General features: G+C 68.3%; 44 protein-coding genes (1 of these 44 only partly in view). 26 read left to right on the top strand and 18 right to left on the bottom strand.

All coding sequences use genetic code 11. The features are described from left to right. A partial coding sequence (locus tag EV292_RS19655; protein WP_347812608.1) for an FCD domain-containing protein occupies nucleotides 1–222 on the top strand: 222 nt, incomplete at its 5' end. Nucleotides 223–271: 49 nt separating this feature from the next. Here the strand turns inward: EV292_RS19655 and EV292_RS19650 are convergent. Beyond that, nucleotides 272–2,638, bottom strand: a complete 2,367-nt coding sequence (locus EV292_RS19650) for a membrane-bound PQQ-dependent dehydrogenase, glucose/quinate/shikimate family (protein ID WP_132910961.1) — start codon at nucleotides 2,636–2,638, stop codon at nucleotides 272–274. A 268-nt stretch (nucleotides 2,639–2,906) separates the two neighbouring features. Between EV292_RS19650 and EV292_RS19645 the strand changes: the two genes are divergently transcribed. From EV292_RS19645 to EV292_RS19635, 3 genes are read left to right on the top strand one after another with little or no spacing between them, the layout of a single operon-like run. Beyond that, nucleotides 2,907–3,263 carry a YbjQ family protein gene (locus tag EV292_RS19645; RefSeq protein WP_243693875.1) on the top strand — a complete coding sequence of 119 codons (357 nt, stop codon included), beginning with the start codon at nucleotides 2,907–2,909 and terminating at the stop codon, nucleotides 3,261–3,263. Between the two features lie 14 nt (nucleotides 3,264–3,277). Further along, nucleotides 3,278–3,823, top strand: a complete 546-nt coding sequence (locus tag EV292_RS19640; RefSeq protein WP_132910959.1) for a hypothetical protein — start codon at nucleotides 3,278–3,280, stop codon at nucleotides 3,821–3,823. Nucleotides 3,824–3,827: 4 nt separating this feature from the next. Next, on the top strand, nucleotides 3,828–4,277 hold the full coding sequence (locus tag EV292_RS19635) for an SRPBCC domain-containing protein (RefSeq protein WP_132910958.1): 450 nt from the start codon (nucleotides 3,828–3,830) through the stop codon (nucleotides 4,275–4,277). A gap of 85 nt (nucleotides 4,278–4,362) precedes the next feature. On the opposite strand, the gene EV292_RS19630 is transcribed toward EV292_RS19635, so the two are convergent. Both EV292_RS19630 and EV292_RS19625 read right to left on the bottom strand, forming a co-directional pair. Next, nucleotides 4,363–5,175 carry an APH(3')-I family aminoglycoside O-phosphotransferase gene (locus EV292_RS19630; RefSeq protein ID WP_132910957.1) on the bottom strand — a complete coding sequence of 271 codons (813 nt, stop codon included), beginning with the start codon at nucleotides 5,173–5,175 and terminating at the stop codon, nucleotides 4,363–4,365. Nucleotides 5,176–5,272: 97 nt separating this feature from the next. After that, nucleotides 5,273–6,163 carry a TonB-dependent receptor gene (locus EV292_RS19625; RefSeq protein ID WP_279432444.1) on the bottom strand — a complete coding sequence of 297 codons (891 nt, stop codon included), beginning with the start codon at nucleotides 6,161–6,163 and terminating at the stop codon, nucleotides 5,273–5,275. On the opposite strand from EV292_RS19625, the gene EV292_RS23400 reads away from it, so the two are divergent. Next, nucleotides 6,105–6,239, top strand: a complete 135-nt coding sequence (locus EV292_RS23400) for a hypothetical protein (RefSeq protein ID WP_279432445.1) — start codon at nucleotides 6,105–6,107, stop codon at nucleotides 6,237–6,239. The genes EV292_RS19625 and EV292_RS23400 overlap by 59 nt on opposite strands. A 375-nt stretch (nucleotides 6,240–6,614) precedes the next feature. On the opposite strand, the gene EV292_RS19620 is transcribed toward EV292_RS23400, so the two are convergent. After that, nucleotides 6,615–7,157 (bottom strand): TetR/AcrR family transcriptional regulator, encoded by a 543-nt coding sequence (locus EV292_RS19620; RefSeq protein ID WP_207913490.1) that lies wholly within the window; start codon nucleotides 7,155–7,157, stop codon nucleotides 6,615–6,617. 180 nt (nucleotides 7,158–7,337) lie between these two features. On the opposite strand from EV292_RS19620, the gene EV292_RS19615 reads away from it, so the two are divergent. Then, nucleotides 7,338–8,078, top strand: coding sequence for an SDR family oxidoreductase (locus EV292_RS19615; protein WP_132910955.1), 741 nt, complete (start codon nucleotides 7,338–7,340; stop codon nucleotides 8,076–8,078). Nucleotides 8,079–8,297: 219 nt separating this feature from the next. Here EV292_RS19615 and EV292_RS19610 read toward each other — a convergent pair whose 3' ends face one another. Further along, a complete protein-coding gene (locus EV292_RS19610) occupies nucleotides 8,298–8,768 on the bottom strand; it encodes an Rrf2 family transcriptional regulator (protein WP_279432443.1) in 471 nt (156 codons plus the stop codon). Nucleotides 8,769–8,870: 102 nt separating this feature from the next. Here EV292_RS19610 and EV292_RS19605 point away from each other — a divergent pair, with 102 nt between their 5' ends. The 8 genes from EV292_RS19605 to EV292_RS19570 all read left to right on the top strand — a co-directional run bounded on the left by EV292_RS19605 (nucleotide 8,871) and on the right by EV292_RS19570 (nucleotide 18,096). Then, the gene (locus EV292_RS19605) at nucleotides 8,871–9,773 is read left to right on the top strand and encodes an NAD(P)/FAD-dependent oxidoreductase (RefSeq protein WP_132910954.1); all 903 of its coding nucleotides are present in this window, start codon (nucleotides 8,871–8,873) and stop codon (nucleotides 9,771–9,773) included. Between the two features lie 195 nt (nucleotides 9,774–9,968). Then, nucleotides 9,969–10,607, top strand: a complete 639-nt coding sequence (gene alkB, locus EV292_RS19600; protein WP_132910953.1) for a DNA oxidative demethylase AlkB — start codon at nucleotides 9,969–9,971, stop codon at nucleotides 10,605–10,607. 324 nt (nucleotides 10,608–10,931) lie between these two features. Beyond that, nucleotides 10,932–13,172 (top strand): TonB-dependent siderophore receptor, encoded by a 2,241-nt coding sequence (locus EV292_RS19595; protein ID WP_132910952.1) that lies wholly within the window; start codon nucleotides 10,932–10,934, stop codon nucleotides 13,170–13,172. Between the two features lie 15 nt (nucleotides 13,173–13,187). After that, complete coding sequence (locus EV292_RS19590) at nucleotides 13,188–13,484, top strand: hypothetical protein (protein ID WP_132910951.1); 297 nt, start codon at nucleotides 13,188–13,190, stop codon at nucleotides 13,482–13,484. Further along, nucleotides 13,481–13,825 carry a DUF3325 domain-containing protein gene (locus EV292_RS19585; protein WP_132910950.1) on the top strand — a complete coding sequence of 115 codons (345 nt, stop codon included), beginning with the start codon at nucleotides 13,481–13,483 and terminating at the stop codon, nucleotides 13,823–13,825. The genes EV292_RS19590 and EV292_RS19585 overlap by 4 nt, the downstream gene beginning before the upstream one ends. Before the next feature lie 52 nt (nucleotides 13,826–13,877). After that, on the top strand, nucleotides 13,878–16,154 hold the full coding sequence (locus EV292_RS19580; RefSeq protein ID WP_132910949.1) for a TonB-dependent receptor: 2,277 nt from the start codon (nucleotides 13,878–13,880) through the stop codon (nucleotides 16,152–16,154). After that, nucleotides 16,154–16,711 carry a hypothetical protein gene (locus EV292_RS19575; protein ID WP_132910948.1) on the top strand — a complete coding sequence of 186 codons (558 nt, stop codon included), beginning with the start codon at nucleotides 16,154–16,156 and terminating at the stop codon, nucleotides 16,709–16,711. Before EV292_RS19580 ends, EV292_RS19575 begins: the two co-directional genes overlap by 1 nt. Further along, a complete protein-coding gene (locus EV292_RS19570; protein ID WP_132910947.1) occupies nucleotides 16,708–18,096 on the top strand; it encodes a PepSY-associated TM helix domain-containing protein in 1,389 nt (462 codons plus the stop codon). Before EV292_RS19575 ends, EV292_RS19570 begins: the two co-directional genes overlap by 4 nt. A gap of 16 nt (nucleotides 18,097–18,112) precedes the next feature. On the opposite strand, the gene EV292_RS19565 is transcribed toward EV292_RS19570, so the two are convergent. From EV292_RS19565 to EV292_RS19555, 3 genes are read right to left on the bottom strand one after another with little or no spacing between them, the layout of a single operon-like run. Beyond that, nucleotides 18,113–19,375 carry a cation:dicarboxylase symporter family transporter gene (locus EV292_RS19565; RefSeq protein WP_132910946.1) on the bottom strand — a complete coding sequence of 421 codons (1,263 nt, stop codon included), beginning with the start codon at nucleotides 19,373–19,375 and terminating at the stop codon, nucleotides 18,113–18,115. A 36-nt stretch (nucleotides 19,376–19,411) separates the two neighbouring features. Beyond that, the gene (locus EV292_RS19560; protein WP_165927197.1) at nucleotides 19,412–19,996 is read right to left on the bottom strand and encodes an FMN-binding negative transcriptional regulator; all 585 of its coding nucleotides are present in this window, start codon (nucleotides 19,994–19,996) and stop codon (nucleotides 19,412–19,414) included. Beyond that, nucleotides 19,993–20,964 carry an alpha/beta hydrolase gene (locus EV292_RS19555; RefSeq protein ID WP_132910944.1) on the bottom strand — a complete coding sequence of 324 codons (972 nt, stop codon included), beginning with the start codon at nucleotides 20,962–20,964 and terminating at the stop codon, nucleotides 19,993–19,995. Before EV292_RS19555 ends, EV292_RS19560 begins: the two co-directional genes overlap by 4 nt. A 5-nt stretch (nucleotides 20,965–20,969) precedes the next feature. Here EV292_RS19555 and EV292_RS19550 point away from each other — a divergent pair, with 5 nt between their 5' ends. Next, complete coding sequence (locus EV292_RS19550) at nucleotides 20,970–21,962, top strand: histone deacetylase family protein (protein WP_132910943.1); 993 nt, start codon at nucleotides 20,970–20,972, stop codon at nucleotides 21,960–21,962. Nucleotides 21,963–22,411: 449 nt separating this feature from the next. Here the strand turns inward: EV292_RS19550 and EV292_RS19545 are convergent, their stop codons facing one another. After that, the gene (locus EV292_RS19545) at nucleotides 22,412–23,317 is read right to left on the bottom strand and encodes an AraC family transcriptional regulator (protein ID WP_165927196.1); all 906 of its coding nucleotides are present in this window, start codon (nucleotides 23,315–23,317) and stop codon (nucleotides 22,412–22,414) included. Between the two features lie 53 nt (nucleotides 23,318–23,370). Here EV292_RS19545 and EV292_RS19540 point away from each other — a divergent pair, with 53 nt between their 5' ends. Next, the gene (locus EV292_RS19540; protein WP_132910941.1) at nucleotides 23,371–25,560 is read left to right on the top strand and encodes a TonB-dependent receptor; all 2,190 of its coding nucleotides are present in this window, start codon (nucleotides 23,371–23,373) and stop codon (nucleotides 25,558–25,560) included. A gap of 264 nt (nucleotides 25,561–25,824) precedes the next feature. Here the strand turns inward: EV292_RS19540 and EV292_RS19535 are convergent, their stop codons facing one another. The 3 genes from EV292_RS19535 to EV292_RS19525 all read right to left on the bottom strand — a co-directional run bounded on the left by EV292_RS19535 (nucleotide 25,825) and on the right by EV292_RS19525 (nucleotide 27,565). Beyond that, entirely contained in the window at nucleotides 25,825–26,319 is a 495-nt protein-coding gene (locus tag EV292_RS19535; RefSeq protein WP_132910940.1) for a DUF417 family protein, read from the bottom strand. 68 nt (nucleotides 26,320–26,387) lie between these two features. Then, nucleotides 26,388–27,029, bottom strand: coding sequence for a DUF1109 domain-containing protein (locus EV292_RS19530; RefSeq protein ID WP_132910939.1), 642 nt, complete (start codon nucleotides 27,027–27,029; stop codon nucleotides 26,388–26,390). Then, nucleotides 27,026–27,565 (bottom strand): sigma-70 family RNA polymerase sigma factor, encoded by a 540-nt coding sequence (locus EV292_RS19525; protein ID WP_243693873.1) that lies wholly within the window; start codon nucleotides 27,563–27,565, stop codon nucleotides 27,026–27,028. Before EV292_RS19525 ends, EV292_RS19530 begins: the two co-directional genes overlap by 4 nt. 303 nt (nucleotides 27,566–27,868) lie before the next feature. Here EV292_RS19525 and EV292_RS19520 point away from each other — a divergent pair, with 303 nt between their 5' ends. Then, nucleotides 27,869–28,429, top strand: a complete 561-nt coding sequence (locus EV292_RS19520; RefSeq protein WP_132910938.1) for a cytochrome b/b6 domain-containing protein — start codon at nucleotides 27,869–27,871, stop codon at nucleotides 28,427–28,429. 93 nt (nucleotides 28,430–28,522) lie between these two features. Here the strand turns inward: EV292_RS19520 and EV292_RS19515 are convergent, their stop codons facing one another. The 5 genes from EV292_RS19515 to EV292_RS19495 all read right to left on the bottom strand — a co-directional run bounded on the left by EV292_RS19515 (nucleotide 28,523) and on the right by EV292_RS19495 (nucleotide 31,878). Further along, on the bottom strand, nucleotides 28,523–29,068 hold the full coding sequence (locus EV292_RS19515; protein ID WP_243693872.1) for a sigma-70 family RNA polymerase sigma factor: 546 nt from the start codon (nucleotides 29,066–29,068) through the stop codon (nucleotides 28,523–28,525). 9 nt (nucleotides 29,069–29,077) lie between these two features. Next, nucleotides 29,078–29,827, bottom strand: coding sequence for a DUF1223 domain-containing protein (locus EV292_RS19510; protein WP_132910937.1), 750 nt, complete (start codon nucleotides 29,825–29,827; stop codon nucleotides 29,078–29,080). A gap of 64 nt (nucleotides 29,828–29,891) precedes the next feature. Further along, on the bottom strand, nucleotides 29,892–30,620 hold the full coding sequence (locus EV292_RS19505) for a cytochrome c biogenesis CcdA family protein (RefSeq protein WP_132910936.1): 729 nt from the start codon (nucleotides 30,618–30,620) through the stop codon (nucleotides 29,892–29,894). A gap of 5 nt (nucleotides 30,621–30,625) precedes the next feature. After that, on the bottom strand, nucleotides 30,626–30,994 hold the full coding sequence (locus EV292_RS19500; protein WP_132910935.1) for a thioredoxin family protein: 369 nt from the start codon (nucleotides 30,992–30,994) through the stop codon (nucleotides 30,626–30,628). Nucleotides 30,995–31,341: 347 nt separating this feature from the next. Then, nucleotides 31,342–31,878 (bottom strand): nuclear transport factor 2 family protein, encoded by a 537-nt coding sequence (locus tag EV292_RS19495; RefSeq protein ID WP_132910934.1) that lies wholly within the window; start codon nucleotides 31,876–31,878, stop codon nucleotides 31,342–31,344. Nucleotides 31,879–32,563: 685 nt separating this feature from the next. Between EV292_RS19495 and EV292_RS19490 the strand changes: the two genes are divergently transcribed. The 9 genes from EV292_RS19490 (at nucleotide 32,564) to EV292_RS19445 (ending at nucleotide 44,532) form a co-directional block, all read left to right on the top strand. Then, nucleotides 32,564–34,789 (top strand): xanthine dehydrogenase family protein molybdopterin-binding subunit, encoded by a 2,226-nt coding sequence (locus tag EV292_RS19490; RefSeq protein WP_165927195.1) that lies wholly within the window; start codon nucleotides 32,564–32,566, stop codon nucleotides 34,787–34,789. Beyond that, nucleotides 34,786–35,091 (top strand): YciI-like protein, encoded by a 306-nt coding sequence (locus tag EV292_RS19485; RefSeq protein ID WP_132910932.1) that lies wholly within the window; start codon nucleotides 34,786–34,788, stop codon nucleotides 35,089–35,091. Before EV292_RS19490 ends, EV292_RS19485 begins: the two co-directional genes overlap by 4 nt. Then, nucleotides 35,088–35,639, top strand: a complete 552-nt coding sequence (locus tag EV292_RS19480; protein WP_132910931.1) for a 2Fe-2S iron-sulfur cluster-binding protein — start codon at nucleotides 35,088–35,090, stop codon at nucleotides 35,637–35,639. The genes EV292_RS19485 and EV292_RS19480 overlap by 4 nt, the downstream gene beginning before the upstream one ends. Further along, nucleotides 35,636–36,619, top strand: a complete 984-nt coding sequence (locus EV292_RS19475) for a xanthine dehydrogenase family protein subunit M (protein ID WP_132910930.1) — start codon at nucleotides 35,636–35,638, stop codon at nucleotides 36,617–36,619. Before EV292_RS19480 ends, EV292_RS19475 begins: the two co-directional genes overlap by 4 nt. A gap of 411 nt (nucleotides 36,620–37,030) precedes the next feature. Next, a complete protein-coding gene (locus EV292_RS19465) occupies nucleotides 37,031–38,176 on the top strand; it encodes an epoxide hydrolase family protein (RefSeq protein WP_132910928.1) in 1,146 nt (381 codons plus the stop codon). 305 nt (nucleotides 38,177–38,481) lie between these two features. Continuing rightward, nucleotides 38,482–40,395, top strand: a complete 1,914-nt coding sequence (locus EV292_RS19460) for an energy transducer TonB (protein ID WP_132910927.1) — start codon at nucleotides 38,482–38,484, stop codon at nucleotides 40,393–40,395. A 263-nt stretch (nucleotides 40,396–40,658) separates the two neighbouring features. Next, complete coding sequence (locus tag EV292_RS19455; protein ID WP_132910926.1) at nucleotides 40,659–41,396, top strand: hypothetical protein; 738 nt, start codon at nucleotides 40,659–40,661, stop codon at nucleotides 41,394–41,396. 155 nt (nucleotides 41,397–41,551) lie between these two features. Beyond that, nucleotides 41,552–43,384, top strand: coding sequence for a glycoside hydrolase family 9 protein (locus EV292_RS19450; protein WP_132910925.1), 1,833 nt, complete (start codon nucleotides 41,552–41,554; stop codon nucleotides 43,382–43,384). Between the two features lie 14 nt (nucleotides 43,385–43,398). Continuing rightward, nucleotides 43,399–44,532 carry an endo-1,4-beta-xylanase gene (locus EV292_RS19445; RefSeq protein ID WP_132910924.1) on the top strand — a complete coding sequence of 378 codons (1,134 nt, stop codon included), beginning with the start codon at nucleotides 43,399–43,401 and terminating at the stop codon, nucleotides 44,530–44,532. A 45-nt stretch (nucleotides 44,533–44,577) separates the two neighbouring features. On the opposite strand, the gene EV292_RS19440 is transcribed toward EV292_RS19445, so the two are convergent. Beyond that, on the bottom strand, nucleotides 44,578–46,187 hold the 3' end of the coding sequence (locus EV292_RS19440; RefSeq protein WP_243693871.1) for a TonB-dependent receptor. 1,927 nt of this gene lie beyond the right edge of the window; only the last 1,610 of its 3,537 coding nucleotides appear in the window; its start codon lies off the right edge, out of view; the stop codon is at nucleotides 44,578–44,580.

The following is a 46,187-nucleotide window of genomic DNA, read 5'->3' as shown; positions in this document are numbered from 1 at the left end:
CTGTCGGCCGGGATCACCGCGGCGGTGGCCTGGACCACCCAGCTCAAACAGCGCGAGCGCGCGCTGCCGCGCGACCCCATCCCCGAACATGCCGCGGTGTATGAGGCGATCGCCAGCGGCGATACCAAGGCAGCGGAAGTCGCCATGCGTCAGCTGGTCGACCTGGCGCTCGACGACACCCGCGCCGCCCTGAGCCTCACGCCCAATCTCCTCTCGCGATAGGTCGCGCGCGTCCCGGCCGCGGCGAGGAGCCGGTCGGGCGGCGCGACCCTCACGTCTTCGGCAGCGCGAAGGCCAGCGTGTAATCGCCGTAGCGCGTGCCGAGCGCGCCATGCCCTCCCGCCGTGATGACGACATATTGTCGCCCGTCGCGCCCGCGATAGGTCATCGGCGTCGCCTGCGCGCCCGCCGGCAGGCGGGCTTTCCACACGACCTCGCCGGTGGTGAGGTCGAAGGCGCGCAGATACTGGTCGGTGGTGGCGCCGATGAAGGCCAGCCCACCCGCGGTGATGATCGACCCGCCCAGGTTGGGCACGCCGGTCTTGATCGGCACCCCCAGATGGGAGCCGAACAGACCGGTATCCCGCGCCGTGCCGAGCACCTTCTTCCACAGCACGCGCCGGGTGCCGAGATCCACCGCGGTCAGATGTCCCCATGGCGGCGCCACGCAGGGCGCGCCGAAGATGCCGACCCACGCCTTGACCACCGCGACATAGGGCGTGTTGTACTGCGTCTGGAGCTGCGCCTGCATGGCGTTCTCCCCGCCCTGCTTCTGCTTCATGAGCGCCGCGGCCCGCGGGTCGTCGCGGCGCATCAGCCACAGTTTGAAGGGCATCTCCATCGTGTTGACGGTCATGACCCCGCGCACCGGATCGACCGCCGCGCCGCCCCAGTCGGTGACGCCGTCGAACGCGGGATGGCCGATGATCGGTTTCAGTCCCATCGGCTGGTAGATGCCGGTCCCCTGCGCGCGGCGGATGTCGATGCGGCAGAACAGCTGGTCGATCGGCGTCGCGCCCCAGGTGGCGACCTCGCTCGGCGCGGGCGGGGTGAAGCTCGGCATCCCGGTCGAGAAGGGCTGCGTCGGCGCGACGCGCACGCCGGGCGTGGCGCCGTCGGTCCGCACCGGCCGCTCGGTGATCGCCGCGAGCGGGGCACCGGTCAGGCGGTTCAGGAAGAACACCTGCCCCATCTTCGTCGTCTGGATCAGCGCGGGGATGATCCGGCCGTCCGGCGCGCGATAGTCGAACAGCGACGGACCGATCGGCAGGTCCATGTCCCACATGTCGCGGTGGACGAGCTGCCGCGTCCAGCGCAGCTTCCCCGACGCGACGTCGAGCGCGACGATCGACGAACCGAAGCGGTCGTCGAACGGCCGGCGATACTCGATCCAATAATCGGGCGAGGCATTGCCGGTGCCGAGATAGACCAGCCCGTTGGCCGCATCGGCGGTGATCGCGCCCCAGACGTTCGGCGTGCCGCGCGTGTAGGTCTGCCCGGCCGGCAACGGGGCGATCGCGTCGGGCGAGCGCCCGACGTCCCACGCCCAGAGCGGCGCGCCCGACACGGGATCATAGGCCCGCACGACGCCGGAAGGGATGTCGCGGTTGACGTTGTCGATGATCCGCTCGCCGATGATGAGGCGATCGTTGACCACCACCGGCGGGGTCGTGCCGATCTGGTCGGAGGGTCTGGACGTGCCCATGTTCGCGCGCAGGTCGATCGCGCCATCGGTGGCGAAGCTCCGGCACGGCTGCCCGGTGTCGGCATCGAGCGCGACCAGCCGCGCGTCGAAGGTCGGCGCGAAGATCCGGCGCGGGCATGGCGTCCCCGCCGGCGCCTCGAAATAGGTGACACCGCGGCAGACGAGATAATTGTTGCCCGCGATCCTGGCGTCCTCGTGCCAGCTCCATTTCGTCCGTCCGGTGGTGGCATCCATGGCCTGGACGAACGAGTGCGGCGTGCACGTATACAGCGTGTCGCCGATGTGGATCGGTGTCGCTTCCGAATGATACTCGCGCTTGTGCTCCTTCGACTCGGCCGGCATCGGCAGATCGCCCGTGCGCTGCGTCCAGGCGAGCTCGAGCCGGGAGACATTCTGGGGCGTGATGTCGGCCAGAGCGGAATAGCGACGGCCCGACAGCGTGCCGCCGTAATCGCGCCAGTCTCCGTCCGCCTCGCCGGTCGGCGCGGGCGGGATCGCCGCCGCGCGCGCGGCTTGCTGCGCCTCGACCCCCTCGCCGCGCAGCGCGATGCCGCCGACGCCGAGCGCGAGCAGGACCGCCACCGCGGCCGGCACGATCCGCGCGGGCGAGCGCCACGCCCGCGCCGAGGCTCCGCTCAGCAGCACCAGCACCAGCAGGACGGTGGGCGCGACGAGGCGCGGGACGAGCTGCAAGCCGTCGAACCCGACTTCCCAGATCGCCCAGATCAGCGTGCCGATCCAGATGGCGGCGAAAAACCGGCGCCCCCACCGCGGGCGACGCCCCAGCAGCGCGCCACTCGCCACCATCGCGATCCCCGCGACCAGATAATAAGGCGATCCCCCCAGTGACGCGAGAACGGCCCCGGCTGTCGCGAAGAAGCCGCCGAGGATGGCCACGCACCACGCGATCACCAGCCGATAGAGCCACGCCATTGCCGTTCCCTTTCGAACTGTTGCTCGCTCAACGCTCGGGAGGAACGAAGTTTCAGGCCCCCCGCCGGGGCGCGGCGTCGCGAGGAGCGCGCAGGTGCGCCGCAGACGACGCGACGCGGGTGGTCGCAGACCGCTGTTGCCGCGCTCCCGCATGCGCGACATAGTCGCGTCGGCGTGACGGCCGCGGGGGCTTTCGTCACGTGGGGGGAAAGCGATGAAGACCTTCTCGACTGCCGTTCTCGGCGGACTGTTCCTGGCGTCCGGTGCCATGGCGCAGCAGGCCACGACCGCCACGGCGCCGGCGGCAAGCGCGCCTTTCGTCAACCCGGATGTCGGCGTGCCGGTGTTCCCCTACGATCTCACCGACAAGCCCTATCGCGTGCTCGGCGAGGTGAAGGCCGGGGTCAGAAAGGCAACCGTGTTCAGCAAGTCGCCGTCGCAGGAGAAGATCTACAAGGAGCTGTGGGAGCGCGGCCGCAAGCTCGGCGCCGACGCGGTGATCAACGCCAAATACGGCGATGCACACGTGACGGCCTTCAGTTGGGGCAAGGCGAACGCCACGGGCACCGCGGTCAAGTTCCTCGCCCCCGGCGAAGCGTCGCCGGCGGCTCCCGCCGCCAAGTGAGCGCAGCCACCGTCGTGCGCCTCGCGCGCGCAGCGCTGACGCTGGCGGCGGCAGTGTCCCTGTGCGCCGGCGCGCGCGCGCAGGAGGCGATGATAACGGGCGTCCCTCCCGGCACCCCGGTCACGCTCATGGTCACCAAGGAGGTCAGCAGCCGCACGGCGCGGCTGGGCGACCGCTTTCGGCTGAGGGTCAACCAGGCCGTTCTCGTCGGGGGCGTCGTGGCGGTGCCGGTGGGCGCCACGGCCTGGGGCGAGATCGTGTCCGCCGCGGGAACCGGGGTGGCGGGCAACCGCGGTCGATTGACCGCCAGGCTGTCTCACGTGGAGCTGCCCGGCGGATCGCTTCGGCTGACGGGAGCGCAGGCGGTCGAGGGGAAAGCGAATACGGCTGGACTCGTGATCGGGGTCGTCACCTTCGGGATCGGTGGTCTGCTGATGAAGGGCGGCAACGCGCTCCTGAAGGCGGGCGATATCCTCACCGGCATCGTCGCCGACCCGGACCCGCGCGCGCCGCTGTGCGACACCGCGAGCGCGACGTCACCCTGCCCTGCGAAGGAGTGAGAGCATGAACCGCGAACTGAGCGTCCACCGCCATATCGAGGCGCCCGTCACGCATGTGTGGGAGACGATGATGGACCGCTTCGAGGAGTGGTTCTGTCCTCGCCCCTGGCGCGCCGAGGCGCGTCAGATCGAATGGCGCCCCGGCGGCCGCAGCCTGGTGGTGATGCATGGCCCCGACGGCGAGGAGATGCTCAACGAGGGCGTGATCCTGGACGTCGCGCCCGGCCGTCGCTTCGTCTTCTCCGACGCCTTCACCGGCGACTGGCAGCCGAGCGGACCGTTCATGGTCGGGCTGTTCGAGATCGCGTCGGACGGTGCCGGCACGCGCTTCACCGCCACCGCGCGGCACTGGACCGACGAGGCCGCCGAACAGCATCGCATCATGGGTTTCGACGCGGGCTGGGGCGCGATGGCCGATCAGCTCAAGACCCTCGCCGAGGGTGGGACGCTGTGAGGGGGCCTGCCGCACTCCGCGCGGCTCAGGGGGAGCCCGGCGGCACCTGTTTCCTGCCAGGCTGACCGATCGAACCCGCTCCTGGTCAGAACATCTCGTCGAGTAGCAGGTGGAACTGGAGCTTGCGCTCGTCGGGATGGTCGATGCCGTACCGCTCAAGGAAGCGGCGCGACAGACAGGGGTCGAACTCCCTGAGATTGCTCCAAACGATCGCGAGATCCTGGTAACGGTCGGCGATGCCGGTCCTGCCGACGTCGATGCAGCCGACCACCTCGCCATCGCGCAGCAGGATGTTGTCGAGCGAGAGATCGCCGTGGGTAACGACGAGGTCCGGCGAGATCGGCAGCAGGCGCTGCATCGCTTCCCACACCTGTTCCGACGTCCAGCCTTCGCGCTCGTCGTCGAAATCATCCTCCTCGACCCATCCCGCGTCGATGCGGGCGCGCGCCTGCGTGAGGCGATGGGCGTGATCGCTGGTGAAGGGACAGGCGCCGAGTGGGATCGCATGGAAGCGCCGTGCGAGGCTCGCCAGCGCATCGACGACCGCGCTGTGGTGATGCGAACCCGCCTCCAGCAGCTGGTAGGCGGTCTGTCCGGGCAGTGCGGTCATCAACAACCAGGCCTCGTCCGGGTCCAGCACGAAACGCTGCACGGCCGGCACGGGGATATGCCGCGCCAACCAGCGCAACCTGACCATCTCGTCGGCGACATCGCCGGCCACCGGGCCTCGGCCATGCTTGAGGAAGAGGTCAGGCGCGCCGGCTCTGCCATGCAGCCGATACACCGCCCCGCCTGATTCGCCGATCCGATCGCGCGCCCATGCGTACCCGCGAAGGAGCGAGGACATGGCCGGTGGCACCGGAATGGCGGCGCATGCCTCTTCCCGATACGTACCCATCAGGCCCATACCTCCGCGCGCCCCGATGACGGCCGTACACCGTTGCCGCTGGGTCGGCCAGCCGGCGGCGCCGACTGGCAGCCTGGATCGCGGGGCGTCAGAAGGCGTGTCGCATGCCCAGGACCAGGTTGCGCCCGCGTAGCGGTGTCTGATCCCTGACGAACGAGGTGTGGACGAACGCCAATTGATCAAGCAGGTTGTTGCCGCGAACATAGAGCTCGACCGTTCTCCTCGGCGCCAGATCGAACCTGTAACTCAGCGTCGCGTTCAGCATGTCATAGCCCGGTGTCGCGGTCTCGTAGGACGCGACCTTGTCCTGCTTGAAGGTGTGATAATATTCGAGGTCACCGGAGAAGGCGTCGACGATGTGTTCATATCGACCACCTAAGCGACCGGGCGAGATACGCGGCAGATTGTCGCTGTTTCGCTCGATCTCGGTGTCGACATAGTCGCCGAACACGGTCAGCCGCGACGCCCGGTTGAGCTGAAGGCTCGCCTGTCCGTCGATCCCCCTGAATTCGACGTCAGCCGCCGTATAGGCCAACATGTTGGCACGAACACCCGTCTCCGTGTTGCTCTGGATAAGACGCGCGTAGATGTAATCGCTGATCTTCTGGTAGAACAATCCGATCTCCATCTCCAGCGGACCTCTTGAGCGTCGCAGCGTCAGGTTGACGGAATTGGTCCTTTCCATCAGGTCCGGCGCGCTCGGCGCGAATGGGACCGGGAAGTCATCCCAGAGAAAGTCGGCGGGCGATTGCGTCAGGCCCAGCTCATAGCTGTTGGTCGCCAGGTTCATCCCGTTGGCGAAAAGCTCCCGTACGCTGGGGCCACGCTCCGTATGGGCGATCGCCAATGCCACGGCATAACCCGCCTGACGATTCCACGTTGCCCCCAGCGACGCCGAGAACGGACGATGCTTCAGGTTCGTGTGGGTCGTCGAGGGCCGGCTGCGGCACCGCGAGCATATCGTGAAGGATCTGCGCAACGCGCCCGCCGCGCTCATCGCGCAGCTGAAAGGGAAGAGTTTCGGCAAGATGCTGGTTCAGGTCGCACAACCCTGATCCAAGAACTGGTGCGGAAATCGTGGAGATGATCGAGATGCCGCCCCGGATCGACGCGAGCGCGCCGGTGATGTCCCGGCGCCGCTCGCTGATCGCCGCCCCGCTCGCGGCGGTGTGGCAGGCGCCTATCGACGTGGCGCGCTGGCCGGAATGGCAGCTCGCTCGATGCCTGGCTCGACCATCGGAGCAACCATGTCCAGGATCGCTGCCGATAACGGCCAGGCTGACATGCTGGCCGAGCGTCCTGCGGCGGTATCGTCCGAGCGGATACTGGCGGCTTCTTGCCGGTCATTCTCGCGCGCCCTCTGGTGCGCGCCGCCGCTCTGTTGAACGGTAAGTCGTCCACCTGCTCCGGTCTGCCGTCGGGCAACCGCTTCAGTCAGGCGCAACCCGCTCGTCCCAGCCCAGCAGCGCGGTCTCGGCAACATCGTTGAGTTCGGCCCGCGTGGCGCCATCGCGAGCCAGGATCGACATGCCGTTCTGAACACATTGGACGAAGCGGGCCAAAGCATGACCGTCGACGGACGCGGGGATCTCGCCTTCGCCCTGCCCGCGAACGATGCGCGCCTTGATCTTCTCGAACCCGTGCGCGCGGGCCGCACGGACACGCGCACCGAGTTCATCATGCCCCTCCCCGCCGACGGCAGACAAGGTGACCATGCAGCCGTTCGTCGTCGCGCTCAGCCCGGCCGCCGAGTCGAAGAGGAAGCGCTCGACGGCGCCGCGCGCGGTCGCGGCGGACGTGAAGCCGCCCCAGGCGATCGCCTCATGCTCGGTCACGTAGAAGTCGAGCGCTTCGGCATAGAGCGCCTCCTTCGATCCGAAGGCCGCGTAGAGGCTGGGTGAGCCGATCCCCATCGCCGCGGTGAGGTCGGCGATCGAGGTCGCCGAATACCCCTTGCGCCAGAAAAGCTGCATCGCGGCAGCAAGCGCCGCATCCCGATCGAACGCCCGCGGCCGACCGCGCGCAGGCGCACTCGCCGTACAGCTCCGCTCCTGATCCGTCCTATTCTGCATCGATCGACATATAATTCGTTTGACAGCCGAACTCAACGCGCCCACCTATTCTGTGTTGATCGATACAGAAAGGTTCGGACAGTGACCGAGTTGGTTGGGAAGTTCGCGCTGGTCACGGGAGCCTCGCGCGGCATCGGGGCAGCGATCGCGATCGCGCTCGCGGACAAGGGCGCAGACGTCGCCATCACCTATGAGAAGTCGGCGGAGCGCGCCGAGGCGGTCGTCGATGCCATCCGGCAGAAGGGGCGGAACGCGGTCGCGATCCAGGCCGACAGTGCCGATCCGGCCGCCATAGAGCGTTCGGTCGGCGAAGCGGCCGAGGCGCTGGGCGGCCTCGACATCCTCGTCAACAATGCCGCGATCGCACGCTATGCCAACCTCGCCGAGATCAGCGCGGAGGACATCGATGCATTGTTCGCGGTGAACGTACGCGGGCCGATGCTGGCGACCAAGGCGGCGATCCCGCATTTCCACGCCGGGTCGCGCGTCATCAACATCGGTTCGGCCGGCGCTGAGCGGATCGTCGGGGCACCGGGTACCGCCTATTTCATGACCAAGGCCGCGCTGCAGTCCTATACTCAAGGCCTGGCCCAGGAGCTGGGGCCGCGGGACATCACCGTGAACACAGTGCAGCCGGGGTCGACGGCGACCGACATGAACCCCGAGGACGGCGACTATGCCGATTTTCAGCGCAGTCTTATCCCGTTGGGCCGCTATGGTCAGCCGGAGGACGTGGCGGCGGCCGTCGCCTTCCTCGCCACGCCCGCCGCGCGGCAGATCACCGGCACCACGCTGACGGTGGATGGCGGCGCATTGACCTGAAGCTCCGCCGGAGTGGCACGCTGGGCGCGAGCGACCGGCTGTCGAGATATCAGGTGCCGCGCGCTACCCGAAGCGGCGCCGGGCGGGTCACCGGACCACCCGGCGCCGCGACCGATGAGGCATTCGGCTCTTATGGGGGCGGCGCTCGAGGCTGACGATCAGATCCGTCGCGGTCGGCCGCCAGGCAATCTCCAGTGAGGCCTGTCGGCGATCCGCCGTTTAGTCATGCGGCGCCCGAGCGTGGCTATGTCTCATGAGGTCATCATCCGACAAACCGGCGACGCGCCGATCGAAATCGGACGCGATGCTCGCGAGAGAGACATCCCCCAGGCGCCGCAGGAGAAGCGCTTCTGCTTCACGCAGCGCACCTTCCAGCGATGCGTTGACAGCTTGCTCGACCAAGCAGGTCGCCATCGGGTCGGCGGGTCCGAGCGCGAAGATACGATTCTCTCCCAATGCTCGGTGGACGTCGAGCATGGTGAGGTCCTCCAGATCCCGGGTCAGCGACCATCCGCCCCCGTGCCCTTTGACCGACTGGACGTAGCCCGCGTCGCGAAGACCCGCCATCGTTCGGCGGACAACCACGGGATTCGTCTGCAACATCGTGGCCGCGGCGTGCGACGTGAGCGGCCCAGCCATTCGCCCCATGTGGATCAGCAGGTGCAGCATTCTCGACAGCCGGGCGTCCACAGCGACGATCCTCCTGAGACGCCCCCTATCATGTGACTTTCATTGTTGCAAAAGCGGATCCGACAGGTCATGTAACATCCATGGTGTCCTGAAAGGGTCGGAATGTACGACGTGATCGTGGTCGGCGGCAGCTTCGCGGGCCTGTCCGCTGCCTTGCACCTTGCCCGGGCGAGGCGGAAGGTCCTGTTGCTCGATGCCGGGCTGCCGCGAAACCGGTTTGCCGACGAAGCCCATGGCTTGCTGGGGCACGATGGCCGGCCTCCGACCGCGATCCTGCGCGATGCTCGGTCCCAGCTTCTACGCTATCCCACGGTGGAGATCCGGACAGGTGAGGCCAGCGTGGTCGAGCGGATCGACGACGGCTTCGCTGTCGGCCTCTCGTCTGGTGCCGAAGCGCGCGCCCGTCGTCTCGTGCTGGCCACGGGGGTGACGGACACGCTGCCGCCGATCCCGGGCCTGCGGGAGCGCTGGGGCGAGAGCGTGCTGCATTGCCCCTACTGCCACGGCTACGAAGTGCGCGACCTGCCGCTCGCCGTGTTGGCCGCGCACCCCATGTCGCCGCACCAGGCATTGCTCATTCCGGACTGGGGACCGACCACCTACTTCACGCAGGGGGAGTTCGAACCCGAGCCGGCCGAGCTCCAGGCGTTCGCCGCGCGGGGCGTGGCGATCGAGCGCACGCCCATCGTCGCGCTGCTCGGCGAAGCACCCGGACTCGATGGTGTTCGCCTGGCAGACGGGCGCGAACTGAACGTCGCGGCGATCTTCACGGCGCCCCGGACGGCACCGACGACTCCGCTCGCCGCCATGCTCGGGTGCGAGCATGAGGATGGACCGACCGGCCCCTTCATCAAGATCGATCAGTGGGGAGCCACTTCCGTGGACGGCGTATGGGCGGCCGGAGACGCCGCCACACCGATGCATAATGCCACGCTGGCGGCGGCGGCGGGGGTCCTGGCCGGCATCGGCGCGCATCAAGCCGGAGTGCGCGCTGCGCCGAGGTGATGGTCGGCTCGCGGCGTCGTAGACCCTTCCCGCTCACGTCGAGGATCGAGAACCAGACATTCACGCCCGCTTTCCCAACCCGAGCCTCTGCCACATGTGGACTCCGGCGTCGTGGCCAGTCCCGGTGCATGATCGTGCGCACCGGCGAGCGCCACATGCCCGGGATCATCTTCCACGAGGCAGCGTAGAGCAAGCATGCCTGACCTGTTCCCCGACGACCGTGCGCGCTTGCCGCTCGATCCCGGTGCCGTGCTGCTCGGCGGTTTCGCGCTGCCGGTCGATCGCGTCCTTCTCCAGCTGATCACCCATACCGCCGAGGCCGCGCCTTTTCGCCATCTCGAGACCCCGGGTGGCCGGCGGATGTCGGTGGCGATGACCAACGTCGGACAGTTGGGCTGGGTCTCGGATCGGCGAGGCTATCGCTACAGCCCCGTCGACCCGCTCACCGGACGACCATGGCCGGCGATGCCTCCCGCCTTCACCACGCTCGCCACCGAGGCTGCCGCCGCGGCCGGCTTCGCCAACTTCGCGCCGGAAGCGTGCCTCATCAATCGCTACGCGAGCGGCGCGAAGCTGTCGCTTCACCAGGACCGCGATGAGCGCAATCTCGACCAGCCGATCGTGTCCGTCTCGCTCGGCGTCGATGCACGTTTCCTCTGGGGCGGGCAGTCTCGCACCGACCGTCCCCGCCGCATCGCCTTGCACCATGGCGACGTCGTGGTCTGGGGCGGGCCTGCGCGGCTGACCTTCCACGGCGTCGACACATTGGGGGAGAGCTCGCATCCGCTGACGGGCTCGCTGCGCTACAATCTCACGTTCCGGATCGCGACCTGAGCAACCGTCACGTTCGCAAGCCCCAACTTCGCCGCGCATGCGTATTGTAGCGACCTGCCGCTTCCGGTGACCTTTCGGGGGACGGGGGGCGAACCCTGCCGCCAGACAACGCCACCCTTCGGATCGGCAGCCGCACCGCCCGAGCCCGCCGCTCATTTCGGCAAGCTGGACATCGGAGGCGAGCAGCGGATCGCGGCTCGCGATCGCACTCGCTCGATCCCGACGATGTTACATTTTGTGCAAGTGCTAGTGACTCGCAACAGCGCCACCTCTAAGGCTGGCGCGGTTTCGGGGGACTAAGACGTGAGAATCTGGCAATTTCTTATGGCAGCGGGCGCATGGTCCGTCGTCGCAGCCACCGCGCAGGCGGCGGAGCACACCGACGACGGCGCGCCGGCACCCGAGGCGCAACGCCCCGACGAGGTGCTGGTCGTCGGCAAGAGCTATGGCCGCGAGGTCGGCAAGACCGTCACCCCGCTCAAGGACACGCCGAACACGGTCAGCGTGATCGAGCGCGACCAGATCGAAGCGCAGAACCTGTTCACGCTCGAGGATGCGCTCACCGCGACCAACGGCATCACCGTGACCGGCATCGGCAGCGAGGATCCGGCGTTCAACTCGCGCGGCTTCGCGATCAACAACTATCTGATCGACGGGGTGCCGACGCAGTCGTTCGGCTTCCCCGGCGTGGTCCCCGACCTCTTCTTCTACGATCGCCTCGAAGTGCTGCGCGGTCCCGCCGGGCTGTTCACCGGCGCGGGCAATCCCGCCGGCAGCATCAACCTGATCCGCAAGCGCCCGCTCGAGACGACGCGGCTGCAGGCGTCCGCGGGGTACGGACGCTACGACAATCTGCGCCTCGAGGTGGACGCCTCGACCCGCGTCGGAACGGCGGTCGGGGTGCGCGTGGGCGCGATGGCACAGGATCAGGACCAGTTCTTCGATACCGCGCACCGCAGCCGCTGGGGCGCCTTCGCGGTCGGCGACCTCGCCGTCGGCGAACGCACCACCCTGACCGGCGGCGTCTATTATGATCGCTTCAAGCCCGCCATCCAGTCGGGCCTGCCCGGCTATGCGGGCGGTGCCGACGGCAGCGAGGGGCGCCTGCTCGACGTGCGCCGCTCCACCTATCTCGGCGCCGACTGGAACCGCTTCGACTCCGAGACCTGGACCGGCTTCGTCGAGCTCGCGCACCGGATCAGCGACCGCTGGACGCTGCGCGCGACCGGGCTGGTGGCCAACGTCGACCGTGTCGACAAGTATAGCTATGTCGGCAATGCCGCCGTCACGCCCGCCAACGCCGGCCTGACGAACCATATCGCCTTCCTTGGCGACAATCGCCAGCGCACGCGCTCGTTCGACCTCAACGGCGTCGGCACCTTCCCGGCGTTCGGCCGCGAGCAGACGCTGATCCTGGGCGCCGACTATCAGGCGCAGGATTACACCTCCTATTTCGCGCGCATCTCCAATTATGCGCAGATCAACGTGTTCGATCCGGTCTACCCCGCCGAGCCGCCGCTCGACCCGCGCGCTGACCTGCCGCCCTATCCGATCCAGGGCACACTCGGCCGGTGTGTCGAGGTGCCGCGCGAGTGCGTCGCCCAGTCGCCCGGAGCCACGCGCACCTACGTCGAACAATATGGCCTCTATGGTCAGCTGCGCCTGTCACCGATCGAGCGCGTGACGCTGGTCGGTGGCGGTCGCGCGACCTGGTGGTCGAGCGACGTCGATACGCTCGACCGCTTCACCGGCGCGCCGACCGCACGATCGCAATATGGCTACGAGGGCCGGCTCACGCCCTATGCCGCGGTGCTGTTCGACGCCACGTCGAACCTGAACCTCTACGCCAGCTACGCGGACAGCTTCACGCCGCAACCACCGCCCGCCAATCGCGCCCGCCCTGACGGCCGCCCGGTCGAGCCGTTGATCGGCGACCAATATGAGGTGGGCAGCAAGCTGTCGCTGATGAACGATCGGCTGCTGCTCTCCGTCGCGGGTTATCAGATCCGGCAGACGAACCGGCTGGTCAACCCGCCCGAGCTGCCCGACATCGTCCTGCAGGCCGGCCGGGTCCGCGCCCGCGGGATCGAGGCCGAAGCCACCGGCGAGATCCTGCCTGGCTGGCGGATCAACGGGGGCTACAGCTACACCGACACCGAATATCTGGAGGATAACGAACCGCAGTTCGAGGGCATCGCGCTGCTGCCAATCATCCCCAAGCATATGATCAAGGCGTTCACGAACTATGCGCCCGAGAGTGGCCCGCTCGCCGGTGCCAGCATCGGCGGATCGGTCACGTGGTTCTCCTCCACCTACGGCGGCAATCCTGCGCTCTACGACGCGAACGGCTCCCTACGGAGCGTGTCGACGATCGTTCGGCAGGATGCCTATGCCGTGGTCGACCTGCGCGCCGGCTACAAGCTCAGCGAGCAGCTCTCGCTCTCGGTCAACGCGAGCAATCTGCTCGACAAGACCTATTATGCGCGCATCTCCACCACCGGTCGGGGCAACTTCTACGGCACGCCCCGTACCGTGTTCGGCACCCTCCGGTACACCTTCGAGTGACCGCGGGCGACGCACATGCGCGCGCGCTGGACGCGCCGCGGCGACCTGACGCTGCGCGTCATCGCCGCGGTCCCGCTCGGCTACGGTGTCGCCAGCCTGTGGGCCATGGCGCTGGCGCGGCTGCTGCCGGGCGTGCGAAGCGGCGACCAGATGCTCGCCGGCATCGATGCGACCCTGCTTGCCTTCGGGCTCGGCTATCTGGCGCTCGCCTGCCGAGTGGCCCAGGCGCCATCGCGGGACCGTCCCCCCCGACGTGACCGGCGACCGTCGACGATCGTCCAGCGCGCCCAACCACAGGAGGTCGTCGCGTGAGCGTCGTCGTCGTCCTGCTGACCGCTGCCGCCTTTCTCCTCCTCGGACTGGCGACGCACGAAGACCATCAGCGCCACCTGAACCGCCCGCTGACGCCAGCGTCGCGGAGACGTGCTCGCGTCATCGGCTGGCTGCTGCTGGGCGCCACTTTCCCACTGAGCGTGCTCGATCAGGGACTGATTGACGGGCCGGTGTGCTGGGTCGCGGCGTGCATGTCAGGAGCCGGCCTGGCGTTCCTCCTTCTCAACGTCTCACCGACGCGTCGCGCGCCGGCCAGCAGTCCGGTGAGGGGGCCGACGTCTCGGCCACGAAAAGACGCTACCGGCGCAAGATGCGATTGACTCGCGATAGCTGGTTGCTCATGGGCGCGCGGTGGGGGGGGGGGGGGTAACAATGCGCGCACGTCATATCTCGATCATGGCACTCGCGATCGCCTGGGCCGGTACGGCTTCAGCGCAGCAGGCGCCTGACGAGCCGCAGGGCGACGAGATCATCGTCACCGGCGAGAAGGCCAACCGAACGCTGCAGGAGACGCCGACGAGCGTGGCCGTGACCACGCCCGAGCGCATCCGGCAGGAAAACATCCTGACGATCCAGGACATCTACAACCGCACCGCCAATGTCGCGGAGACCTATGGCGCCGCCGGATTCACGATCCGCGGCATCAACAACCAGGGGGTCGGCGCGGGTGGCAACGCCGATACCGCGACGGTCTACGTCGATGGCGCGCCGATACCACGGGAGGCATTGTTCGGCGGCCCGACCGATCTCTGGGACATTCGGCAGGTGGAGATCCTGCGCGGCCCGCAGTCGACGATCCAGGGTCTCAACGCGCTCGCCGGTGCGATCGTGCTGACCACGCGCGATGCCGCGACCAGCGACTATAGCGGCGACGCACGGGTGCTGTGGAGCGAGTATGACGATCGCACCTTCTCCGCCGCCGTGGGTGGGCCGTTGGTGACGGGCGAGCTGGGCTTCCGCCTGTCCGCCGAACACCGCAACGATCGCGGACTGATCCGCAACGTCACCCGTGGCGGCTACGATGACGCACTCGAATCGCTGAACCTGCGCGGCAAGCTGAAGTGGACGCCGAGCGCCCTGCCCGGGCTGGAGGTGCAGGGCAGCTACAATCGTGTGCGCCGCGACGGTGGCTACCTCTACGAATACGCCCGCACCGACGCGCCATCCTTCTACCGGAACCGGACCTCCACCGGCGACGCGCCGAGCCGCGGACATATCAAGACCGACATCGCCGTGCTCAACGCCGGCTACGACATTGCTCCCGGGCTGCGTCTCACCAGCATCACCTCCTACAACAAGACGAACACGCGGGCGCTGATCGATACCGACGGCACGGCGGCGGACCTGCAGGTGGTCGACAACACCAACGACTTCCGCACCTGGACGCAGGAGATGCGCCTGAACTACGTCGGCGATCGGCTGAGCGGAGTGGTCGGCGCCTGGGCGTACCGTCGCTCGGGCGGGCTCGTCGCCGCCAATCGGCTCAACATCACGACGCCGACCGGCACGATCGCCGCGCTGCTCCAGGGCGGCGGCTTCCCGGCCGCGGCGGCGACGCAGATCGCCGACCTCTATACCAGATCCTTGCCGGTGATCCCTGTCGCCTATGCGGCGGACTCCCCGCAATCGGTGCGGACCGCCGCCCTGTTCGCCGACGCGCGCTACAGGCTCACCGATCAGCTCTCGCTGATCGGCGGCTTCCGCTACGATCACGAAGCGAACCGCTATACGGCTGAGACGGTCGCGACCTTCACGGGCACCCTGCCGAGTCCAGCCGCCTTCGGCGCCCCCGGCACGCCCTTGTTCCTCGCGATCTCGGCGGTGAACCGGGGCGTGCTCGGGCTGGTGCAGGGAGCCAATTCAGCCAGAGCGAGCAACGCCCGCAGCTTCGATGCCTTCCTGCCCAAGGCAGGGATCAGCATGGACTGGACGCCCGACCTCGGCACCACCTTCACCGTGCAGCGCGCGTACCGCTCGGGTGGGTCGAGCCAGAACCCGGCGCGCGCGCTGCTCGTCGCCTATGACCCCGAATATAGCTGGAATTACGTGGGATCGCTGCGCTCGCGTTGGTGGGACGGCAAGCTCACGCTCAATGCGAATGTCTTCTACATCGACTGGAAGGATCAGCAGACCAATGCCTTCTTCGGTCTCAACGAGTTCGACTACAATACCGTCAACGCCGGCACGTCGCACCTGTACGGCTTCGAGATCGAGTCGCAGGCTCGGATAAGCCGGGCGGTCGACGCTTATGCCTCGGTCGGCCATGTCCGTACGAAGTTCGACGACTTCTCCTTGCCCGGCGGCGCGACCAGCGCGATCGATCTCTCGGGGTCAGAGTTTCCCTATGCCGCACGCTGGACGATCGCAGGCGGTCTGAACACGCGCGTCGGTCCGATCGTCGGCAATCTCAACGCCAATTACCGCGGACCGGTTTACACCGACGTCGGCGTGACGCAGTCGCAGGGCCGCCTGCCGGGTCGCACCGTCGTCAACGCGCGAATCGGTTGGGAGGTGAAGCAGTTCACGCTCTTCGCCTTCGCGCGCAACCTGTTGAACGAAGAGTATCAGCAGTACGATTTCGCGAGCAGCGGCCGCGCGATCCTGGGCGATCCACAGACGTTCGGTGGTGGCGTGGAGGCGCATTTCTGATGCTGGCCCTGACCCTGGCCGGGACGGCAGGCGGTGCCTTCGCGGCTGCGCTGCTTCGCCGTGCCTGGGCCGATCGTTCGCGTGAGCACCGCGCACTGATCGCGGCAGGCTGGGCCATGCTGTTCGCCACATCGCTGTTCGGCGCATGGTGGGCGGGCGCGGTGAAGGGCATGGCGATCGCGCTCGTCGCCGTCAGTGCGGGCGCGCTTGGCGTGGTCGCACGGGGGCGCGTCCGTCGCGCCGCGCGACCATCGCGCGACAGTCTCGCGCCCGAGCCGCTGGAGGGTCCGTCACGGGCGTGGCGTGGCGTGCTCAAGTTTCTGCTCGCCGGGCCACTCGGCATGACCGCCGCGATGGGCCTCGCCTTCTGCTACGCCACCTGGGCGCCGGGCGACCCGCGCACGCGTATCATCCTGGGCGGGCTGCTCGTGCCCCTGGGCTGGGCCGTGGCGATGACCTGGACGCTCGCCGACCAGCGCCTGTTGCGCTCCTTGGCCGTGCTCGTCGGGACGACGGTCGCCGGCTTCGCGCTGGCGGCGATGCGGGGGCTGACATGAGCGGACCCACGTCGACGCGGAGCCAGTGGCCCCTGCCACCCTCCACGGTCCGCGCGGTGCTGAGCGGCCATGGTATTCTCGGCCTCGCGTTCGCGGCCGTGATCTATCTCGTCTGTCTGACCGGCACGCTGGCCGTCTTCGTTCACGATCTCGAGCGATGGGAGCAGCCGGAGCAGCCGAACATCACCGCGATCGCGCCGACCATGCTCGACCGCGCGCTGGCGGCGGCGCGCACCGACGCGCCTCCCGACGCGGTCTTCTACATCAGCCTTCCCTCGACCACGGCACCCGGTGCCGGGATCGTCGCCTACAAGCCCGACGTCGAGCGGGAATGGCAAGTGACCGCGAACGGTGCTCTCGTTGCCAAGGAAACGCCATTCTCGGATTTCCTGCTGAATTTGCATATCGCGCTGCATCTACCGCGCACATGGGGCGAGTTCATCGTCGGGCTCGCGGGCGTGGCGCTGCTCTCCTCCCTGTTGTCCGGCATCCTGGCGCACCCGCGGATACTCAAGGATGCCTTCCACCTGCGGCTCGGCGGCTCCCGGCGTCTGCAGGAAGCAGACCTGCACAACCGTCTCGGCATCTGGGCGCTTCCGTTCCACGTCACGATCGCGCTGACCGGTGCGCTGCTGGGGCTGAGCACGCTGATCGTCGGCGTGCTCGCCCTGCTGCTGTACCGGGGCGACACCGCCCAGGTGTACGGCCTGTTCGTCGACCCGCCGCCCGCGGCCGACGCCGCCGCGGCGCCCTTGCCGTCGCTCGGGGTGTTGCTGGTCGAGGCGCACCGCCGCGCACCGCGGGCCGAGCCGCACCAGATCATCGTGGAACGAGCGGGGCGCGCTGACGCGCGTGTGACGATCGCGTCCGAGCGCGAGCGACTGCTCGTGCCGCAGGATACGACGGTCTTCGACGCGCGCGGCGCGGTCGTGAAGGACCAGCATCCGCGCGATCTCGTGGCCGGCACGCGCATCCTCGGTGGCATCGGTCAGCTGCACTTCGGCTGGTACGGCGGCCTGCCCGTGCGGCTGCTGTACGGCGTGCTCGGCCTCGCCTTGTGCGTCGTCACGTCGAGCGGCGTGACGATCTGGTTGGCGCGGCGGCGCGACAAGGGACGCCCGGTGCCGCTCTGGGAGAGGCTCTGGTCGGCTGTGGCCTGGGGACAGCCGCTGGCGCTGATCATCGCGGCGCTGTGTACATTGGCGGCCGGGGAAAAAGCGGCGGCTTGGACATGGCTTGCGGCAACGATCGTGTTGCTGGTCGCGGCGGGTGCGGCGCGATGGCCCGCGACCAGCCTGTCGCGTCGCCTGCGAATCGTCGATGCGCTGCTTCTGGGAGTCGGTGTCTGGTTGCTAAGAAGGCAGCACCAGGGAAGCATCGGATAAACCGAAGCCAGCGATGCTAATGATCCCCGAAGCGAGGCGGTGGTCTCGCGGATAGCGATCCTGCGTCTGGGCCGCGCCCGCCGACGATGCGCAGCACCGCCAGATCGGCGGTGACGTTCCCGAGCGTGCGGAAGATGTCGGGCACCGTCTCGATCGCCAGCAGCAGCGGCAGCAGCGTCACCGGCACGCCCATGGCGAGGCAGACCGGCGCGATCACCGCGAAGAACGACACCTGCGCCGGCAGCCCGACCGCGGCCACGCTCACCGTCGCCGCGACCACCGCGCCCAGCCCCAGCGTCGCCGGACCGAGCGCGACGCCGTGCGCCGTGGCGAGATAGGTCGCCACCGCGACATTGGCCGCCGCGGTAGTGGCGCGGAACAGCGACACCGCGAGCGGCAGCACCACGCCCGCGGCCTCGTCGCGCACCCGCAGCGCGGGCGCCGCCGCCACCATCGCGGGCAGCGAGGCGAGCGAGGATTGCGTGCTCACCGCGATCACCTGCGCCGGCAGCGCGGCGCGCGCGAAGGCGAGCGGGCTGATGCGGCCGAGCAGCGCCGCCGCGGCATAAGCGAGCGCGGTCGAGGAGAGCGCGGCGCCGACGATCACCGCGACATAATGCGCCAGCACGCCCGCCGCGCCCCCGCCGAGCACCAGTCCGACCCCGATCGCGAGCGCGAAAACGCCGAGCGGCGCCACCCACAGCACCCAGCCGACGATCCGCAGCATCGTCTGCGCCACGCCGGTGAACACCTGCGCGAGCGCGGCGCGCGGGCCGGGCTCGATCCCGTTGGCGGCGAGGCCGAACAGCAGCGCGAAGACGACGAGCGGCACCATCGCGCTCTCGGCCGCGGCGCGCACCGGGTTCGTCGGCACGATGCTGCCGAGCCAGTCGGACGCGGCGGGTACCGCCGGGCCGGGGCCGCTCACGGCAGCAGGCAGCGCCGCCGCGGCCGCGGGCAGCGGCGCGAGCTGGAGCAGCAGCGCGGTGGCCGCGGCGCCGACCAGCGCGGCGGCGAGCAGCAGCAGCGCGAACCAGCCGAGCGCGCGCGCGGCGAGCCGCCCGCCCGCGGCCTGCTCGGCGGCGCGCATCACCCCGGTGACGAGCAGCGAGAAGACCAGCGGCACCACCGTCATCGTCAGCGAGTCGAGCCACAACCGGCCGACCGGCTTGGCCACGCCGGCGACCGCGGGCGCCGCCGCGCTGCCCGCCAGCAGCGCACCCGCGACCAGCCCCAGCACCAGCCCGGCGAGGATTCGCGCCGAGGGGCCGCTCAGCACGCCGGCGCGATCGCGTTCGACGAGGCAGCGGTGCGGTCAGCTCGCATCGTCGGGGCGGTTCCTCCGCATCGCCGCGACCAGCGCCGCGTCGCTGTGCCCGGCGACAATCTCGGCGAAGGTCGCCGCGCGCTCGTCCTGGCCCAGCTTGAACTGCGGCTCGCACGAGACGATCCGCGCGCGGAAGGCGACGACGTGGCGCGCGAGCTCGTCGAAGCGCGCGCCCATCTGCTCGGGTCGCCACCCTCCGGCGGGCTCGAGCTGCGCGGCGAGGCGGCGCAGCGCGTCCTCGGTCTCCTCCGGCACGAAGGCGAGCGTGGCGACGATCCGCAGTGCGGCATAGTTCCAGGTCGCACCCCAGGTCGGATTCGACACCAGCCGCGGCGAGACATAGCCCTCCGGCCCGCGGAACAGGATGAGCGCCTGCGGGTCGCGCTCGAACGCGTCGACCTGCGGGTTGCGACGGGGATAATGGCCGACCAGCGCCACCGGCGTGCCGTCCGCGCCGCCCTCGGCGATGAGCGGGAGCAGCGTGGCGTCGCGATCGCCCGACACCACCCAGGCGAGCGGGTGGTCGCGGATCAGCGCGCCAATCTCTGCCGGCGAGAGCGGGACGAAGCTCACGCCGGCGCGTGTCGCAGCACCGCCGCGAGCCAGCGCGCGGCGTCCTCGAACGCGGAGTCGGCCAGCGGCGAGACCGACACTGCCTCGAGGAAGCTGTGCGTCGCGCCGGGGTAGACGCAGGCCTCGACCGCGACCCCGGCGGCATGGAGCCGCTCCGCCATCGCGCGGTTGGCGTCGGCGAGGATGTCGCACTCGGGGATCGTCACGAAGGCGGGCGGCAGGCCGGTGAGGTCGGCGCGCGCGGGGACGACCAGCGGGTCGTCGAGCGTCGCGGGCTCGCCGGCATAGTCGCGCCAGAACTGGTCCATTTCCGCGATCGTCAGCATATAGGCGGGACCGTCGTAGCGCGCGTAGCTCGGCGTCGGTGCCGGATCGAAGGCGCCATAGTTGAGCAGCAGCGCGGCGGGCAGCGGCTCGCCCAGCGCGCGCAGCCGCAGGCTCATCGCCACCGCGAGATTGGCGCCGGCGGAGTCGCCGCCCACCGCGATCCGCTCCGCGGCGATGCCGTGCGCGGCCGCCTCGCCGCGCAGCTGGCGATAGGCCGCGACCACCTCGTCGAGCGCGACCGGGAAGCGCGCCTCGGGCGACAGGCTATAGTCGATCCCGACCACCACCACGTCGGCGCGCGCGGCATATTCACGCATCAGCCGGTCGTGCGTGTCGATGCTGAACATCGTCCAGCCGCCGCCGTGGACGTACAGCAGCGCCGGGCGCGGCCCTTGGCGCGTGCTCGGGTAATGGAAGCGCGCGCGGCAGCCGGCGAGCGTGCCGTCGCGCGTCTCCGCCATCACCGGCCCGCCGGCGCGCCACGGCGCGCGCACCACCTCGGCCGCGGCGCGGCGTTCGGGCAGCGGCAGCGCGGCGAAGTCGGAGAACTGGCCGTAGCCGTGGTTGAGCGCGGCGACGAAGCGGCGGATGTCGGGGTCGACATCGTCGTGCGCGGCGAGCGCCTCGGTGGTGAGAGTCATGCGTCCTGCTCCTCGCGCGAGCGCGCGAGCTGCACAACGGCGACTGGATCGCCTATAACGAATGCCCCGCGCGCGCGCAGTCGATCGTCGCGGCGCTCGGTACCACGACGCCGCCGCGCGACTTCGGCATGGCGCCGCTCGCGGCGGTGCACGACCCCGATTATCTCGCCTTCCTCCGCGTCGCGCACGACGACTGGGTCGCGGCCGGGCGGCAGGGCGACGCGATCGGCTACACCTGGCCGGTGGTCGGGCGGCGCGCGCTCGACCTGTCGCGGATCGACGCGCGGCTCGGGCGCTACAGCTACGACGCGGGCACGCCGATCGCGGCGGGCACGTGGGAGGCGGCCTATTGGTCGGCGCAGACCGCGCTGACCGCGCTCGACGAGGTCGCCGCGGGAGCGACGCGGCGGGCCTTCGCGCTCTGCCGCCCGCCCGGCCACCATGCCGGGCGCGACTATCTCGGCGGCTATTGCTACCTCAACAACGCCGCGATCGTGGCGGCCGAGGCGCGGCGCCGCGGGCTCGGCCCGGTCGCGATCCTCGACGTCGACTATCACCATGGCAACGGCACGCAGGACATCTTCTACGCCGACGGCGAGATGCTGTTCGTCTCGATCCACGCCGATCCGGCGACCGACTATCCCTTCTACTGGGGCCATGCCGACGAGACCGGCACGGGCGCGGGCCGCGGCGCGACGCTCAACCTGCCGCTGCCGCGCGGCACCGGCTGGGCGAGCTATGAACCCGCGCTGGATCGCGCGCACGACGCGATCGCGCGCTACGGCGCGCGGTTGCTGGTGCTGTCGCTGGGCGCGGATCTCTACGCGGGCGACCCGATCTCGCACTTCACCTTCGCGCGCGACGATTTCGCCGCGCTCGCCGCCCGGCTCTCGGCGAGCGGGCTGGCGATCGTGACGGTAATGGAAGGCGGCTATGCCACCGCCGCGCTGGGGGACAATGTCGCGGCGTTCGTCGGCGGGCTGCACGGCGGAGAGTGAACGGCATCCGTCCACGTCGTCGTCCTTCGCGAGCCAGCGCAGGATGTCGCGCCCGGTCACCGCCATCCGGCTGCGCTGGGACATGGCCGTATGAGACCTGCTTGAGGTTGGCGCGCAGACCGAGCCCGGACCGCCGCACCACCGCCATGATCTCGCGGTTGATCTTGTCGTCGTAGCTGGGCGCCAGCGAGGACATGCGGTGAGCGTTCGCCAATCCTCGCGTTGACGAGCTTCTGGGCCGACCTGCCGTGACGAGAGACAGCCTGCACCGGCCATACCGCTATGGCATGAACGGACCGCCCGCAGATAGCTGGCGGGTCATGATCCAAGCACGGAGCCGACCGCCTCTCGCGCATCCAGCGCGGCGATGTCATCGTCGTCGCCCCAGTAGCTTAGACCGTGCCGAGCCTTCCGCTCAGCGCCACGCCCTCACGTCGAACGCTCACTGTTCAAGATAGTCGCCGTCTTTGCCATTCGGAGGGGCTTCTTCCGATGGTGCGACGGAAGGCGGCAGCGAACTTGCCGCTGTTGGCATATCCCGAGGCCGTCGCGACCTGTGTGACCGTCCAGCCCTCGGCCAGGAGGTCACTGGCGCGCTCCATGCGTAGGCGGGTGAGCCAGGCGTAGGGTGGCAATCCGGTTCGCGCGCGAAGAGCGCGCGTGAACCCGCTCGGATCCATGCCGGCGACGGCGGCCATCTCCGTCACCGATATGTCATCTCCCAGCCGGCTTGCGACATGGCAGGACACCCGCTCCAGCTTCCCCGCGGAAAGCGGGGGATGCCCGGTCGAACGAGCGGGAAGTGACCCAAGCTCGGCGAACCGCGCCAGCAAGAGCGCGACACCATGCTCGAAAAAGGCGGTGGACGCGCCGTGCACCTCTGCCTCGCCGTGCAGCGCCGTCGTGACCGCGGCGAGCAAGGCATCGTCGTGAAATCGGCCGGCCAGACCCGCCATCCCGTCGAGATCGAGCCCGTGGTCGCCGCCCAGCAGCGCGGGTGCAATGGCGAGACCGATCATGTCGACGGGGGAGCAGCGCGAGGTGCCAGCACCGCCAGGGGGCGTGACCACTATCGAGCCGCTCCGCCAGTGACCTTCCAATCGGGTGCCGTCCACCTGCTGCGCCAGCTTCGCCCGGCCGCCGACGCACAAGCCGATCCGCAGATGCGGGCCGTTGGCGACGGCGCCGTCAAAAGCGGGGTAGCGACCGCGGACCACCGTCGCCGCGCCGCCCGGCGCGGAGACGATCGATCCGTGAGTGGTCACCTGATGCGCGATGTCCCTGCGGTCACGCTCGATCGGACAATCATTTCCTCGATCGGAGCGATCGAACCCGGATCGGAGCAGCGGCCTCATGATGATATGTTGTACCATGAGAGGCAGTCGCAACAAGCGTTCATCAGGGGATCATGCGCTTCATCCAACTTACCGCCGCCTCGGCGGTCGCCGTCACCTGCGCGTCCGTGCAACCCCTGTCGGCGCAGGAAGCTGCGTTGCGGCCAACCGTGGAACAGTCGGGCGACATCGTCGTCACCGGCACACGGCGCGACACGACGCTTCTGGACACGCCTGCATCGGTCACCGTACTTGATCGCGAAACGCTCAACGAAGCGCGCATCCGCGACGTTCGGCAGCTCGACGCGATCGTGCCCAACGTCCAGTTCAACGAGAGCGGCCAGCTCGGCAGCACCTTCATCTCCATCCGAGGGATCGAGTCCAATCCCTTCATCGTCAACCGCGCGGCGGTCTACATCGACGGCATTCCGTTCCGCGAACTGTCGAACGCGGTGCTGAACCAGGTGGAGTCGATCGAGGTGCTGCGGGGCCCACAAGCGACGCTTTACGGGGCGAACAGCGAGTCCGGCCTGATCGTCATCAACACGCGCGCGCCGACCGATCGTCCCGCGCTTGACCTGCGCGCGACCGGCTTCCGCTTCGGCAATGGATGGAACGGCGTAGCCGACGGCTTCGTCGGGGGCCCGGTGGCGGGGGACACTCTGGCCGGATCGATCGCCTTCAAGGTACAGCGGGGAGACAGCTTCCTGCGCAACCTCCAGCCAGGTCAGCCGAACGGGAGCATCGACGAGAATTTCGTGCAGGGGCGGCTGCGTTGGCGTCCCGTCGATCGCCTGACGGTCAACGTTACCGGTTACGTCCTCGACACGCGCGCACCGGGCGTGTTCGATCAGGAATATCTGCCACGGGACGTGGACCTCTACAATCGCAGCTACGCCGCCATGTTCAACGGCGGCAGCAAGGTTGGACGGTATAGCTACATCAACGATGCACCGAAGCGCACCGACAAGCGCGAGCGCGTCGTGGGAGCCAGCGCCACTTACCGGCTCGGCTACGGCACGATCGACGCTGCGCTGTCGTACCGACGCTTCAAGAGCGATACGAAGGGCTTGGATTTCGATTTCACCGCGCTGCCGACGGCCGCGGGACAGGACTTCAAGGATCGCAACTTCGTCAACGCGGAGCTGCGCTTCGCCTCGCCTGCCGACAAGCCGTTCAACTACATTGTCGGCATCACCCACTATCGTCAGAACGATACGCGTTTCCAGACGACGTTCGCGGGGCCGGGCACGCTCGATTCCTATGAACCGGCGCCGCGCCAATACGCACAGGCGCGGGACTGGGGCGTATTCGGATCAGCGGAATGGTCGCCTCTGTTCGCACCCAAGCTGACGCTGGGGGCCGGGCTCCGCTACGACCACGCCCGCCGCACGGCGCAGCAGAACGCCGGGCAGATCGATCTCGGGGGCGGCAATCTCTTCATCCTGCGCGACGCCGCGCTGGCAGGCAGTTTCGACGCGGTGCTGCCGCGCTTCACCGCCCGCTACACGGCATCGTCGCAGCTCACCGCTTATGCCAGTTCTGCCAAGGGCTACATCCCCGGGGGATACAATCTCACGGCCGCACAGGCGAGCCTTCCCGACGACGTGCTGCGCTTCCAATCCGAGATGATGTGGAGCCACGAGGCCGGTGTCAAATGGCGCTCGGAGGACGGGCGCATCCGCCTCGGGGCGGCAGGCTTCTACATCTGCTCCAACAATTGGCAGGAGATACAGGTCGCCACCGACGCGTCCGGTCGCATCCTGTCGGCCGACTTTATCGGCTCGGACGCATCGATCGACAGCAAGGGCTTCGAGATTGAAGCGTCGGCGCAGCCAGCCCGCGGGCTCACGCTGATCGCCAACCTCGGCTATGCCGACGCGCGATACCGCGACCTTCAGCTCGATGCGACCACCAACGTCGGGGGCCGACGCGTGAAGCTGGTGCCGGCCTATGACGGCTACCTTGCTGCCCGTTACCAGACGCCCGGCGGATTGTTCGCGCGCGCCGAGCTCGGCCTCGCCGGCAAGCAATCGCGCGAGAGCAGGGGCGAGGCGGTACAATCCGCTACGCAGACGATCGGGCTGCAAGCCGGATATGAAGGTCCGCGCTGGTCGCTGCGGGCGTTCGTTGAGAACCTGACCGACGTGCGCCGCGCGACCGGGCTGGCGTTCCGCAATCTGGCGTTCGGGAACGACGGCAACTGGTACGCTCCGGTCGGCCGCGGCCGCCAGGGCGGCATCGAGCTTCAATGGACATTCTGAGCATCGGCCAGCGGCGCGATCGATCCTCGCTGCCGATCCCCTCCACCGCCCTGATCGGCAGAGCCACCAATAGCATCATCATGCCGGACCGGTGTCGAAGCCGAACGGTTGCAACACCTGCTGCACCGCCTCGCGCTGCTGCGCTGACCCAATTGCGGCCATGTAGCGTCAGCTTTCTACGCTCTGGAAGCGAGCGCTCGTTCATCTCGGCGACATCGAACCGGACAAAGATGGTGGAGCTAAACTGCACGGCACGGTGACTCGTCACACCGACCATCCACGAGCCGTTCCTTGAGTTTCTTCGCTCCTCTGCAACCGTCGCAGCCCACTCACCGCGATCGCGAAGCACGCTGCCAGCAGCACCGCGTCCTTGACGAGAAACTGCCCGGTCGAGCCGAGGAACGGCGGTCCATACCCCTTCTGCCAGAACTCCGCGGCGCCGAACGAGAAGCTCAGCGTCGTCAGGAAGGTGAAGACGCCCATCGCACCGCCGACGAGGCTCGCTCGTGCCGACCAGGCGCCCAAGGCGATGACGGCGCCGGTGACCAATTCGATCGCCCCGATCACCCCACTCACGCCGCGCTCGCCCAGCAGCGGGTACATCCAGCCGAACAGGGGATGCTGGCCGGCGATCATGGCCACGCCGGCGGCCTCGTAGGCGGCGAACTTCGCGGTCCCGAAGATCGCGAAGATGGAAACGATCGTCCATCGTAATCCGGCGTCGACGATGGAGTCGCCGGACAAGTCGCGCAGGTTCATATCGTGTCCCTTTCGCCTGCCATTTCGCGGTAGCGTGGCGAAAGGTTACACGGCCGGCAGCGGGCCGCTCACCAGCGCAGCAATCGCGGGCCCAGCATGGCCCCCGCGAAGGTCGCCAGCAGGATACCCAGCGAGTACCAGGTCAGGACGAAGAGCGCCGACACCTCCGGGCAGTGGAGGCAATAGACGCTGGCGGCGAACGCCCCCGCGGTGAGGCCGGCGGCCGCGCCGGCCGCGCGCAACTGCGTGGGCGCGAGCTGGCGGAACGACCAGAGCAAACCGCCGAAGATCGGGACGGCGAGGATCAGCACCAGCAGGGGGCACACCGTCCAGCTCTGGCCGAGCCACAGCGATAGCCAATCGGAGCGCGGCGCGCGCAGTAGCTCCACGACGCCGACGCTCGCCAACAGCAACACCGGGATGGCGATCAGCCATAGACCGCGCACCCGGCCGGTGTCGGGGCGGGCGAGCTGGGTCGTCATCGCCAGCGCCGCGGCGGCGAGCGACAAGGTGTACGCCCACTTGATCCAATAGGAGGCGCCCTGCATCGCCGCACCCACGTCGTCGCGCGGGCCCAGCCACAGGACGACCAGCACGGCCGAGATGAACGCACCGATCCCGATGCCGAGAACCAGGCGGCGAACAACCGCGTCGGGCCGGACGGGGCGGCTGTCCTGCGCCAGTTGCGCGATCAGATCCTCGGTCCTCATCGACGCCCCCCCTGCACGCGCGCCATCAGCGCCTTGAGGCCGCGATGCACCGAAACCTTGACGTCGGACTCGCCGATGCCATCGGCCTGCGCCGTCTCGGCGACGCTGTATCCAAGTATCCGCGTGGCGCGGATCACGCGCGACTGCTTGGCGGAAAGCGTCGCCAGCAGATCCTCCACGTCGATGCGCGCTGCCACGCTGTCCTCGAAGCCGTCGGTCGCGATCTCGTCCTCGCCGCCGTCCAGCGACTGCAGGCGAGCGCCGCGACGCAGGCGGTCGACCATCTTGTATCGCGCGATCGCGAACAGCCAGCAGCCGAACGGGCGATCGCGATCGTAGGTCGAGCGCCGCGTATGAACGGCCATCAGGGTTTCCTGCACCAGATCCTCGATATCGTCGTCGGCGCCGCGCAGGCGGCGCCGGTAGAAGCCGCGCAGCAGCGGGACGAGCCCGCGCAGCAACGACGCATAGGCCGCGGCGTCGCCGTCCAGCGCCGCGGTCATCAATCCTTGCAAACCGTCGTCGTCGACCCGCATCCGCACTCCCGCGCAGAGGTACGCCGCCGGAGAGCGGAAGGTTACAGCCCACCGCCGCGACGTCGCGCGTTCGATGTAACACTCTCCGGAACGGTTACGAAGCATTGGCCCTGGGCTCCCGCTCCCTGGTGCCCGTCGCGCAAGGGCTGGCACCCCTTCTGCGTCCCGCGCCGCGACCGCCGGGTCGCGCGACGACCACGACGAGACGTTCCGCGAGCAGCGCGCGACGGCTGTAACCGGGCGGGCGCGGCGGGCGAATGCGTCCGCGAGGCGATCACCTACGATCCCTGCCAGGAGCTGCCGATGATTGACGCCGCGACGCGCGACCGAGTGGGCAAGGAGGCACCGGGGGCGCCGGGGGCGCCGGTGCGGGGCGGCGACCTCGCCTACAAGCATCGGCTGCCGACCCGATTGTGGCATTGGATCAACGCGGTCACCGTCATCGTGCTGCTGATGAGCGGGCTCATGATCTCCAACGCGCACCCGCACCTCTACTGGGGCCTCTACGGCGCCAATCTCGATCAGCCGTGGTGGAACCCACCGCGCTTCCCCGGTTGGGCGACGATCCCGTCGACCTACAATCTCGCGCTCGCGCGCACCTGGCACTTCTTCTTCGCCTGGCTGTTCGCGTTCGGCCTGCTGGCGCATCTGGTGATCGGATGGGTGAACCGCCATCTCCAGCGCGACCTGACGTTGAAGCGGCGCGAGCTCGCCCCGGCGCACCTGTGGCAGGACGTCAAGGATCACGCGCGGCTGCGCTTCCCGACCGGCGCGGCGGCGCTGTCCTACAACGTCATCCAGAAGATGACGTATATCGCCGTTCTGTTCGTCCTGCTGCCCGGCATGATCGTGAGCGGGGTGTAGCAATGCGAGGCGGACCGGCATCCGACGGCCGCACGGGCGGCGGTGTAACTCCGACGCGACGAGGCCTTGACATCGGGCCACGTCGATCCAGCTTCAATCCACCGCTCCGTGCTGCTCGATCATGGCGGCCATGCGCGCGAGCCCGCGATGGATGTTGACCTTGACCAGCGAACTCGATTGTCCGGTGTAGGCGGAGGCCTCTTCGATGCTGAATCCCTCGATCTTGACCAGCCGGATGACCGCCTGCTGCGCCGGCTTCAACTGACCGAGGAGTTGATCGAGGATCGCCGCGCTCGTCACCGCGCTCTCGTGGTCGGCGACCGCGATCTCCTCGTCCAGCACGTCGGCGCGGGTCCGCGTCATCGAGCGTAACCGGTCGATCCACTTGTAGCGCGCCACCGCGACCAGCCACGGTTTGAAGGGCCTCGTCCGATCATAGGTGTGACGCTTGTCGTGGATCGCGATCAGCGTCTCCTGCACCGCATCCTCCACCTGCGACGGCGGGAGACGTCGGGCGAAGAAGCCGGTCAGCCAGCGACGCAGCTCGTCCAACAGGCGCCGGTAGGGGCCGCCCTGCCCATCCTGCGCGGCGGCCATGAGCAGGCCCCACTCCGCCCCGTCAGGCGTTCCGACCGGCATCCGCGATCCCTACGCCTTCGCCGCGCCGATGATCGCACCGCCCTTGCCGTCCTGAACGATCACCGCCACGCGATAAGGGTCGCGTCGCGCGGGAAGGGCGAAGCTGGCGGCCGCGCCGCTCCAGTGGCCGATCTGCACGAGCTCGCGCACGATGTTGCGGTGGGGCAGCGTGCGCCCGCCGTTCTCGCCGGCCCTGATCGGCACGTCGATCGTGCGCGGATCGTAGCGGACCATCCAGACGATGGCGGGGCGTGCCGCGCGGGCAGACGCGACCCGCACCTGCCCAGCCGCGATCGTCACCGCCGGTCCCTTGATGCTGGTCCTCGCGATCAGCTGGTCGAGCTGCGCCCGGTTCGCCCCGACGATGTCGCGCTGCCCGCCGACATAGACCTGCGGGGTCCACACCCGGTCGCGTCCGTGGTGGCGGGCATAGTCCCACTGCCGCGCGGTGAACTGGGGCGACGCGAACGTGTCCTTCCACCCGAGCTGGTCCCAGTACGTGACGCCGTAGGACAGCGCGAGAACATGGGGCTTTCCCGCGAGCGCGTTGAGGTTGGCGGTCGCCGGCGGGCAGCTCGAACAACCCTGGCTCTGGAACAGCTCGACCACCACGAGGCGATCATCGGCGGACGAGGTCACCCCGCCTGCGCCGACGGCCCCCCGCTGTTTCCCCGCTGCGACGGGATGGACGACCGAAGCCAAGCCGATCCCGCCGAGGAAGAGCGCGCCGATGGCAGCGGAAACGTGAAGGGCTCTCATGGTCAGCTCCTTGTTGTTCATGCGAGAAATCGACGCGTCGCGGTCGGCGCACGCGCAGGCGGCCTCAGACCGCGGTCGACCATTCGGTGACGCGGTCGGGCAGGTGATCCAGCACGAAGGCCTCGGTCCGTCGGTCGAGACCCGTCAGGATCGACGCGCCCAGGATGACGAGCAGTCCGCCCAGAACGGCCTTGCCGCGCCCCCCCGCCAGCATGAGCCGATCCCGCCACCGCGCGAGCACGCCCCGCGCCACACCCGCGATCAGCAGCAGCACCGTCGCGATGCCGAGACCGAAAGCGGCCATCACCACCAGCACCTCGCCCAAGTTCGTGCCCTCGGCGGCGAGCGCGACGGCGGCGCCCAGGGTCGGCCCGACGCAAGGCGCCCAGACGACGCCGAGGAGAGCACCGACCGCTGCCTGGCCCCACAGTCCGGCGCGCGCATCCAGCGTCTCCTGGCGCCGGCCCGCCCAGGCAGCCAGCGGCGTGGCGAGCCGAGCCAAAGCGTCCTGCGCCTTTTGGAACAGGAGGACGACGCCCGCGAGCACCAGCACGATCGCACCGGCCGCGCGTACCGCGAGCGTGTCGATGCCCAAAGCCTGGCCGAACGCGGCGACGGTGAATCCGACCGAGGTGAACGCGACGACCAGCCCCGCACCGAGCGCCAGCGGCGCCAGGCGATGCCGCTGCGCCGCGGACGACAGCACGATCGGCACCAACGGCAGGACGCAGGGTGACAAGATCGTCAGCGCGCCGGCGACATAGGCGAGCGCAGGATGGAGGACCGATGCCATGCGGCTCAGGCGATCGCGCCGCGGATCACGGCGGACACTTTGGCGTCGTCGGTCTCGTGCGCGATGCGCCCCGTCTCGCGGCGCCCGTGGAACGCGATCAGCGTCGACTGCTGCGTCGCGCCGAACGCGCGCCACAGCGCCTTCTGCGTGTCATAGTCGATCCGGAACACGTGCATGTCACGGAACGCCGGTTCCGCGGTGACGCGGGCGATCGTCTTCTGCTGCTGGCGGCAGACCGGGCACCAGGGCGCGTGGACCCAGACGAGGATCGGCCGACCCGCCGTCTGCGCGGCCTCGAAGGCTGCCCGGTCGAACGCGCGACCGGCGACCTGCGCGGACGCGGGGCCAACGAGCAACGGAAATGAGATGGTCATGGACGCGACCACGACGACCGCTGGGAAGTGACGCACGGGGGCCTCCTGATGACGTGAACAGCTCCCGTGATTTCGGTCGAGCCGTCGTCTCGGTTACACGCCGACACGTCGTTCTCAGTCTCAACGGCAGAACCGCCATAGCCGGTTCGCGACCACGCTCGTCGGCTTGGAATCTCGGCCGAGCGCCGGATTCAACGTCATGTGCCACAGCAAACCTCATGATCAGGCCATGAGTTGCTCGATGCGGACACGACCCTCGTTGGCTGGGTCGCGCCGCTCGTGCTTGCCGGCGCGGTGGCGCTCTCCCGATGAGGCACCAGATGATGCGGCGCCCGGCGATTACCCCGTCATTTTGCCGTGAGCTGGTGAACCACGTTCAGATCATTCGAGAAGTTCTGCAGGTGTATGACCTTGCCCTGGTCGTTGAAGGTAAAGAACTCCGCCGCGTGGATGTGCACGGTCCGCCCCGTCGGCTGGATCGCCCCGTCCGGGGTCGGCAACGGACCGCGATGCGGACCCGAAACCGTGTAGCGAACCGCTACCTTGTTGCCAGACACGACGATATCGTCCTCGGTTATCGTGCTGCCGGGAAAGGTGGCCTTGACGCCCTTCTGCCAGGCGACGAACTCATCGCGCCCCCTGAACGTAGCGCCGTTCGGCTTGCTGGACACGCCGCCGTTGACCTCAACCACGACGTCGTCAGCCACCATTTCACCGTTCTTGTCCAGCTGGTCGTTCGAGAAGTTCATCCGGAACTGACGGACGATCTCGCCCCTGTCGGGTCGCGTTTGCGCCATCGCACTGCTAGCCGTCGCAGCAACGACGATCGAGACAATGCCGAATAATGCCGCGAACGTGACAGCGGTCCGGGATGTTGCTCTCATAAAACGCTCCTTGTTCTTTCTACCGCCTTATCCGCTACTAACGTCGACATCCCCGAACGTCGCTCCCGCTCGCGCCCCGTCTCCGGGCGGTCGCAGATTGGCAGCGGCCCGAACGATGTGCCCAAGAGAACGGGCATCGCTCGAGGCGCTGCCATCCAGAGGAATGCCGCCGTTGCTATTCGGCTGGGACCGCGCGCGGTTACAGGCGGGCGGCAGGATCTCGTGGCAGCGGTTCTGTTGCAGCCCCATCCAGGCCCTGCTGCCGAAGCGCTCAGGCGAGCGACGTCTCGCGCGCGACACCGTCAGAGCGCCTTTCTGCGCAGCCCGGGCAGGTGGGCCTTGCGTCGGCGCAGCGTCGTGCGGACACCGCCGAGGTCAGGGATCATGACGGCCCAGGTCGCGGGCCCCGGCACAGCCCTGGCGAGCTACGGCTCGCGCTGGTCGAGGTCGAGGCGTGCATCGACCGCGCGGGGCGAGGAGACGTCCATCGCTTCCCGCCTGACCGCGCAAGGGATCAAGAACGTGGCCGAAGGCACGAACGCGGCGCGTCGCCGATCTGTCCCAACTGGGCGGACGATTCGGCGAAGAACGGTGTCGTTCTGCCTGCGTTTCGATCATCATGCGCGACCATCCTTCCTGCATGATCCCAAGGCCCTCACCGCCTGACCAACGTCATCCTCCGAAGATGATCGCCGCCGCGACGGTGTCGTCGCCCGCGACACCCGCCGATGTCATGGGGGTGGGAGCGGCGCCGACGCGGGTCGACGCACCGCTCAAGGTCACCGGAACGGCGACGTACACCGCCGACCATTACCCGGAGGGCTTGGCGCATGCGGTTCTCGTGTGCAGCCCCATAGCATCCGGCCGTATCGTCTCGATCGACGTGGAACGCACCTTAGCCCAGCCGGGCGTGTTGGGGGTGGTTTCGCATCTCAATGTGTCAGCGCTCCGCGGCGCACCACCGCCAGCGTGGCCGGAACAGCCGGAAGAGCTGCTGCGCCGGCCTGATCACGGCGCGAGCCTCGCACTCGCCGATACGATCATCCGTCATGCCGGCCAGGCGGTCGCCGCGGTGATCGCCGACACGCTCGCGAACGCCACGGCTGCGGCACGCGCGCTCGCGGTCGACTATGCGCCCGACGCGTTCGAGACATCCCTACCCTTCCTTGAAGGAGAGGCGACCGAGCCGCGAACGGGGCAGATACCGGGCGGCGAGAAGGCCACGTCGGCGCGCGGCGACCCGGACCAGGCGCTCGCTTCCGCGCCCGTCACCGTTCATGCAACGTACCTGTCTCCGACCGCACACCACAATCCGATCGAGGCGGCCGCCACCATCGCGGAATGGGTTGAGGGCAAGCTGGTCGTCCATGACTCCAATCAGGGGCCGCACGTCATCGCCGCAGCGCTCGCGAGTGCGTTCGATCTGAAGAAGGAGGATGTACGTGTGACCGCCCGGTTCGTGGGCGGCGCCTTCGGGTGCAAGCTCCAGCTGTGGCCGCACGGCTATATCGCCGCCCTCGCGGCGCGCCTCGTCGAACGGCCCGTGAAGCTGGTGGTCACGCGGCCGCAGATGTTCACCGCGGTGGGCCATCGCCCGAACCTGATCCAGCACCTGTCGCTCGGCGCGGAACGCGACGGAACATTGTTGGCGATCAAGCATGAGGCCGTCGTCCAGACCGGCACGGTGGACGAATATGTCGAGGGTTGTGTCGGTCGCACGCGCACGCGATACGCCTGCCCCAACGTGGCGGTGACAACGCGCCTCGCGCATCTGAACCTGCCTGCCGGCACGTCGATGCGAGCACCCGGCAAGAGCACGGGGTCGTTCGCACTCGAGAGCGCGATGGACGAGCTCGCGGTTCAACTCGCGATCGATCCGATCGACCTTCGCTTGCGCAACTTCGCGGCGGTAGATCCGGAGACCGGGCAGCCCTGGTCGAGCACGGCGCTCAGGCGCTGTTACGCCGTCGGCGCCGCACACTTCGGCTGGCGCCCGGGCGGAACGCGCCGCGGCGGGCGCGAGGGTCGGCTGCTGATCGGGCATGGCATGTCGGCGGGCAGCTATCCGCGCTACGCCTCGATGGCGACGGCGCGTGTGGTGCTGCACCGGTCGGGCAAGGTCGTCGTCGAGACCGGTCTGGCCGAGATCGGCACCGGCAATCCGACCGTGATGCCACAGATCGTCGCCGAGGCTCTGGGCGTGCGCGCGGCAGATGTGGAACTCGTCTTCGGCACCACCGACTTGCCGTTCGCGCCGCAGGCCGGCGGTTCCCGCATCGTGGCGAGCGTCGGACGCGCGATCCTGGCGGCCTGCGCGGAGGTGAAGGCCGAACTCGCGGCGCAGGCGGGCGATCAGCCGGGCAGCGATGACGAGGGCGCGCACGCCATTCTCCTGCGGACGGGCGCTGCGTCGGTGGCCGGTTTCGGCAAGTGGGAGCCCGACGGCTCAGCGCCGCTTAGTGTGGAGAGCAACGCCGCGCACTTCTGCGAGGTGGCGATCGACCCGGACCTCGACACGATCCGCGTCCGTCGCTTCGTCAGCGCCATCGACATCGGCCGCGTGCTCAGCCCGGTCACGGCGCGTTCGCAGATCATCGGAGCGGTCACCATGGGCCTCGGCCAGGCGCTGTGGGAAGGCACGGAGATCGACGCGCGCTTCGGCCGGTACATCAACACCGACCTGGGCGAGTATCTCGTACCCGTGAACGCCGACATCCCGGCGATCGAGGCCATTTTCGTCGGCGAGCCCGACCCGCAGACCGGGGTGCTCGGTGCGAAGAGCGCCGGGGAGATCGGCATGGTGGGTGTCGCGGCGGCCGTGGCCAATGCCGTGTACGACGCGACGGGCATTCGGCCGCGATCGCTTCCCATCCATGTCGACTTGCTCATGAAGGAAGGGTTGATCGTATGAAGCACTACGTCCTGTTGATGGAGTTCAGCGAGGATTATGAAGCGCGGCGGCCGCAGTTCCGCGATGACCACCTGACCAAGGCCTGGGCGGCGGTCGAGCGCGGCGAACTCGTTCTCGCCGGTGCCCTGACCGAACCGCTCGATACCGGACTGATCCTCTTCAAGGCAGAGACGCCAGAGCCGGTCGAACGGTTCGCAGCCGCGGACCCGTACATCAACAACGGCCTCGTCCGCAGCTGGCACATCCGCGAGTGGGCCACCGTCGTCGGCGACGACGCTTCCCACATCATGCGGCCTGAATGATGCCGGACAGCCTCCCCGCCATGTCGAAGCACGAAGAAGGGACGAGCGAGGTGGCGTTGACCGTGAACGGGGTCGCGCACAGGCTCCGGATCGACCCTCGCGTGACGTTGCTGGACGCGGTGCGCGACGAGTTGGGCCTGACGGGAAGCAAGAAGGGCTGCGATCAGGGCCAATGCGGCGCGTGCACGATGCTCGTCGCCGGCCGGCGCATCAACAGCTGCCTTACCTTGGCCGTGATGCATGAGGGAGACGAGATAACGACCATCGAGGGCCTGGGCACTCCCGGCGCTCTGCACCCGATGCAGGCCGCCTTCGTGGCGCATGACGGTTTGCAATGCGGCTATTGTACGCCCGGGCAAATCTGCTCCGCGGTCGGGGCGGTAGACGAGATCCGTCGCGGCGTGCCGAGCCACGTTTCACGCGACCTCGACTGCATCTCCCACTCGGACGAAGAGATCCGCGAGCGCATGAGCGGCAATCTCTGCCGTTGCGCTGCCTACCCGAACATCGTCGCTGCGGTCCGGGACGCGATGGAGGCTCAGTCGTGAAGCGCTTCACCTACGAGCGGGTATACAGCCCATCGGACGCCGTCGAGGCGTTCGCCAGCACGCCGGGCGCCCGCTATCTGGCCGGCGGCACCAACTTGATCGACCTCATGAAGCTCGGCATCGAGGCGCCGGCGCATCTCATCGATGTGAACCATATCGGCCTGGACCGGATCGAGGACACCGCGGACGGAGGGCTCCGGATCGGGGCGCTCGTCCGCAACTCGGATCTGGCCACCGATGCGCGCGTCCGGTCTGGTTACCCCGTTCTGGCGCGCGCGCTGGTCTCGGGTGCCTCCGGCCAGCTGCGCAACAAGGCGACGGTGGGAGGCAACCTGCTCCAGCGCACCCGATGCTTGTATTTCTACTCAGGAGACCTGCCGTGCAACAAGCGGCAGCCGGGATCAGGCTGTGCGGCGCAGGAAGGCATCTCGCGCAATCTTGCCATCATCGGTGGCAGCAGCGCCTGCATCGCGACCTATCCGTCCGACATGGCGGTCGCGCTTCGCGTCCTGGATGCGGAGGTGGAGACGCTGCGGTGCGATGGCGGGACACGGCGGATCCCGCTGGCAAATGTTCACGCCTTGCCGGGCGATACGCCGCACGTCGAGCACGTAATTGAACCCGGCGAACTCGTCACGGGAGTCCTGCTTCCGCAACGCGTCGGCGGCGTCCAGCGCTACCTCAAGTTGCGGGACCGCGCGTCCTATGCGTTCGCGAACGTCTCTATTGCCCTGATCGCGCATTATGACCGCCAGGGGCTGAGCGCTGCGCGGGTGGCCTTCGGCGGGGTGGCGCCGAAACCTTGGCGGGTAGAGGCGGCAGAGGCCGGCATCTCTTCCGCGGCAGATCCGGCCAACCATATCGTCGAGATCGCGTTGGCGGGCGCCACGCCGACGGAACAGAATGCTTTCAAGCTTACCTTGGCTGGCCGAGCGTTGACGGTCCTTCTCGATGAAGCACGGGCAAGCGCAACATGCTGAGCATGCGAGCCCCCTGATGCTTCCGTACCCTCGCGCCGCGCGCGGCATCGCTGATCGTCCCGACCGGTGAGAGCATGCGACGTCGAGCCTCGGCGAGCCTGAGCTGCTCCTTAAACGGTAATGGCGACAGAGAGGTGATGCTGCGGCAATGAGCGAATAAGGCGGGCAGGCCCATCCCGGCTGCCCCGGCCAGCGTGACGCTACAGTGATCACCCCGCTGTACGTCGTTCACGAGGTGGCGGAGTGAAATCGTGGCTCTTCGGAAAACATGCCGACTTCAAGCGCTCGAACCGAGCGCACCGGATGCGCCGGCGATCTGACGTTCGGCTCTCAGGACATCCATCCGTAATATGAATAGCAGATTGTTGGACGCCCTCTCCGAACCGCACCTTAGATCAAGCGGAGGACATCATGATTTCACCCTACACGATCCACATTTCGGACGAGCGGCTCAGCGACATCAGAGCAAAGGTCGACGCCTATGACTGGAGCCAGCTGCCGGATGCGGGGGGCTGGTCAGCTGGGGTCGGGATCGAAGACCTCAAGCGGCTCGCCGCGTATTGGCGGGACAGCTACGACTGGCGTGCGGTCGAACGGCGCCTCAACGAACTCCCCAACTTCACGGCCGATGTGGAAGGCGAGCGCCTCCACTTCGTTCATGTGAAAGGCGACGGTTCCAAGCCGCCCATCCTGCTACTCCACGGCTGGCCGGGTTCATATGTCGAGTTCGAGCAGCTGTTGGAGCCGCTGGCGGCGGACGGGCACGATGTCATAGTCCCCTCGCTTCCTGGCTTCGCGTTCTCCACCCCGCTCACGCGCCCGATCGGGCCGCGACGGGCTGCTGCGATCGTGCATGGGCTGATGCGGCAACTGTTCGGCAGCGCGCGGTACGTCATCCAAGGGGGCGATTGGGGCCACGCCATCGCGGCCTGGGCAGCTCATGATCGACCGGAAGCGGTGCTCGGCATCCATATCAACATGATGACCGTGCGTGCGGAGGATGCCGTACCGACGAGCGACGAGGAGAAGTCCTTCGCCGCCAAGCGGGCTACGATTGCCGCGCAGGAGAGCGCCTATTTCCACGAGCAGGAAACCCGACCGCAGACGCTCGGTGTCGCGATGGCCGACAGTCCGGTCGGAGCGGCGGGCTGGATATTCGAGAAGTTCGGCAAGTGGGCCGATCTCCCCACCACCGCCGATGGCGACCCCGACATCTGGAGCAAGTTTTCCGAGGAGGAGCTCCTCACCAACATCATGCTCTATGTCGCGACGGAGTCGTTCGTGACCGCCACCTGGATCTATTACGGCTGCCGGCTCGAGAAGTCGCTGACGCTTCCGCCTGGCGCCCGCATCCAGGTGCCGACCGGCGTTGCCGCCTTCCCCGATCCGGTCTTCTTGCCGTCGCCGCGATCATTCGTGGAGAAGACCTACAACGTCGTGCATTGGACCGAAATGCCGCGGGGCGGGCATTTCGCCGCGCTGAAAGAGCCGGAACTGATGCTGGCTGACCTGCGGACCTTTATCGCGACGGTGATGGAAGCGCGCTCCCGAGGATGACGACCTTCCTTCCCAAGCTCGACGCATGGCATTGACGGCGCAGGGCTTAGGCACCAGGTACGCGTATACCTCTGCGGCGAATTCGAGACATTTCGGCATTACTCGGCTCTCAGCGGTGCGCCATGACCGGTGATAAGGCGCTGACGCGCGCCACTCTCGGCCTGCTCCGCGGGAGAGATCACATGTCTAGGACTGGATGGCGGCGCTGTCAGTCGCATGCGAACTCGTCTCTGCACGATGCACTCCGACCTTCGTAAGCGGCGGGTCAGATGGCGAGCGCCCTGACGCTCGGCTAGCGCCGCAGAGTGGCGCTGCTTGTAGGTCTGCCTGTCGATGAAGTGGCGTTCGTGGTTTTCCTCCACGTTCCGCAGCGACAGAGGGCGGAAGGCCGCTGCGCAGAGGCCGTCAAGATCTTCGCCACGATGGCGAAAAGCCGCAACCCACTACTCGCTGCCACGATCGACGTGCGCAACGGGCGCTGCCTGGTCGATCTCGGACAGGTGGAAGAGGGAAAGGCAGCGATCTCGCGGGGATTGCCCGTGCTTGCTGGCAAGGGCGTCGAGTTTTCCGGTGACGTCTACGAGGCGCACATGGCGCTCGCACGACTGGCCGAGCGTACCTTCGACTATGATGAGGCAGCGAAGCGATACCGCGCCGCGGCCGATCCGCTGCAAGGTAGATCGCGAGTTCCGCCGTTGCTGCGCCTGGCGCTGGTGACGATGTTCGATCACGATGGCCGCGCCTTAGCCGCAGCCGAAGAGGCGCGCACGCTCGTGCTCGCCGAGCCGGCTCTCAGCAAGAAGGACCTCGCGGCGGTGCAGACCGTTCACGCACGCGTCCTGCTGAACGAGGGCCGCGCCAAGGAGGCATATGCCGAGCTCAAGAACAGCTTGAGCAAGCAGGGTGGGCTGACCAGCCGTGTCAGCGCCGACGATATCACGACACGCTCGGACCTGGCGATCGCGGCGCTGAAGAACAATGATCGTGACAATGCGCGACTCTATCTCGCCTACACCGGCGCTGGGCGGATGCGAGACACACCGTTCACCAGAGCCGCCTCGATGGACCCGCCGACGTGCGGCGAAGGTGGGCTCGTCCCGGAGGACGAAGCGATCGTTGAATTCTCGCTGGAGCGCGACGGACACGTGGCCGGAGTCGCCCCCATCTACACCAACGGCAATCGCGCGAAGGCACTGGCCTTCGCTCGCGCGGTGACGGACTGGTCCTGGCGTGCGGAGGACGTCGCCGAGATCCCCGCGCTGTTCCGCTACACCACGCGCGTCGAGGTGCGCTGCGTCAAGGCGGACGGCGCACCGGGAGTGACACGGCCGCTAAGGGAAGCATTCGAGGCATGGCTGGCCGACAAAGGTGCGCCGACCCCGCCGTGGGCCGACCAACCCGCCGCGCTGGCGCTCGGCACGCAACGCGCGGCGCTCGGCGCGGCGACCACAAAGAACGATGCCGCGGCCCGAGTGCAGGCCGCTCTGGCCCTGAGCGACAATCCGGTGCTGGACGGACAAGAGCGACCCGCGCTTCATGCGATCGCGCGGACCGCCTTGGCGTCGCTCCTGCCGCCGGTCACGGCGCGTACCTATGTCGCCATCGTGGCGCCAGAGCAGGTCGACGAAGACAGCGAGTTGTGGCGGGCGCGGATGCGCGCCATCCTGGCCCAGCCTGATGTATTTGGCGATCCGCTGTCGGCGGCCACGCTGCGATTGCTGATTGCTCAACCCGCGTACCGCAAGGGGCCGCCTGCCGACGCGGCCGTTCTCGTGGCAGCGGTGAGCGGCGACCCGGCCCTTCCGCCACGCCATCCATTGAAGATCGCGGCCTTGCTCGAGCAGGCCAATGTCCTTGCCGCCAAAGGCGATGTCGCGGGCGCTCGGGCCGTGTTCGATCGCACCGGGCTCACTGCCGAGCAATGTGCGACCGTCGGTCTTCAGCCAGCGGTACAGCGCATGAGTGGCAGGAGCAGTGACTTCCCCCAGGAGGCACAGCGGCTCGGCTTCGAGGGCTGGGTCCGCACTTCCTTTGACATCACCCCCGACGGACGTACGATCGCGCCGCGAGCTGTGGTCGCCTACCCGCCCTTCATCTTCGACGACGCCGCAAATGGCATCATCCGCGGCGCGCGCTTTAGCAGCACGTTCCGCCCCGACGGCGCGCTGGCCTGCTCCGGGCAGCAGCAATCCGTGCTCTTCTTGCTCCCTCGCCGATAATCACAACATCGGCGATGGGTCATGGATGTGCTCGGGGTACGCTGGCTTGAACGCTGTTCGGAGCCGAGTGGCTGATCTCGGGCGCTTGCGGCCCCTGCCCTCCCGCGCCCAGGTCCCAATTACGACCGCTCAGCGGGCTGCCGCGCGGCGAAAGCGTACAATCGTTTATCGCTCGGGCTGCCGTACATGACGTGGCTGATGGCCGTTCGCGTGTGCCGACGAGCGTGCGCGATATTGAGGTCCATCGTGTGAGGAGGACACTCATGCAGAGCAGTTGCGCCGCGGGTGGACGGATACTTGCTGGTCTCATAGCTCTGGTCGTCAGCGGAGGGGCCAGCGCGCCTTCTACGGCGCCGTCGGTTAAGCAGATCGGCGAAACGATTCGCGACCGCTTCATCCGTTCCGCCCGCGCTTGCGGCGCGACCCTGCCGTTCGTCCCGGCGGTCGCCGTCAACCCCACCAAGTCCATCGACGTGCATTACTCGTTCGACGACCGGACCGTACATCTGACCGATTGGGCCAACCTCGATGCGGAAAGCCGCGCCGCGATCACCGCTTGGTCGGCGAAGGGGACTTTCGGCTTGCCGCCGGAGGGCATGTACCGGGAAATGTTCAACAGTTTCATCGTCCCGCACGAACTCGGCCACTACCTCCAGGATATCGCAGGAAGGTGGAAAGGCATGAGTCGCTGGAACGCCGAACTGGAGGCTAACCGGATCGGCATCGCCTTCTGGGCGCTCCAGCGAGGTCCGGAGGGCAACGTGGAGGCGCGCGTCGAGAACATCACCCGCTTCCTCGATGGCGTTCCATCGCCTGTCCCGGCGGGAGATACGCCAGAGGCGTTCCTCAACCGCCATTACGAAGCCTTCTCGCGCGGTGAACCCGGACCACTTAACGCGATGAACTACAGCTGGTTTCAGGCGCTGATGTTCAAGACAGCGCTTCGCGAGCGCCGCCAGCACCCCTTCTGCAAACTGGTGGCACTGAACAAGGCAGCTTGATTTGCCTTAACGACTGTCCCGAAAACGATGCTGTCTCGACCTTCCGTCCTAAAACGATCGCGCCGTCAAACGAAGAAGCTCGCATTTTACAAGTAGCGCTTCGGTACTCGACTCGCCGCCATTCCCTTTCCCGCACGCGCAAGTAGAGTGAGCGCATGAAGCTTCGCCCTATCCTCGCGATCGCGTCGGTCACCGTCGCCTCGATCGGCGCTGCGCCGCCGCCAACTGCGATCCACTTCAACCAGCTCGGCTTCCTGCCCGACACCGCCAAGCGCGCGATCGTCGCCGGCCCCTCGACCACCCCGCTCCGCTGGACCGTGCGCGACGCCCGCGGCGCGACGGTCGCCGCGGGCGAGACACAGGTGATCGGCGACGACGCGGCCTCGGGCGACCACGTCCATCTCGTCGACCTCGGCCGGGTCACCGCGCCCGGCACCTATCGCCTCAGCGTCGGCGGGCAGACCAGCCGCCCGTTCGCGGTGGGCGCGCGCGTCTATGCTCCCTTGGCCGCGGCCGCGCTCCACTATTTCTACCACACGCGCGCGGGCATCGCGATCGAACCGCGCTACGCCGGCGATCCGCGCTGGGCACGCGCCGCCGGCCACGCCAAGGAGGTCGCACCGTGCTTCTCCGGCGCGGACGAGCGCGGCCTGCGCTGGGCCGGGTGCGACTATCGCCTCGACGTCACCGGCGGCTGGTATGACGCGGGTGACCACGGCAAATATGTCGTCAACGGCGGCATCGCGTCGTGGACGCTGCAGGACCTCTACGAGCGCGAGGCGCGCACCGGCCGCTTCCCCTTCGCCGACGGTCGCGGCAACCTGCCCGAGAGCGGCAACGGCGTCGACGACCTGCTCGACGAGGCGCGCTGGGAGATGCGCTTCCTGCTGGCGATGCAGATCCCCGACGGCGCGCGTGCGACCGTGCCGGTCGGCGCCCCCGACGGCACGGGCGCGCCCGCCTTCCGCACGATCGACGCCGGCGGCATGGCGCACCAGAAGGTCGCCGATCGCCGCTGGACCGCGCTGCCGACCCGCCCCGCCGACGACCGTGAGGACCGGCTGCTCTACCCGCCGACCACCGCGGCGACGCTCAATCTGGCGGCGACGGCGGCACAGTGCGCGCGCATCTGGCGCAGCATCGATCCTGGCTTCAGCGCGACCTGCCTCGCCGCCGCGCGCCGCGCCTATGCCGCCGCGCAGCGCCAGCCGCAGGTCTATGCCACCAACAGCTTCACCGGCAGCGGCGGCTACGGCGACGACGACGTGAGCGACGAATTCTACTGGGCCGCGGCCGAACTGTACGCCACCACGCGCGAGCCGGCTTTTGCCGCGGCGCTGCGACACTCGCCGTGGCACGCCGCGCCGGTGCAGGCGCCCGACTGGGGGCATGTCGCCGCGCTCGGCACGATCACGCTCGCCACCGCCGCGGGCGTGCCGGCGAGCGCGGCGACACCCGCGCGCGCCGGGCTGATCGCCGCGGCCGACGGCTTCCTCGCCGAGGAAGCGCGCAGCGGCTATCGCATCCCTTATGCCACGCTCGATTATCCCTGGGGATCGAACGCGGTGATCCTCAACCGCGCGATGATCCTCGGGGTGGCGCAACGCCTCACCGGGGCGACGCGCTACCGCGACGGCATGGTCGATGCGATGGACTATGTGCTCGGCCGCAACCCGCTCGACCAGAGCTATGTCTCGGGTTTCGGCGCGCGACCGCTGACCAACCCGCATCACCGCTTCTGGGCGCACCAGCTCGACGCCAATTTGCCCGGCCCGCCGCCCGGCGTGGTCTCCGGCGGCCCCAACTCGACCGCGATGGCGGACCCGATCGCGGCCAAGATGAAGGGCAGCTGCGCGCCGCAGCGCTGCTGGACCGACGATATCCGCGCCTATGCGCTCAACGAGGTGGCGATCAACTGGAACGCGCCGCTGCTCTGGGTCGCTTCAGCGCTGGACGAACCGCGCGCGCGCCCTCCGCGCCGCCGCTGACGAAGGAGCCGCGCATGGGCTGGTCGCCGACACGACGCGAGGGACTGGCGGCGCTCACCGCCGCGCTGGTGACGGGGCCCGCCTTCGGCGCGAGTGGCGCGCCCGGGCTCGACGCGGTCGCACGCCGGCGCGGCCTTCGCTTCGGTTCGGCAGTGTCAAGCCGGCCGCAGGGCGCCTCGGCGGACAATCCGCGCTACGCCGCGCTGCTGCGCGCCGACTGCGGCGTGCTGGTCGCAGAGAATGAGATGAAGTGGCAGCACCTGCGCCCCGCCCCCGATCGCTTCGACTTCGCCGCCTTCGACCGGATCGCCGACTTCGCGACCCGCGAGCACATGACATTGCGCGGGCACAATTTGCTGTGGCAGAGGCGCAAGTGGATGCCGCGCTGGCTCGAGGCGCATGATTTCGGCGCGCGTCCCGCGACCGAGGCGGCGCGCCTCCTGCGCGACCATATCGAGACCGTCACGCGCCGCTACGGCACGCGCATCACCAGCTACGACGTCGTCAACGAGGCGGTGACGCCCGAGACCGGTGCGCTGGAGGAGACCGCGCTCAGCCAGGCGCTGGGCGGGACCGAGGCCACGCTCGACCTCGCTTTCCGCACCGCGCGCGCCGCCGCCCCGCACGCCGAGCTGGTCTACAACGATTACATGAGCTGGGAGCCGGGCAATGCCGCGCACCGCGCCGGCGTGCTGCGGCTGCTGGAGGGATTCCGGAAGCGCGGCACACCGGTCGATGCGCTCGGGCTGCAATCGCACATCGTCACCGCCGGCAGCGACACCGCGGCGAGTGCGCGCGCCTATGAGGGGGAGTGGCGGCGCTTCCTTGATGCGGTGACCGCGATGGGCTATCGCCTGCTGATCACCGAGTTCGACGTGCGCGACAACGGCCTGCCGGTCGAGGTCGCCGCGCGCGATCGCGGCGTGGCCGATTACGCACGCCGCTACCTCGACGTGACGCTGAGCTACCCGGGGCTGCGCGACGTGCTCGCCTGGGGGCTGTGCGACCGATTCAGCTGGATCGGGCCGTTCGAGCCGCGTCCCGACAAGGCGCCGCGGCGACCCTGCCCGTATGACGTCGACTATCGCCCCAAGCCGCTGCACGAAGCGATAGCGCGCGCGCTGGCGGAGGCGCCCGCGCGCGCGTGATGCGCGACGATCGCCCGCCGGAGCGAGGTCCGGCGGGCGTGCTCCTCAGTAATTGGCGCGCAGGATGATCGAATAGCGCCGGTCGTTGATGAAGTAGGAGCGTGGCGCGAGATCGTCCGAGCCGCCCTTGTACGCCTGGAGCAGCTTGGTCGTCGTGTTGGTCAGGTTGACCCCCTGCACGCCGAGCTTGACCCATCTGTTGAGGTTGATGAAGGCCGAGGCATCGAGCTGCCCGGTCGCGTCGTTGAAGATCGACGTATAGGGGAAGATCACGTCCGCCGCGGTGAGCAGGAAGCGCGAGCGCCAATTGTACGCGGCGCGCAGCGAGACCGGCCCCTTCTCGTAGAAGGCGGTGGCGTTGACATTGTGCTTCGACAGCCCCTCCAGCGGCAGACTGCCCTTGGCGATCGTCGAGTTCGACGAGGGCGTGCCGCCGTTGAGGAAGGAATTGGGCAGGCCCGAACTGTCGATATAGGTGTAATTGCCGTTGAAGCCGAGGCCGCTGAGGAAGCCCGGCAGGAAGTCGAAGGTCTGCTGATAGGCTACCTCGAAGCCCTTGATCTTGCCCTTGCCCTCGTAATTGGCGGGGCCGCGCGCCTGGATGTTCTGCGTGATGCCATTGTTGGTGACCGAACGATTGACCAGCGATTGGTAGAAGAACCCGTCGACCGTCTTGTAGAAAGCGTCGAGCGAGATCTGGCCGACGCGACCGAAATACCATTCCACCGTCGCGTCGAACTGCCACGCGGTCGCGGGCTTGAGATAGGGATTGCCGGCGTTGATCGTCACCGTGCCTGAGCCCGGCTCGAGCGCATAGGTCACGTACGGCCGGATATTGGCGAAGTCCGGTCGTGTCAGCACCTTGGACGCGGCCAGTCGCACGATCAGGTCGCGCGTCACGCCGAGCTTGAGGTTCGCGCTCGGCAGCCAGTAATTGTAGCTGTTCGTGAAATTCGCCGGCTGCGAGGCATAGCCCGGCGTCGCGAAGGTGCGCAGCCGCTCATATTCGGTCTCGCCGAGGTTGCACACGCCGCCGGGCTGGGTGACCTGCGTGGTCCCGTCCGGCAGCTGCCGCGTCGTCGCGACGCAGCGGGTGGAAAAGGGATCGACCACGCCGAGCTCGTTGCGGTTCGGCACCGCGGTCTCGGTGCGCGACTGCACCGTGGTCCGCACGTAACGGACGCCGACATTGCCCGAGAGCCGGATGCCGCCGAACACGGGCTCGTTGTTGCCGAACTGCACCATGGCATAGGCCGCGCTGTCCTGCTGGGTGACGTTCGACACCTCGGACGGGAGGAAGTCGGTTCCCGCGATCGCGCCGACGCGCTGCCCCGCGGCGAGGAAGCGATTGGTCGCGGTGGCGCCGTTGGTGTTGCGCCAGATATCGTTCTGCGACTGGAAGAAGCTCGTCGCCCCATTATAATCGCCGATCAGGTCGCCGTTGTAGAAATAGGCGCTGGGCGGCGGCGCGGTCTTGCCGCGGTAGAAGTTGTCGAACGTGTAGAGCGACGAGCGGCTGGTGTCGCCCTGGTTGAAGGTGACCGGCGCCCCCGACCAGACCTCGCTGATCGCTCCCCAATTGTAAGCGGTGTAGCGCACGTCCTGCGTTCGCTCGGCGTAGCGCGCACCGAACTTGACGCGCTGGAGGAAGTCGC

The sequence above is a fragment of the Sphingomonas sp. BK235 genome, from assembly GCF_004345855.1.
Taxonomy (GTDB): domain Bacteria; phylum Pseudomonadota; class Alphaproteobacteria; order Sphingomonadales; family Sphingomonadaceae; genus Sphingomonas.
Note: the sequence above shows the minus strand (reverse complement) of the source record. Positions and strands in the feature narration are given on the sequence as shown.

Bases quoted from the DNA above. Each gene is read 5' to 3' on its own strand.
- EV292_RS19520 (WP_132910938.1), top strand. From the start codon at position 27,869: ATGATTGACGCCGCGACGCGCGACCGAGTGGGCAAGGAGGCACCGGGG.
- EV292_RS19620 (WP_207913490.1), bottom strand. From the start codon at position 7,157: ATGCAGCTTTTCTGGCGCAAGGGGTATTCGGCGACCTCGATCGCCGAC.
- EV292_RS19535 (WP_132910940.1), bottom strand. From the start codon at position 26,319: ATGAACCTGCGCGACTTGTCCGGCGACTCCATCGTCGACGCCGGATTA.
- EV292_RS19645 (WP_243693875.1), top strand. From the start codon at position 2,907: ATGGCGCAGCAGGCCACGACCGCCACGGCGCCGGCGGCAAGCGCGCCT.
- EV292_RS19525 (WP_243693873.1), bottom strand. From the start codon at position 27,565: ATGCGGGTCGACGACGACGGTTTGCAAGGATTGATGACCGCGGCGCTG.
- EV292_RS19495 (WP_132910934.1), bottom strand. From the start codon at position 31,878: ATGAGAGCAACATCCCGGACCGCTGTCACGTTCGCGGCATTATTCGGC.
- EV292_RS19650 (WP_132910961.1), bottom strand. From the start codon at position 2,638: ATGGCGTGGCTCTATCGGCTGGTGATCGCGTGGTGCGTGGCCATCCTC.
- EV292_RS19575 (WP_132910948.1), top strand. From the start codon at position 16,154: ATGCTGGCCCTGACCCTGGCCGGGACGGCAGGCGGTGCCTTCGCGGCT.
- EV292_RS19540 (WP_132910941.1), top strand. From the start codon at position 23,371: ATGCGCTTCATCCAACTTACCGCCGCCTCGGCGGTCGCCGTCACCTGC.
- EV292_RS19490 (WP_165927195.1), top strand. From the start codon at position 32,564: ATGATCGCCGCCGCGACGGTGTCGTCGCCCGCGACACCCGCCGATGTC.
- EV292_RS19580 (WP_132910949.1), top strand. From the start codon at position 13,878: ATGCGCGCACGTCATATCTCGATCATGGCACTCGCGATCGCCTGGGCC.
- EV292_RS19465 (WP_132910928.1), top strand. From the start codon at position 37,031: ATGATTTCACCCTACACGATCCACATTTCGGACGAGCGGCTCAGCGAC.
- EV292_RS19530 (WP_132910939.1), bottom strand. From the start codon at position 27,029: ATGAGGACCGAGGATCTGATCGCGCAACTGGCGCAGGACAGCCGCCCC.
- EV292_RS19545 (WP_165927196.1), bottom strand. From the start codon at position 23,317: ATGAGGCCGCTGCTCCGATCCGGGTTCGATCGCTCCGATCGAGGAAAT.
- EV292_RS19590 (WP_132910951.1), top strand. From the start codon at position 13,188: ATGCGCGCGCGCTGGACGCGCCGCGGCGACCTGACGCTGCGCGTCATC.
- EV292_RS19500 (WP_132910935.1), bottom strand. From the start codon at position 30,994: ATGACCATCTCATTTCCGTTGCTCGTTGGCCCCGCGTCCGCGCAGGTC.
- EV292_RS19505 (WP_132910936.1), bottom strand. From the start codon at position 30,620: ATGGCATCGGTCCTCCATCCTGCGCTCGCCTATGTCGCCGGCGCGCTG.
- EV292_RS19595 (WP_132910952.1), top strand. From the start codon at position 10,932: ATGGCAGCGGGCGCATGGTCCGTCGTCGCAGCCACCGCGCAGGCGGCG.
- EV292_RS19485 (WP_132910932.1), top strand. From the start codon at position 34,786: ATGAAGCACTACGTCCTGTTGATGGAGTTCAGCGAGGATTATGAAGCG.
- alkB (WP_132910953.1), top strand. From the start codon at position 9,969: ATGCCTGACCTGTTCCCCGACGACCGTGCGCGCTTGCCGCTCGATCCC.
- EV292_RS19515 (WP_243693872.1), bottom strand. From the start codon at position 29,068: ATGCCGGTCGGAACGCCTGACGGGGCGGAGTGGGGCCTGCTCATGGCC.
- EV292_RS19635 (WP_132910958.1), top strand. From the start codon at position 3,828: ATGAACCGCGAACTGAGCGTCCACCGCCATATCGAGGCGCCCGTCACG.
- EV292_RS19480 (WP_132910931.1), top strand. From the start codon at position 35,088: ATGATGCCGGACAGCCTCCCCGCCATGTCGAAGCACGAAGAAGGGACG.
- EV292_RS19630 (WP_132910957.1), bottom strand. From the start codon at position 5,175: ATGGGTACGTATCGGGAAGAGGCATGCGCCGCCATTCCGGTGCCACCG.
- EV292_RS19555 (WP_132910944.1), bottom strand. From the start codon at position 20,964: ATGACTCTCACCACCGAGGCGCTCGCCGCGCACGACGATGTCGACCCC.
- EV292_RS19445 (WP_132910924.1), top strand. From the start codon at position 43,399: ATGGGCTGGTCGCCGACACGACGCGAGGGACTGGCGGCGCTCACCGCC.
- EV292_RS19510 (WP_132910937.1), bottom strand. From the start codon at position 29,827: ATGAGAGCCCTTCACGTTTCCGCTGCCATCGGCGCGCTCTTCCTCGGC.
- EV292_RS19455 (WP_132910926.1), top strand. From the start codon at position 40,659: ATGCAGAGCAGTTGCGCCGCGGGTGGACGGATACTTGCTGGTCTCATA.
- EV292_RS19450 (WP_132910925.1), top strand. From the start codon at position 41,552: ATGAAGCTTCGCCCTATCCTCGCGATCGCGTCGGTCACCGTCGCCTCG.
- EV292_RS19570 (WP_132910947.1), top strand. From the start codon at position 16,708: ATGAGCGGACCCACGTCGACGCGGAGCCAGTGGCCCCTGCCACCCTCC.
- EV292_RS19605 (WP_132910954.1), top strand. From the start codon at position 8,871: ATGTACGACGTGATCGTGGTCGGCGGCAGCTTCGCGGGCCTGTCCGCT.